Raw genomic sequence first — 56,383 nt, 5'->3', positions numbered from 1 at the left:
GGCCGCCCGGCTCCGGTTCGGAGCAACCGGCCCGGGGGCCGGTCCGACCGGTCCGCGATACCGGTCCGCGACAGCGGTTCGTAGTACCGATCCGCGGTCCCGGTCCACGGCACTCGTCCCGTCCCGCACGTCCGTTCTCTCTCCGACAAGGATCGTCATGACCACGAGCATCGACCCCAACTCCTACGCGGCGCGCGCCGAACGCGTCTCGCGGGTGCACGGCGACGGGGACACCACCGTGCGCGCCCTGGACGACGTCAGTATCGGCTTCCCACGCGGCCGGTTCACCGCCGTGATGGGTCCCTCCGGCTCCGGCAAGTCCACCCTGCTGCACTGCCTGGCCGGACTCGACGAGGTCAGCGACGGCGCCGTTTTCCTCGGTGACACCGAACTGGGTGCACTGACCGACCGGCAGCTCACCCGGCTGCGTCGGGACCGGATCGGGTTCGTCTTCCAGGCATTCAACCTGCTGCCCACGATGACCGCGCTGGAGAACATCGTGCTGCCCGCGTCGCTGGCCGGCCGCAAGGCGGACCAGGGCTGGCTGGACCGGGTGGTCGCGGCGGTCGAGTTGGACCGGCGACTGCACCACCGGCCCGGCGAGCTCTCCGGCGGGCAGCAGCAGCGGGTCGCGGTGGCCCGGGCGCTGGTCGGCCGGCCGGAGATCGTGATGGCGGACGAGCCGACCGGCAACCTCGACTCGCGCTCGGGCGCCGAGGTGCTCACGCTGCTGCGCGACGCGGTGGACGAACTCGACCAGACCGTGCTGATGGTCACCCACGACCCGGTCGCCGCCGGCTACGCGGACAGCGTGGTCTTCCTGGCCGACGGCCGGATCGCGGACCACATGCAGGAGCCCACTCCGGATCGGGTGCTCGACCGGATGAAGGCGTTCGACCGCGTCGCCGCCGGTGCCGGCGCCCGAGGGGAGTGACCCGCGATGCTGATTCGTCTCTCGCTCGCCAACCTGTGGGCCCGCAAACGCCGGCTCGTGGGACTCGCCCTGGCGGTGCTGCTCGGCACGGCCTTCCTCTCCGGCGCGCTGGTGCTCGCCGACACGATGAACTCCTCCATCGGCGGGCTGATCCGGGACAGCGGCGCCGGTACCGACGTGGTGGTGCGCAACGCGACCTCGGTGACCGACGACCCGGGCACCCAGCGCGGCGGCATCGACGCGGCGCTGGTGGACCGGGTCCGGGCGGTGCCCGGCGTCGCGGGCGCCGAGCCGGTGATCCAGGGATACGGCCAGGTGGTCGGCAAGGACGGCAAGGCGCTCACCGGCAACGGTCCGCGGATGGCGGGCAACTGGGTGCCCGACCCGGCCCTGACGCCCTATCGTCTGGCCGCCGGCCGGGCGCCGGCGGCGCCCGACGAGGTGGTGATCGACCGGGCCACCGCCAAACAGGGGCACCTGGAGCCCGGCGACCGGGTCACCGTGCTGACCCCGGGACCGGTCCCGGTCACCATCGTGGGCGTCGCCACCTTCGGTGACCTGGACGCCTTCGGCGGCGGCTCCTACACGGCGTTCGACCTCGACGGCGCGCGGCAGCACGTGCTGCGCGATCCCGGCAAGGTCGGCACGATCGCGGTGCGCGCGGCGGCCGGCACCGACCAGAAGGAATTGGCCGCGCGGATCCAGCGGGCGCTGCCCGCCGACGTCCAGGCGGTGCCCGGCAGTGTGGCCACCGGCGAGGCGGTGTCCGCCGTGGAGGACGGCTTCCTGAGCGTCTTCCGTACCTTCCTGACCGTCTTCGCCGCGATCGCGCTGGTCGTCGCGGCCTTCTCGATCAATCACACGTTCTCCGTGGTCGCCGCGCAGCGCACCCGGGAGGTGGCGCTGATGCGGGCCCTGGGCGCGAGCCGCGGCCAGGTGTTGCGACAGGCGCTGATCGAGGCCGTCGTGATCGGTGTGGTGGCGTCCGCACTCGGCCTCGCGGCCGGGCTCGGGCTGGCCGCCGGACTCAAGGAGCTCTTCGCCGGGCTCGGCTTCGAACTGCCGGCCCGCGGGCTGACGTTCAAGGCGACCACCGCGTTGACGGTGTTGCCGGTGGGCATCGTGGTGACGGCGTTCGCGGCCCTGGTGCCGGCGGTGCGCGGCTCGCGGGTGGCGCCGGTGACCGCGCTGCGCGGAGCGGGCGCGGAGCGCGTCGAACTGCCTCGGCGCCGGTTGATCGCGGGCCTGGTGCTGCTGGCCGCCGGCCTCGGCGTGGGCATCGTCGGCGGCGGCCTGGTGGGTCTGGCGATCGCCGCCCCGGCGCTGCTCGCGGGTGTCCTGCTGGTTGCCCCGGCGGGCATTCGGGCGGCCGGTGGACCGCTCACCGCACTGCTGCCGCGACTGCGCGGCGCACCCGGTGCGTTGGCCCGGGGCAACCTGCTGCGCAGTCCGCGCCGGACCGCCGGCGCGGCCACCGCGATGTTGCTCGGGATCGCCATTGTCACGCTGTTCGCCGTATTCGCGGCCTCGCTCAAGGAGGGCGCCGGCGAGCAGACCCGGAAGGTGATCGCCGGCCAACTGGTGATCGGCGGATCCTCGCCGGGCGGTTGGGCCGGCGGCGGCCACAGTCCGGAACTCACCAGCAAGGCAGCCGAGTTGCCCGGAGTCGAGGCGGCGACCGGGATTCGCAACGCGGGCGCGCTCGTGGACGGGCACGGCCGGCAGTTGTTGGCCGTGGACTCGGCCCGGCTGGACCGGCTGTTCGATCTCGACGTGCGTGACGGTCGGGTGACCGGGCTCGGTGTGAACGGCATGGCGGTGTCCGAGGATGCCGCGAAGGACCGCGGTTGGCGGCTCGGTTCGACCGCGGAGGTCACCTTCCCGGACGGCGCGCGACAGACGTTCACGGTCACCGGTTTGTACGACCGCACGGCCGTGGTCGGCGACTACCTGATCGATCGTCTCGCCTGGGAGCCGCACGCGGACGCGGCGCTGGACGCGGCGACGGTGTTGCGGTTGGCGCCCGGTGCCTCGACCGACGCGGTCAAGGCCGAGGTGCGGCGGTTGGCGAAGGACTACGGCGCGCCGCCGGTGCGCGATCGTGAGGGGTTCGTGGCCGCGCGTGCCGCGATGTTGCAGACGCTGGTCGCGGTGGTCTACGTGCTGCTCGCGCTCGCGTTGGTGATCGCGCTTGGCGGGATCGCGAACACGCTGTCCCTCGCCGCCCACGAACGCACCCGTGAGCTGGGGTTGTTGCGGGCGATCGGAGCCGCGCGGGCGCAAGTGCGGTCGGCGCTGCGTTGGGAGTCCACGTTGGTTGCGGTGATCGGGGCGGTGGCCGGGCTCGTGGTGGGTCTGTTCCTGGGCTGGGTCGCGATTGGAGCGATCGGCGGGGCGAACACGGGGGCGGCGCTTCCCTTCTCGGTGCCCACGGTGCAATTGGCCGTGCTGGTGGGGGTTGGCGCGATCGGTGGGTTGGCCGCCGGGGCGAGGCCCGCTGCGCGGGCTGCGCGGTTGCCGGTCTTGCGCTCGATTGCGACCGAGTAGGTTTCGCGTTTCGTCCTCGTCGGCGGTTGCTTGGTCGGCGCCTGGGGTTGGGTTGGCTGGGTCGGCCTCAAGCGCCGGCCGGGCTGGGTTGGCCTCAAGCGCCGGCCGGGCTGGGATTGCTCGGGCGGCGTTTTGGGGTTGCCGTGCGTGGGAGTTGGCTCAGGTGGCCTCAAACGCCGGCCGGGCTGGGTTGGCGTCGAGCGCGGGCCGGGCTGGGATGTTGCCCGGTCGGTGTTTTGGGGTTGCGGTGGGTGGGAGTTGGCTCTGGTGGCCTCAAACGCCGGCCGGGCTGGGTTGGCGTCGAGCGCGGGCCGGGCTGGGCTCGGGTGTGGGTTGGCCGTGGGTGGGTCAGGCTGCGTGTTGGGTTGTGCCGGTGAAGGCTGCCCATAGGGAGGCGTAGGGGCCTTGGCGGGTGAGGAGTTCGGTGTGGGTGCCGAGTTCCACCACTTGGCCTCGGTCGATGACGGCGATGCGGTCGGCGCGGGCGGCGGTGGTGAGGCGGTGGGCGACCACGAGCGTGGTGCGGCGGCCGGTGAGGGCCTCGGTGGCGCGGGTGACGGCGGCCTCGGTGGCCAGGTCGAGTGCGGCGGTAGCCTCGTCGAGCAGGAGGATGTCCGGGTCGACCAGGTAGGCCCGGGCCAGCGCGATCAACTGGCGCTGGCCCGCCGACAGGTTGCGGCCGCGCTCGCCGACGGCGTGGAGGTAGCCCCCGTTCAGCTCGGCGATGGCGGCGTGCGCGCCGACCGCGCGGGCGGCTGCCTCGACTTCGGCGTCGGTGGCCTGCGGGCGGCCGTACGCGATGGCGTCCCGCACGCTGCCGGGCGCCAGGTAGGCCTCCTGCGGGACGATGCCCAGGCGGTGCCGGTAGTCCGCGAGGTCGTAGTCGCGCACGTCCACCCCGTCCACCAGGACCGCGCCCGAGGTCACGTCGTAGAACCGGGCCACCAGCTTGACCAGGGTGGACTTGCCCGCGCCGGTCTCTCCGACCAGCGCGACCGTCTCGCCCGGCTCGATGTCCAGCGTGACGCCCGACAACACCTCGGGCGAACCCATCACCGCCGCCGCGCCCTCGCCCGACTCGTCGGTGTCCCCGAACGCGGGCGTGTTGTACGCGAACCGCACATCCCGGAAGCTGATCGCCCCCTTGAGCCCACTCGTGGGCACCGGAACCGGTACGGCCGGAGGCGGCGTCGTGGTGGGCGTGCGCAGCAGATCGCGAATCCGCCGCAGCCCCACCGCCGCCTGCTGGTAGCCGTCGAACACCTGCGAGAGTTGCTGGATCGGCGAGAAGAACATGTCGATGTAGAGCAGGTACGCGATCAACGCGCCCGCCGACAACGTCCCGCCGCCCACCCGATGCGCGCCGACGATCAGCGCGATGCCCGCCGCGAGGTTGGACAGGAACTGCCCGAACGGGAAGTACAGCGCGATGTAGCGCTGGGCCCGCAGCCGCGACGCGCGGTAGTCGTCGCTGCGTTCGGCGAACCGCTCCCGGTTGCGGCCCTCGCGGCGAAACGCCTGCGACACCCGCAACCCGGCGACGTTCTCCTGGAGATCGGCGTTGACCACGCTGACCTTCTCGCGCGCCTCCGTGTACGCCTTGGACGACTTGGACCGGAACACCACGGTGGCCGCGATCAGGATCGGCAGCACGCTCATCACGATCAGCCCGAGTTCCCAGTCCAGCACGAGCAGCGCGACCATGATCCCGAAGAAGGTCAGCACGCTGACCACCGCGCTGACCAGCCCGGTCTGCAGGAACGTGGACAGCGCGTCCACGTCGGTGGTCATCCGGGTCATGATCCGCCCGGACAACTCGCGTTCGTAGTAGTCCAGTCCCAGCCGTTGCAGGTGCGCGAAGGTCTTCACCCGCAGCGTGTACAACAACCGCTCGCCGGTGCGGCCCGCGATCAGGGCCTGGGCGACGTTGACGAACCAGTCGGCGATCACGATCACCACCGCGATCAGCGACACCGTCATGATCGCGCCGGTGGCCCCGTCGTCGATGCCCCGGTCGATCCCGTCCCGGATCAGCGCCGGCAGCGCGAGCTGGGCGCCGGTGTCCAGGATCACCAGGACCAGACCGAGCAACAGCACCCACCGGAACGGCCGCAGCAGCGAGCGCAGATCGAACGCCGAGTCCGAGCGGCGCGCCTGCGCGTCGTCCACACCGGGCCGATCGGTGGCGGGCGGGAGCTTGTCCACCTGGGCGAGCAACTCCGGCGTGGCCTGGAGCATCGCCGCCCACCCGCCCGGACCGCCGCGCGTCGCGCTCGCGGCGACCACGCCGGCCGGGTCCTCGGGCGCCGTGTCGGTCGTCGCCGAGCGGTCCCACAGCGCGGGCGTGACCCCGCTCGCGTCGGGCGGCGCGACCGACGCGGCGAGTGAGAGCGACTCGTGCGCGTCCACACCCTCGGCGTCCTCGCCCGGCCCGGACAGCAGCAGCCGGTACAGCGGGCAACGCGCGCTGAGTTCGTCGTGGCTGCCCACGTCCACCAGCCGGCCCCTGTCCAGGACGGCGATCCGGTCGGCCAGTTGTAGTGTCGAGCGGCGGTGCGCGACCAGGATCGTGGTGCGCCCGGCCATCACCCGGTGCAGCGTGGCGTGGATCTCCGCCTCGACCTTGGGGTCCACCGCCGACGTTGCGTCGTCCAGCAGCAGGATCCTCGGGTCGGTGAGCAGCGCCCGCGCGAGCGATACCCGTTGCCGTTGCCCACCGGACAGGGTCAGCCCCTGTTCGCCGACCACCGTGTCGTACCCGGCCGGCAGTTCGCGGATGAACGCGTCGGCCTCGGCCGCCCGCGCCGCCGCGAGCACCTGCTCCTCGGTCGCGTCCGGCCGGCCGTACGCGATGTTGGCCCGCACGGTGTCCGAGAACAGGAAGCTGTCCTCCATCACCAGCCCGATCGCGGAACGCAGCGAGTCGAAGGTCAGGTCCCGGACGTCGTGCCCGTCCACCAGGATCGCGCCGGACTGCACGTCGTAGAACCGGGGCAACAACATCGACACGGTGGACTTGCCCGATCCGGACGTGCCCACCAGGGCCAGCGTCTCGCCCGGCTCCACCCGCAGCGACAGCCCGTCCAGGACCGGCCGCGAGGCGACATAGCCGAACCGCACGTCGGCCAACTCCACCGAGGCGGCCACCACCGGCAGCACCTCGGCGTCCGGTTTCTCGGTCACGATCGGCTGGGAGTCGATCACCTCGAAGATGCGCTCGACGCTGGCCCGCGCCTGTTGCCCGAAGGTCAACAGACTCGAGAGCATCCGCACCGGCCCGACCAACTGGCCCAGGTAGGTGGAGAAGGCGAGGAAGGTGCCCAGGGTGATCTCGCCCCGGACGGCCAACCAGCCGCCGAGCGCGAGTACGCCGACCTGGCCGAGTGCGGGGATCGCCGCAAGCGTCGGGGTGTACCGGCTGTTCAACCGGACCGAGCGCAACCGGGAGGCGAACAGCCTGCGTCCGGCCGTCTCCAGCCGATCCAGCTCCTGCTCCTCCTGCCCGAAGCCCTTGACCACGCGGACCCCGGTGACCGCGCTGTCCACGACGCCGGCCAGTGCGGCGGCATCCTGCTGGGCCTGCCAGGTGGCCGGGAACAGTCGCTTCCGGGAGAGGTAGGCCACCGCGAACAATCCCGGCCCCACTGCCAGCGACACCAGCGTCAGCAACGGCGACAACCAGAACATCACGCCGAGCGAGATGACGAACAACAACACGTTGCCGGTCATCATCGGGATCATCGACAGGAAGCCCTGGACCATCGTCACATCGGAGATGCCCCGGCTGACGATCTGCCCGGTCTGCAGCTGGTCCTGTCGCGCGCCGTCCAGCCGGGACAGCGCGCCGAAGATGCGCGTGCGCAGGTCGTACTGCACGTCCAGGGACAACTTGCCGCCGACATAGCGCCGGGCGAACGCACAACCGAAGGTCACCGCGGCCGCGCCCAGCAGCAGCACCGACAGCGGCACCAGCCCGCCCAACTCGCCGGCGACCGCGTCGTCGACCACCTCGCGCTGCACCAGTGGGACCAGCGCGGTGACCGCCATGCCGACCAGGGAGGCGCCGAACGCGATCAGCACGCTGCTCCGATACCGCCACGAGGCGGCCATCAGTCGACGCAGCCAGCCGTGTTCGGGGCGGCCTGGCGAGGGTCCGGTTGTCATAGCCAACCATTGTAAATTGTTAACCGAGGAAACGATGTTCGGATGACCCGATCACACCCTGGACCGCGCGCACCGTCCGCGCCATCATGGGCCGCGATCCGACGCCCGACCGCAACCGCCCACCCGAGCCCCGGCGGACCGGCCCGCAGCGCCGGCGGGCCGGCCCCGCAATGTCGGGCAGCCCTCGAATCCGCACGCCCGACGACAACCCGACCGTGATCGCCGAGGGCGAGCCGGGCGCGCCGCTGCCGTTCTCGATGGTGGAGATCACCGGCGTGCCGCGTACCGCGTTCGACTGGCCGGTGGTGCCCGAATGATTGACCACGCTGCCGACCGGGCTCGGCGCGTTACGGCGACGCGTTGCCGCCGATCCGGATCACCGAGGAGGGGTGCTCGACCGCCGAGGGTCTCGACGACCCGGAACGCGTCGCGTTCCCGGACGGGCATATCGCCGCGGTGGGCGCGGCGGGCAAAGCCGGAATCGACGTCCGCGGCTATTTCGTCGGGTCCCTGCCGGACGACTTCGAATGGGCCGAGGTCTATCACCAACGCTTCGGCTTGATCCATGTCGACTTCCCGACCGGGACCCGGACACCGTGAGCTTCCTATCACTGGTTGCGCGAGCGAATCGGTGTCGGGCGGCCCGGATAACGCCCGGCACCGGACATGGACACGCACGGGAGCGCGCAGGCGCACAATCCTCACCCTTCCGAGTGAAATTGCGTGTCCTGGGCCCTGGGCCAACCGATGACGTCACCCGGGAGGGCGAACGGCGTCTTTTCCTTTGCCGACAAAACCTTAGAGTTGCCGCGCCGCCATGAAATCCCCGGGCGGTGCGGCGGAGCCGTGTCCGGAATTCCGGTGCGCGGCGGGACGCCGACTCGTTTCCCCCGACGTCCCCGGTGAAGGGCAATTCCATGGTCAAGCACGGATTTCGCAAGGCGGCCGTGATCGTCACGGCGGTCATCTTCGGCTCGATGGCCTCGCTGTACATTCCCGCGGCGCGCGCCGCGCAGACGCCCCGCGAGCCGCTGACGCCGGACAGCTTCCTGCCCGCGCAGTTGCTGCTGCCCTTCCAGAGCGCGGTGTTCAACGTCCAGGGCGCGGTGGCCTTCGGCTGACCGCGCGCCGATCGCGCCGATCGCGCCGACCGCGCCGACCGCGTGTCGACCGCGCGCCGACCACCGCCGGGTTCGCGACCGGCCGATCCCGGAGCCGAGGGGCGACGGAGCGGCGCCTCGTCCCCTCGGCCCGGGGATCGACCCGGGTCCGCGATGTTCCCCGGCGGTCGGCCGCTCGAACGCTCGGTGGTTCGACGGCGGGCCCGCTCGAACACCAACGGCCCGAGCACCCAGGGCCCGAGCACCCAGGGCCTCGAACACCAGCGGCCCGAACACCCACCGCCTCGAACACCCACCGCCTCGAACACCCAGCGGCTCGACCGCTCGGCGGCCCGATCTCCGGGTCGCCCGACCGCTCGGCCGCGTCGGCTACTTCAGTTGACCGGCGATCGCCTTGAGGCCCTCGGCGGCGTACTTCTCGTCCAAGTCGCCGCCGGGAGCACCTGCCACCCCGATGCCCACGATCGGGGCGCCGTCCACGGCGACCGGCACCGCGCCGGCCAGGAACAGCGTGCCCGGGATGTCCCGCAGCGACGCGCCCGGCGCGGTGACCCGCTGGGCCAGCGTCGAGGTCGGGGCGTTCCAGGACACGGCGGTGTACGCCTTGCGCCGCGCCGACTCCTCCGACTGCGGGCCCGCGCCGTCGCCCTTGAGCACCACACGCGTGGAGCCGTCCCGGGCGACCACAACCACGGTGACCTTCTGGCCCTCCTTCTCGGCGGCGTCGAGCGCGGCCTGGGCCGCCTTGCTCGCGGCGTCCACGCCGAGCGTCTTGACCGACACCACGGCGGGCGCGGGGCGCTCGTCGTGCTTGGCCTCGGTCGTGCCGGGCACCTGGGCCGCCGCGACACCGGCGGTGACCGCGCCGACCGCCGCGAGCGAGAAGACCCCGGTCAGAACCCGACCACGCGTCGAGAAGTTGCTCATCGTCCGTACCTCTTTCACATTTCTGCGTCGTTCCCGGGCGGTTGCCCCGATGCCTCCACACTCCCGTCGATCCGCCCGTCCGCCATCGGCAAAGCCGCCGGTCCCGGCGCGCCGGTCGGGCGGTGCGAGGATCAACCGATCGGCTGATCCGGACCCGCGCGAGCGGGTCCACGGTGGAGGGGATCGTCGATGTGCGCGCGCCGCGCGTGATCGAGCCGAGCGGGACAGGGAACAGGTACGTCGTGCCCCGACAGCGAACAGAGCCATGGCCCGTGCGGCACGCCGGGCTGGTGATCCACGCGGGCTTCCTGCTGCTGCTGGCCGCGTCGATGGGGCGGTACACGGTCCGGCACGGCACCGACGGCCGCGCCCCGTGGGTGCTCGCCCTCGCGGTGCTGCTCGCCGCGCTCTACCTGGCCGGCCTGACCCTGCCCGAGGACCGTTCGCCCGCGCGGCCCGCCTGGCTGACCGCGGTCCTCGCCACCTGGCTGGCCCTGGTCACCGTCGCGCCGAGCTTCGCGTGGTGTGCGGTACCGCTGCTCTATACCGGCCTGCGGGTGTTGTCGACCAGAGCGGCGATCGGCACGGTGGTGCTGCTCACCACCGCCGTGGTGATCGCGCAGTACCGGCTCGCCGACACCATCGACCCCAGCCTTTTCCTCGGGCCGCCCGCGGTGGCCGCGATCGCCACCGCCGTGTTCACCCGGATGCGCAGCGACGAGCGACGGCTGCGCGAGACGGTCGCCGAACTGGCGGTCAGCGAGCGCCGGGCGGGGGTGCTGGCCGAGCGTGAGCGGTTGTCCCGGGAGATCCACGACACCATCGCGCAGGGCACTTCGAGCCTGCGGATGTTGCTCCAGGCCGCGGACCGCGGCTGGGACAACGATCCCGACGCGGCGCGGGCGCACGTGCGTCGGGCCGAGCGGGTGGCGGCGCTCGGCGTCGAGGAGATCCGCAGGTTCGTCCGCGACCTGGCCCCCGCCGAACTCGCCGACGATCCGGGCCTGCCCGGCGGTCTGGCCCGGGTGGTCGAGCGGTTTCGGAGCGAGGAGGGGCCGAGCGTCGCGCTCGCCGTGGACGGTCGGGTGCGCCCGCTGGCCGAGCCGGTGCAGGCCGCGCTCACCCGGACCGCGCAGGGCGCGCTGGCCAACGTGCGCGAACACGCCCGGGCCCGGGCCGTGCACGTGACTCTCACCTACCTGCCGGACCGGGTCGCGCTGGACATCCGCGACGACGGCGTCGGCTTCGACCCGGGCCTGACCCGGGCGGGTGACCTGCGCGGTTACGGCCTGCCCTCGCTCCGCCGCCGGCTCGCCGAGGTGGGTGGCGAACTCACCGTCGAGAGCGCCCCGGGTGAGGGCACCGCGCTGGCCGCGACCGTGCGGGACGCCTCCGGCGCGGCGGACCCCGAGCCGCCTCCGACGGCCGACCGGGACACGCCCTTCGAACCGGCACCGGGCACGACCCCGGCCGCCGGCACCGAGCCCACCTCCCGCCCGAGCCCAGGAGCCGCACCGTGAACCCGATCCGCCTGATCGTCTGCGACGACCACGCCGTCGTTCGGGCGGGTCTGCTCGCGCTGTTCGCCGGCGAGGACGGCATCGAGGTGGCGGGCGAGGCGGCGAGCGGCGAGGAGGCGGTCAGGCTGGCCGCCGCGCTGCGCCCGGACGTGGTGCTGATGGACCTGCAACTGGTCGGCGGGATCGACGGTGTCGCGGCCACCGAGCGACTGCTCGCGTTGCCCGAGCCGCCGCACGTGCTGGTGCTGACCATGTACGACACCGACGCCGACGTCTCGCGCGCGATCGAGGCGGGCGCGGCCGGCTATCTGCTCAAGGCGGGCAGCCCCGAGGACCTGTTCCGTGCGGTGCACGACGCCGCCGCGGGCCGCACCGTGCTGGCTCCGGAGGTGGCCGCGCGGCTGTTCAGTCGGATGCGCAGGCCGGACACCACGCTCACCACCCGCGAGGTGGAGATCCTGCACCTGCTCGCGCGTGGTGTGGGCAACGCGGAGATCGCCAGGGAACTGTTCATCTCGCAGGCCACGGTGAAGACCCACCTGGGCCACATCTACGCCAAGCTCGGCGTGGACACCCGCACCGCCGCGGTGAGCGTGGCCACCGAGCGGCGGCTGATCCGGCTGACCTGACGATCCGTCACGCAAGCCGCGCCGCGGCCTTGCCATCCCGACACCCGCGCCCCATAGTGCTGAACACAGTCAAGCATCTATCCGGCGGAGTGTGCCATGCCATTCGGACCCGACAGCACCACCGACGAGGTTCTGGCCGACGTCGACCCGACCGGCCGCACGATCGTGATCACCGGCGGCACCTCCGGCCTGGGTCGGGAGAGCGCGCGGGCGCTCGCCGCGGCCGGCGCGCGCGTGGTGGTGACCGCCCGCGACGCGGACAAGGGCCGCGCGGCGGTCGCGGAGTTGCCGGGCCGGGTCGAGTACGCCGTCCTGGACCTGACCTCGCTCGCCTCGATCCGCGCGGGTGCCGCCGAACTGCGCGAGCGTTTCCCGTCGTTGGACGTGCTCGTCAACAACGCGGGAGTGATGGCGACCCCGTTCGGGCGTACCTCGGACGGCTTCGAGCTGCAGTTCGGCACCAATCACCTGGGCCACTTCCTGTGGACCACCCTGCTGGAGCCCGCCCTGGGCCCCGGCTCGCGGGTGGTCAACCTCAGCTCCGCCGGGCACGTGGCATCAGGGATCCGCTGGGCGGACCCCAACTACGAGAAGGCGCCCGAGGAGTACCACCCCTGGCAGGCGTACGGCGCGTCCAAGACCGCGAACATCCTGTTCACCGTCGAGTTGGACCGCCGGCTGCGCGGACGCGGAGTGCGGGCCTACGCCGTGCACCCGGGCATGGTGGCGACCAATCTGGGGCGGTACATGACCCGCGACGCCGGGCGCGATCTGCAACGCAAGGTCACCGCCTCGAACATGCCGCCGATCAAGCAGGTCGCCAACGGCGCCGCGACCCAGGTCTGGGCCGCGACCGCGCCCGAACTCGCGGACGTCGGCGGCGTGTACCTCGCGGACTGCGCGATCACCGCCGAACACGCGGCGTGGGCACTGGACGAGGCGGACGCCGCGCGACTGTGGAGCCTGTCCGAGGAACTGGTCGGCGAAGAAACCACCCGATGAGGGTCTACACGGGGATGGACCCGCGGCTGCCGCTGCGCGAGGTGGCGGCGCACGCGCGCCGGGCCGAGGCGGCCGGGTTCGACGGCCTGCACGTGGCCGAGACGGTGCACGACGCGTTCGCCGCGGCGCTGCTCGCCCTCGAACACACCGAACGGCTCGTGGTGCGCACGTCGGTGACGCTTGCCTTCGTGCGCTCCCCGCTGCTCACCGCCTACGGCGCGTGGGACCTGGCGCGGTTCTCCGGCGGCCGGTTCCAACTCGGCCTGGGCAGTCAGGTGCGGCAGAACATCGAGGACCGGTACGGGATGCCGTGGTCGCCGCCGGTGGCCCGGATGCGCGACTACGTGGGCGCGGTCCGGGCCGCGTTCGAGGCGTTCCGGACCGGCGAGCCGCCCGCGTACGAGGGGTCGCACCACCGACTCACCCGGATGCAGCCGTACTTCAACCCCGGCCCGGACCCGGACACGGTCGCGCCTCGGATCCTGCTGGGCGGGGTCGGGCGGGCGATGTGCGCGCTCGCCGGCGAACTCGCGGACGGACTGGTCACCCATCCGACCAACTCCGGTCCGCGGTGGCTGGCGACGGTCGCCCGACCGGCGCTGGCCGAGGGCATCGCGCGCGCGGCGCTTCCGCGCACGGTCGAACTCGTGGCCGGCACACAGGTGATCGCAGGTCCCGACCGGGCCGCGCTGGACGCGGAACGCGAGCGGCAGCGGCGGCTGTTCGCGTTCCTGTACTCGACGCCCGCGTATCGCGCCACGCTGGACCTGTATGGATGGGGCGAACTCCAGGACCGGTTGCGGGTGATGGTCCGCCGCGACGACTGGTCGCAGTTGGCCGGGCACGTCACCGACGAGGTGCTCGACACGCTGCTGCCGATGGCGGTGTACGAGGAACTGCCCGCGCTGATCACGGAGCGCTGGGGCGGGCTGGCGGACGCGGTCACGGTGCCGCTGCCGGTCGATCCGGCCGACGACGCGCGGATTCGCGACGTGGTGCTCGCGCTGCGCTGACGCGGGGTCCGACCGCTCCGATGCCGGGCCGGAGTGGGGCGACGGACCCGCGGGCGGGGGGAATGCCCGCGGGCCCGTCTTCCTCGGCGGCGCACTGGGGGGAGGTGCACGCCGCCGGCCGCCCCGCCGGTACCGTCCCGGGCCCGGCGGGAGCCTGAGGCCACGATGCCGCCTCGGCACCCCTTCGCGCCGGAGGATCGCCATTTCCGATCCGCACCGTTCGCCGAACACAGTCCACCTCCCTGGAATTGGCCCTTTGTCGGCAGGCCAGTCGTGCCCAGAATGGAAACTGGCCTGGTCGATGTGCAGGCCGATTCCTTTGCACCATCGGGAGTGTGCCGTGAACGCGTATGTCGCCTGGTCCCTGGTCCTGTTCCTCGTGGTGACCGCCGTGCTCGGCCCCCGATTCGGCGCCGACACGCGCGACGGCGCGGACTGGTCGCGGCCCCGGGGGCGGCCCGAGGTGTGGCCGGGCGGGCGTGTCGACGAGCCGGTGATCGAGGAGCCGGCACCGATCCGGGCGACGCCGGCGACCACAAAATCTGACGGATGGTCAGCTTTGCCGGGTCGCACCCGTACAGGCGGCCGGGACCAGCGAATTCCAACGGGTGATCTTCTCGCGGGGAGTACTCCCGGTCGCTCCCGGTGAGCGCTAGCATCCGCGCTGAGGAGCTGCCGGAAAAGCCGTGCGCGCGGAATCCGCCGACCCCGTGAACCGGGGATAGCGGTGGGCCGTCCGGTGCCGTCCGGTATCGAGAGCCGCAGCCCACCCGGGGGTCCATCTCCATGCACAGCGCCATCCGCCGTCGTATCCCGCGCCCTGGAGCACTCGGCGCGGGGCTGCTCGCGACGGTGTGCGCGCTCGCCGCGCTCGCGCCGGCGGCGGTCGCCGGCGCCGATCGCCCCGGCGCGGCTCGGACCCGGCCCGCCGCGCCGACCGCGCCGGGCGGCACGACCCAGGTGCAGACGGCGATCTCCGGCACCGGCGACCACCGGGTGACCATCCCGGTCGGCGCGAGCGCGATGACCGCGACGGTGTACGGAAAGGCCGCCGGCGCCACCCAGGGCGGGTCGGTGGCCGGTTCGACCGCGGTCGCCGCGAACAGCCCGGCCCAGGCCGGCGCGACCCTGGTCGTGCGGATCGCCGACACCGGCACCACGCTGTTCTCCGCGACCGCCCCGCTGCCGTGGTTGTTCGCCCCGGCCGCCGGCGGTATCGGCCCGTACGCCGACCCGATCGTCTTCCCCGGCGCCCAGACCTCCGCGTCCGGCGGCGTCGGCGACGGCCACGCGCTGCTGTCCTTCACCGTGCCCGCCGCCCGGGTGGGCGAACTGCCGCCCACCGTCGACTTCGGCACGGCGCCGGTCGGCCGCAAGGCCACCCGCAATCTGCCGATCACCACCACCGGCGACGTGCCGTTCATGATCGCGTCCGCGACCGTCGAGGGACCGTTCGCGATCGACCCGGCCGGCACCACGTGCGCGACCGGCCCGGACACCAACGTGCCCGGCGGCTCCGCGTGCTCCTTCGCGGTCGTGTTCACCCCGACCAAGCGCGGAGCCGGCACCGGCAAACTCACCCTGACCGGCAATATCCCCGGCGGCAGCCGCACGGTCACCCTGTCCGGACTGGGCAGCGGCAAGCCCGGCGCGCCCGGCGGCCTGGCCGCGACCGCGGGCCAGGGGCAGGCGGTGTTGTCCTGGATGCCGCCCGCGGACACCGGCGACAGCCCGATCACCGGCTACCTGATCCGCCGCTCCACCAACGGCGAACCCGGTTCGACCCCGCCCCTGGCCACCCTGGGCGCGGACATCCTCACCTACACCGACCAGGGCCTGGAGAACGGCACCACCTACTCGTACACGGTCGTCGCGACCAACGCGGTCGGCGAATCCGACCCGTCCGCACCCGTCGACGCGGTGCCCTCGGCCGCACTGGTGCTGCCCGCCGTCGCGCTGCCGCCCGCCGGCGTCGGGCAGCCCTACACCGCCAAACTCGCCGTCCAGGGCGGCACCGCCCCCTACCACTGGGTCGCCGACGACCCGCTGCCGGCGGGACTGGCCCTGGACCCGGACAGCGGTGTGATCACCGGCACCCCCACGGCCCCCGGCGAGACCGGATTCGGGATCACCGTCTCGGACAACGCGCCGACCCGGCACGAGGCCAAGGCCCGGTATGGGATCACCGTGGCGGCCCCGTCCGCACCACCCGGCGGCCCCGCGCAGGCCGCCCTGGCACCGGGCCGGACCGGCGGCGACGGCGGGTCGGACGGGACCGTGTGGCTATGGGCGATACTCGGCCTGGTGGGCCTGATCGGGGTGGTCGTCGCGCTGCGCCGACTGCGTGCCCGGCGCGCCTGAGCGGTCGCGCCGGCGGCGCTCGGGAGCGGGCGCCGGGCCCGCCGGGAGCGGACCCACCGGGCCCGGGCGTCGCGAAGACCGGCGCGGGTCCCGAATACTGTGTCCCTCGGGGGAGCACCCCCGACCCCAGCCGCAACCCCCGTGGGCGGATCGGCCCGCGGGGACGGCGCCGGCGACGCCATACGATCGTCGGCGCCTCGTCCACCGTGGGCGCAGACCTGTGTCACATCACAAGGAGCATCACTATGCCCGCGCCGGCAGGCGACCCCCAGGCCAAGGAACGCGAGCTCGCCGCGGAACAGGGCCATGTCGATCGCTCCTACACGCGCCTGGAACACATGCGCGACGAAGCCCAGGCGCTGCTCCAACAGGGCTACCGGCAGGCGCAGGTCGGCACGCGCGCGGCGCTGGTCGAGCGGGACGTCATGGTCTACCGCGCCGAACTGTGGGCCCGCTCCCTCGACGCCGCCGACGACGGACTCGTCTTCGGCCGCCTCGACCAGCTCGACGGCGAGATCCGGCACATCGGCCGGATCGGCATCCGCGACGAGGACAGCGAGGTGCTCGTCGTCGACTGGCGGGCGCCCGCCGCGGAGGCGTTCTACCGCGCCACCCCCGACGACCCGCGCGGTGTGGTCCGCCGCCGGGTGCTGCACTGCCGAGGCCGCTCGGTGGTCGACATCGAGGACGACCTGCTCGACCCGGACGCCGCCGACGACATGGTGATCGTCGGCGACGGCGCGTTCCTGGCCGCGCTCTCGCGCACCCGGGACGGCTCGATGCACGACATCGTGGCCACCATCCAGCGCGAGCAGGACGAGGCCATCCGGGCACCGATCGACGGTTCGGTGATCGTGCGCGGCGGCCCGGGCACCGGCAAGACCGCCGTCGCGCTGCACCGCGTCGCGTACCTGATGTTCCAATACCGCCGCCGCTTCGGTTCGCGCGGCGTGCTCGTGGTCGGCCCCAACCCGCGCTTCACCGCCTACATCGAACGTGTGCTGCCCTCGCTCGGCGAGGGCGGCGCGGTGCTGCGCTCGCTCGGCGACATGGTCGACGGCGTCGAGGCGGCCTACCACGACGACGCGGCGGCGGCGAAGCTCAAGGGCGCCGCGGCGATGACACACCTGCTCCGCCGCGCGGTCGCCGACGTGCCGGCCGGCGCGCCGACCGAGTTCGCGATCTCGCACCGCGGCACCCGGATCGTGCTCGACCACAAGGCGCTGCGCCGGATCCGCCGCGAGGTGCTGGCCAAGACCCGCAACGGTCCCAACACCGCCCGGCTCCAGGTGGCCCGCCAACTGCTCACCGAGCTGTGGGGCCGACTGCTCTCGCGCGGCGCCGGCCGCGGCGAGAAGGACGCGTTCCACGAGGACGTGGCCGCGCGCGACGAGTTCGCCGCGTTCCTGCGCGCGTGGTGGCCGCTGCAGCGGCCGGTGGACGTGCTCGCCGGACTGGCCGACCCGGAGCGGCTGCGCCGCTACGAGCGCGACCTGACGCCCGCGCAGGTGTCCGTGCTGGCGAACTCGTGGGCGCGCACCGCGCGCACCGGCGAGGTCTCCTTCCACGACGTGGCGCTGATGGACGAGCTGACCGGCCTGCTCGGCCCGCTGCCGCGCAAGCGCACGGTCGCCTACGGCAACCCGGACGAGGACAACCCGTACGTGGTGGACGGCCGGGACATCTTCAGCGGCGAGACGGTGGGCCGCGACGTCCCGGACGAGATCACCGAGGTGACCACCTACGCGGACCGGATGGCCGGCGGGCGCGGCGCGCGCAGGCCGCGCGACGAGGACGAGGACGAGCCGGTCGAGTACGCGCACATCGTCATCGACGAGGCGCAGGACCTGACCCCGATGCAGTGGCGGATGCTCGGCCGACGCGGCATGCACGCCACCTGGACCATCGTCGAGGACCCCGCGCAGAGCGCCTGGGAGGACCCGGGCGCGTCGGCGACGGCGATGGCCGAGGCGCTGCGCGAGCGGCGTCGGTACGAGTTCGAGCTGACCACCAACTACCGCAACCCGGTGGAGGTGGCCGACGTGGCCGCGCGCGTGCTGGTGCGGGCCGTGCCCGGGGCCCGGCCGGCCCGGGCGGTGCGCAGCGGCGGCGAGCCGCCCAGGGTGCACGCCACGGCGGGCGAGCGGACCGGACCGGTGGTGCGCAAGCTGGTGCGCGAGCTGCTGGAGACGGTCGAGGGCACCATCGGCGTGGTCACCCCGGTCGGGGCCACCGAGGAACTGGCGGCCGAGCTGGAGGGCCTGGATCCGCGCGTGCAGCCGATGGACGCGCTGGACGCCAAGGGCCTGGAGTTCGACGTCGCGGTGATCGTCGACCCGCGCGGGATCGTCGAGCAGTCGCCCAACGGCATGCGCACGCTCTACGTCGCCCTGACCCGGGCCACCCGGTTGCTGGCCGTGGTCACGGCCGACCCGGACTGGACCGCGGAGTTGCTCGGGATCGAACCGAGCTGAGTGTCCCGGGGAACCGGGCGGGGGTCCGGCCCGAGCCGGGCCCCCGCGCCGGCCCGGGGACGTCGGGCGGCCGAGACCCGCGGGGGAGGGTCAGCGGGCGATGCCGGCACACAGGTCGCGCAGCGGTTCGGTCACGCTGTCCGGGCGCTCGGTGAAGACCATGTGCCCGCAGTCGTGCTCCACCCGCAGGGTGGCCTCGGGGAGTTCGGCCGCGAGCGTCCGGCTGTGCGCGAGCGGGGTGAGCCGGTCGTGGGCGCCCACCACGATGTGCACCGGCACCCGCGCGAGCGCGGTCAGCGCGCCGGCCTTGTCGTGCGCGACCAGCGCCGGGAAGAACCCGCACACCGTGGCCATCGGCGTCGCGAACACCATCCGCGCGCAGTCGCGCACCACCGTCGGGTCGACCGCCGGGCCGAACAGGCCGCGCCGCACGATCCGCAGGTGACTCGGCCGGCCCGGGCCCGGCAGCAGGGTGCGCCCCCGGGTCACCAGCCGCGGGTACCGCCGTCCGAACGCGAAGAACCGGATCTGCGCGGCCGACCTGAACCGCACCGCGGCGGGCACGCCGCGTCCGGTGGGCACCAGGTCGCCCGCCGACGTGCCGACCAGGACCACGCCGGCCACCCGAGACCCGAACAACTCGGGCCGGGCCGCCGCCAGCGCCATGATCGTCATGCCGCCCATCGAGTGCCCGCACAACACCACCGGGCCGCTCGGCGCGACCGTGTCGAGCACGTCGGCGAGATCGTCGCCGAGCAGGTCGATCGTCCACGGCGCCGCGCGCCCCGCGGTGGATCGGCCGTGACCGCGATGGTCGTAGGTGATCGCCCGCACCCCGGCCTCCACCAGGGCCCCGACCTGGGTCCGCCAGACGTCGCCGTGCAGGGTCCAACCGTGCGCGAAGACCACCGTGACCGCCGCGTCCGGCGGCCCGGCCACGTTCACCCGCAGTTCCGCGCCGTCGCCGGTGCGTACCCTGAGGTCGTGTCCCACGAGTTCCGTGGTGCCCCTGGTGTCCGCCGTCATGCTCGCCTCCCGCTAGCGCCCTCCGTCTTTTCTACCCACCGGTAACGGGGTTCGAATACCCGTCCGGCGACAAAGTCGGGACCGGCTCGGGACCCTCCGTCCGCGCCGCGCGCGGGGCGGGCGCCAGGGTGGTGGGACCCGTGCGCTTGGACACCACGCGCACGAGCGGCTCGAACACGGATCCCAGCAGGCGGGAGCCGACGTCGATCGCGGTCGCGTCCGCGCCGACGTACACCCGGGCCCGACCCCGCCGCACACCGCGCAGGATGAGCCGCGCGGCACGCTGGGCCGAGGTGCGCGACGCCGAGTCGTGCAGTGCCGTGACCTTGTCCCGGTCGTGCGCGCCCGAGGTCCGCGAGTTGCGCACGATGTTCGTCTTTATCCCGCCGGGATGCACGGTGGTCACCGCGACCCCGGAACCGGAGAGCCGCATCTCCTGGCGGACCGACTCGGTGAACCCCCGCACCGCGTACTTGGCCGCGCAGTACGCGCTCTGCGAGGGGACCCCGAAGAGCCCGAAGACCGAGGAGATGTTCACCAGATGCCCCTCGCGCGAGCGGCGCAGGTGCGGCAGGAAGGCCCTGGTGCCGTACGCGACGCCCCAGAAGTTGACGCCCATCAGCCATTCGAAGTCGTCCCAGGACATCTCCTCGACGTCCGCGGTCAGCGACACGCCGGCGTTGTTGACCACCAGGTCCACCCCGCCGAAACGCTCGGCGGTCGCGTCCGCCCAGGCCGAGACGGCCGCGCGGTCGGCGACGTCGAGGACCTCGGTGTGGATTTCGCGCGCGCCCAGTCGCGCCGCCCGCTCCCGGGTCTCGGCCAGTCCCGCCGCGTCGACGTCGGCCAGCGCGAGTCGCGCGCCGTGCGCCGCCAGCTCGTACGCGAGAGCGCGTCCGATGCCCGATCCCGCGCCGGTGACCACACACACCCGACCTGTGAATTCCCGGATCACACGCACTCCCTGTCCGTACCGCTCGAACCACCGGAACGTTCGCATCGCCCGAACCACCGGAACCACCGGCCCGGCCGACCCCGCCTGCCGGGGCCCGCCCCGCATCTCATCAGATTCCGGAGTCCGAATAAGTCTTACAATCCGATAACTGGCCTAAGCGATCCGATCCCACCGTCGGGCCCGATGACCCACCGGCGAGAATCGTCGGTTGATCCACCGGAACCGGGTCAGCGACCCCGGCCACAACGCGGTCACCCGGCCGCTGCGCTCGTCCATGTACCAGCTCGTGCAGCCACCGGTGGTCCACACCGTGCGGCGCATGCGCTCGTCGAGCCACGCGTTGTAGGCGTCCTGTGCCCGGGGGAGCACCTCGACGTCGGCGATGCCCTGGTCGTGCATGCGCCGGATCGCGTCCACCGCGTAGCGCACCTGCGCCTCGATCACCACGATCATCGACGAGTGGCCCAGCCCGGTGCCCGGCCCGATCACCAGGAACAGATTGGGGAAACCGGCCACCATCGCGCCCTGATGGGCCGCCATCCCGTCGCGCCACACCTCGGCGAGCGTGCGCCCGTCGCGCCCGGTCACCACGCGCGCGATCGGCGGCCGGGTGGCCTCGAACCCGGTGCCCAGGACGATCGTGTCGGCCTTGTGCTCGATCCCGTCGGCGGTGAGCAGCCCGCCGGGCCGTACCTCGGTGATCGGAGCGGTCACCAACTCGACGTTGGGTCGGGTCAGCGCCGGATAGTAGTCGTTCGACAACAACACCCGCTTGCACCCGAGCCGGTAGTCCGGGGTCAGCCGGGCGCGCAGCTCCGGATCCGGGACCTGCCGGCGCAGGTGTGCCAGCGCCTGCCTCGTGGCCAGCGCGGTGACCCGGTCGAGTGGTCCCAGGAAGGCGCCGAGTGTGGCCTCGCGCTGCCAGTACAGGCCCTGGCGAACCACCCGTTGCGCGGCCGGCAACCGCCGGTACAGGTACCGCTGCCAGTTCGGCAGCGGTCGGTCGTTGCGCGGCATGATCCACGGCGGGGTGCGCTGGTAGAGGTCCAGTCGGTGCACGAGCGGCTGGATTCGCGGGACGAACTGGATCGCGGAGGCGCCGGTGCCCACCACCGCGACGTGTTCGCCGCCCAGATCGTGCTCGTGGTCCCAGCGGGCGGAGTGGAACACGCGCCCGCCGAAGTCCGCCAGACCCGGCAGCGCGGGCATCGCCGGCTCGGTGAGCGGACCGGCTCCGGCGATCACCACGTCGGCGCTGTACGCGCCGCCGGAGGTGGTCAGCCGCCAGCACGCCCGGTCGTGGTCCCATCGCGCGGCGGTCACCTCGTGGCCGAACCGCAGATGCGGAACCAGCCCGAACTCGCGCGCACAGCGGCGCAGATACGCCTGGATCTCGTCGCCCGGCGAGAACGCGTGCGACCAGGTCGGGTTCGGCGCGAACGAGAAGCAGTACAGATTGGACGGCACGTCGCAGGCCGCGCCGGGATACGTGTTGTCCCGCCAGGTGCCACCGACGTCGTGCGCGCGCTCGAGGATGACGAAGTCCTCGATGCCGGCGTGTCGGCGAAGGCGATGGCCGGCGGCCAGGCCGGAGAAGCCCGCCCCGATCACGGCCACTCGAACGTGTGTGGTGTGCACTGCGGCCTCCGGTGCCGGATGGGGACGCTGTATCTGGAGGCTACTGACAAGTAGCCTCCAGGTGGAAGACCGGCGCGCCCCTTCCGCGTGCCGTCCTCGTCGGCGCCGCTTCCGCTGCCCGGGCACCGCTTCGCGGTGTATCCCGCCGCCGACGCGGCCTCGTCGGCGCGCGTGCCGGCTCGCGTGGTAGGGAAGGGGAGATCGATCGGGCTCGCGGAACACGTGACGCCCGCGGTGCTGCGACGAGGAGTACGACGATGGCCGGGATTCGCTACCAGGTGGTCCAGGACGGCGACGGGCGACCCACGGACGCGCCCTGTGCGCACCTGGACACGCTGCCGGAGACGGTGGCGCCGGGGTCGACGAAGGGATGCGAGGACTGCCTGCGGAACGGTACCCGGTGGGTGCACCTGCGGGAGTGCCTGACCTGCGGTCACATCGGCTGTTGCGACAGCTCGCCGAACCGGCACGCGACCGCGCACTGGCACGCCGCGGACCATCCGCTGGTGCGCTCGTTCGAGCCCGGCGAGGAGTGGGCGTGGTGCTACGCGGACGAGCTCGTCGCGGTTCCGGTGGACTGAGGCGCGGAGCACGTGCCCGTGTCGGTGCGGCTGCCTAGACTCCGATACGTGTCGAGACAGCCGGAAGCGGTGGGAGTACCCGATGAGTGATCTCGTGGCAACGGACGGCGCCGACGTCGTGGAGGTGCACTTCGAGCCGTTTCGGGTGGAGCTCACCGGCTACTGCTACCGGATGCTGGGCTCCGTCTTCGAGGCGGAGGACGCGGTCCAGGACACCATGGTGCGGGCCTGGAAGAGCTTCGAGCGGTTCGAGGGCCGCTCGTCGATCCGCTCCTGGCTGTACCGGATCGCCACCAACGTGTGTCTGGACAGCCTCAACGGGCGCGAGCGCCGGGCCCGGCCGATGGACCTGTCCTCGCCGGTGCCCGCCTCCTCGGCACTGACGCCGGCGCGGCCCGAGGCCACCTGGATCGAGCCGATCCCGGACGGCCGGGTCGTGCCGAGCGTGGCCGACCCGGCCGAGCTGGCGGTCGCGCGCGAGAGCGTACGGCTGGCCTTCGTGGCCGCGCTCCAGCACCTGCCGCCGCGCCAGCGCGCCGTGCTGATCCTGCGCGAGGTACTGGCCTGGAAGGCGAGCGAGGTGGCCGAACTGCTGGGCAGTTCGGTCGCGTCGGTCAACAGCGCGCTCCAGCGTGCCCGGGCCGCGCTCGCGGAGAACGAGGTCACCGCGACCGACCCGGTGCGGCCGATGGACGAGGAGCAGCAGTCGCTGCTCGCCCGCTACGTGGACGCGTTCGAGCGCTACGACCTGGACTCGCTCACCGCCCTGCTGCGCGAGGACGCGACCTTGTCGATGCCGCCGTTCGAGCTGTGGCTGCGCGGGCACGCGGACATCCGGGAGTGGTTCCTGGGCACCGGCAGCGGTTGCCGCGGTTCGCGGCTGGTGCCGATCGTGGCGAACGGCACGCCGGGCTTCGGCCAGTACCGTCCCAGCGGTCCCGGCGGCAGCTTCGAGCCGTGGGCGCTGCAGGTGATCGAGATGTCACAGGGGCAGATCATCGGCCTCAACGCGTTCCTCGACGTCCCGCACCTGTTCCCGCTGTTCGGCCTCCCGCCGACACTCGACGCCTAGGGGGCGCCCGCTGCCCGGACCGGTCGGGACGATGTCGTCCAGGCCGGTCAGGGTCAGCAGGTCGCGCAGCTCGCCGCTCGTGCCGTGCAGCCGGATCCGCCGGCCGACGCCGCGCGCGGTGAGCTGGAGCCGGGCCAGCGCCTCGATCGCGGCCAGGTCGGGGCGGGTGAGCGCGCTCACGTCGCACGGGAAGGGATCCGCCCGGTCCGCGTGCAGGAGGGCGAGCAGGCGTGCGCACAGGCCCGGGACGTCCGCGCGGGTGAGCGGCGCGTATACGGCCAGTACGGCCGGTGGCGGGGTGAGTGTTTCGGACGGATCGACCATCGACGACCTCCTGTGACGACGCTGTACCCGGTTATGACCGTTCCGGCGGGCAAAACTCATCACCCGCGTTCACCCGGGGGTCGTCGAGGGTTTCCCGGTGGGTGCAAACCGTGGCAAGTCCCTTGTGGAACGGGCCGTTTGGCGTGCCGTAGGCTGACGCGGTACCGACTTCGAGGGGATGACACGTTGTCCGAGCAGGACTGGGCGCCCACCGGGATCGACGTCAGTCGTCCCCATCCCGCCCGGGTGTACGACTACCACATCGGCGGCAAGACCAACTACCCGGTCGATCGCGCCTTGGCGGAACGGTTCATCGCGGTCGCCCCGCAGACCTCGATCACCGCGCTGGACAACCGGGCCTTCCTCGCTCGCGCGGTGCGCTGGGCGGCGGAGCAGGGCATCGACCAGTTCCTCGACATCGGGACGGGGATCCCGGCGCCCGGCAACACCCACGAGGTCGCGCAGGAGGTCATCGCGACGGCCCGGGTGGCCTACGTGGACAACGACCCGATCGTGCTCGCGCACGCCCGCGCGCTGATGCCCGCCACCGATCGGGGTCGGACCACCTTCACCATGGGCGACGTGCGCGAGCCGGAGAAGATCCTGGCCGCCCCCGAGGTGGGCGAGGTGATCGATTTCGATCGCCCGGTGGCGCTGCTGCTGGTGGCGATTCTGCACTACGTCGCGGACGCCGAGGACCCGGCGGGCATCGTGAACCGGCTGCTGGCGGCGGTGCCTTCGGGCAGTGTGCTGATCGCGTCGCACACCACGTCGGACTTCCTGCCGCCGGTCGCGGCGGAGCGGGTGTTGGAGATCAACGACGACGCCGAGTTCATGTTGCCGCGCCCGCACGCCGAGATCGCGTCCTTCCTGACCGGGGTGGAATTGGTCGAACCCGGCCTGGTCCAGGCGCCGTTGTGGCACCCGGGGGAGGACGCCGACCTGTCGCCGGAGCGGCTGGCACAGTCCTGGATCTATACCGCGGTCGGCCGGAAGGTCTGAGCGACGCCGCACGCGGCCGAGTCCGCGAGCACGACGCGAGCCCGGCGCCCGACCACCGATCCGGTGGCCGGGCCGGGCTCGACGGGTTTGATCACGGTGCGTGTTACGGAAGCGCGCTTTCGACGGCGGCGACCAACGCGCGCATCAGCGGCGTGTCGTCGATCCACGCGACCGCGTCGCCGCGCCGGCGCGGCTCGGCGTCGGCCCGGATCGCCGACGCGTTGCGCTGGAGCCAGGCGGCGGCGTTGGCGCAGTGGTAGGGGTGCATGTCGGCGATCTCCAGCACGTCGCCGCCTGCGGTGGTCCAGGTCAGTTCCTCGTGCAACAACCGCGCCCAGGCGCCCTTGCGGTGCGCGCCGCGCGCGATCAGCGCCTGCCGGCCGGCTCGGGTGATGCCCATGTTCCGCCCGCGCAGCGGTACTTCGGCGCCGAGTCGGACCAGTCGGCTGCGCTGGAGGGTGGCCAGCGTGCGCAGCGAGATGCCGGGCGCGCCGTCCCGCACGCCGTCCGGGTGGGTGCGCACGGTCTTGGTGTCGATCCGGGTCAGGGCCCGGCGCACGGTCGCGGGTTTCACGGGGGTCAGCCGGATCATGGTGTTGACAGTGGACATCGAGGGATCCTCCTCTGCGTCGAGCCGCGGCCGACCGACCGCGGTGGCGCTCAACCCATGCGTCAAGCATCCCATCCGGCACCGACACCGGGACCCGTGCGACCTGCGCCTTTGCCGATCAAGTCACCGTGTGGGTGCGGAAGTTGACGGTGGGTCGGATGGTTCGCCGGTGTCGGGTGGGGGAGTTCGCGCGGTGGGCCGGCGGGTGGGCCGGAGGGGTCAGGCGGTCCGCCACACCGGTTCGTCGGAGCCCCAGGGGGTCGGCGGACGGGTCCACGCGGCGGGCAGCCCGGGCAGCTCGAACGGCGGTGCCACGTGGGTGAGTCGGCCCAGGGCCGTGTCGGTCGTGGTCAGATACGGGGCCGGGTCGAACGGCGCGGCGACCTCCGGCTCTCCGGGCGCGTACGCGGCGGTCAGCCAGGTCGCGGTGCGGGCCAACGCGAGGTCGATCCTGCTGCCCCGGTGGTCGGCCAGGCGCAGCGTCAGGGCGCGCAGGACGGCCGCGGCGAGCAGGTATCCGGTGGCCCGGTCCAGTGCCTGGGTCGGCAGCGCGCCCGGTTCCACCCGACCGCCCGCCTCGATCCGGGCGATCCCGCAGGCGCCTTGGACCAGGCTGTCGAAGCCGCGTCGGTTCGCCCACGGCCCGGGGCCCCACGCGTTGAACGCGGCGGTGATCAGCCCGGGTCGGCGGGCGCCGAGCGTTTCGTGGTCCAGGCCCAGGGCGGCCATCGCGTCGCTGCGGTATCCGGTGATCAACACGTCGGCGTCGGCGAGCAGTTCCTCGAAGCGGGATCGGTCGGCCCGGTCGCGCAGGTCCAGCAGGGTGGAGCGTTTGCCGAACGCGTTGTCCCAGTACTCGCCCGGATTCTCCGGCAGGTGCGGGGAGTCCACGCGCAGGACGTCGGCGCCCAGGTGGGCGAGGGTGCGGGTGCCGGTGGGGCCGGCGAGCACCCGGGTCAGGTCCAGGATCCGCACACCGGCGGCGGGTGCGGGATCGGGTGCGGGGCACCACGGGTCGCCGGCGGCGGTGCGGGTGAGGTCGAGCGGCGGCAGGGCGGCGACACAGGCGCCCTGGGGGTGTGCGGCCCAGGCGTCGCCCTCGCGGACGGCGAAGCCCAACGCGCCGTGTGCGGCGAGCAGTTCCTCGATCTCGGTGCCGGTGAGCCGGGCCAGGGCCTCGATCGCGTCGTCCACCGTCTCGACGCGCAGTGCGGCGAACGCCGCGGCGCGGTGGTGCGGGTAGTTGCCGTGCAGGCGCACCCAGCCGTCGGCGCTGCGGTGGAAGCGGGAGAGCGGATGCATCGACACCAGCGGTTCGCCGGCCAGGCGCAGGTGCCGGTCGCTGCTCATCGCCATGGCCGCGGCCCGGCTGTCCAGCACCACCGGTGCCGGGACGGATCCCCCACGAGCGGCGCCGAGTTCGCGGGCGGCGAGCGCGACGGCGCCGATTGCGGCCTGGGCGATCGCGGTCACCGGGAGCGCGGAGGTCAGCGTGTGGTCGGGGCCGGTGAAGGCGATGTGCGCGCGGTCGGCGGGGTCGCCGCCGAGGGCGCGCCAGGCTTGGTCGAGGAGCCGCGCGGGGGTGGTACGCATCGAAGCCTCACAGTTCTCGGAACTCCGCAGCCGCCGGGATCACCTGTTCGAGATGGCCCGAGCGGAAAACTATCGGGTCGGCGGTCTCCCAGCGTGCCCGCGTCCGCACTGTGGGCGCCCGGGCAAACGATTGGTCACTCGTTTGTGTAGGGGTTGTGCGGTTTGCTCTGCCGGGCGCGATCGTGATCGAGACTGAGGCCATGAGGCGCATCTGGGGCGAGGACGGCGGGTCGGGGCTCGGACCCGACGACGCGCTCCTGAAGGACGCCAGGCTGAGTGTGCGGGCGCGCGGCCTCGCGGTGTATCTGCTGTTGTTGCCGGACGGTGCCCGGCCGGAGCCGCGGGCGCTGGGGTCGCGGCCGGGGGAGAGTCCGGAGTCGATCGCGGGCTACCTCGACGAGTTGGCGGCGGCGGGCTACCTGACTCGGGTCCAGGGGCGCGACGCGCACGGGAATCCGATCGAGGAGGTCCGGTTGGCGGCGAATCCGGGTGAGCACGCGGCCGAGGCGGGGCGGTTGTTCCGGTGGCCCGGGCCGGAGCCGATCGGCGGGTGAGCGCGGGGCGTTCACATGTCCCGCCAGGTGGGGGTTCGGCGTTCGCGGAAGGCGGCGGCGGCTTCGGCCATGTTGCCGGTGAAGGTGCCCAGTACCTGGGTGCGGTTCTCCAGTTCGATCTGCTGGCGCAGCGAGGTCGCGCCGATCCCGGACCACAGGCCCTTCTTGGTCATCCATACGCCGTATTCGCTGTTGGTGGCGATCGAGCGGGCCAGTTCCAGGGCGGCGGGCAGGTGTTCGCCGGCGGGTACGCGGGCGTTGAGTAGGCCCCAGGAGTACGCCTCGGCGGCGTCGAAGTGGCGTCCGGTGAGCATCAGTTCGGCCGCCCGGGTGGGGCCGACCAGGCGTGGGAGCAGGTAACTGGTGCCCACGTCGGCGGAGGACAGGCCGACCTTGATGAACACCGAGCCGAAGCGCGCGCTCTCGTCCGCGACGCGCAGGTCGCAGGCCAGTGCGAGGGCCAGGCCGCCGCCGACGGCCGCGCCGTGCACGGCGGCGATCACCGGTTTCTCGCATTCGTGGACGGCCAGGATCAGTTCGGACAGGTGCTCCTGCGAGCGGTAGACGTGTCCGACCGGGCCGCGGCCCTCGGCGTCCGGCGCGTGGTCGGGGTCGCCGGAGAGGTCGGCGCCGGAGCAGAAGCCGCGTCCCTCGCCGGTCAGCACGATCGCCCGTGGGCCGCGCTCGCGGTGCAGCGTGGCGAAGGCGGCCTTGAGATCGCCCACCATGGTCGCGGAGAGCGCGTTGAGGCGGTCCGGCCGGTCCAGGCGGACGATCGCGATGTGGGGCTCGGGGCGCTCGATGCGCACGTATTTCATGTGACTCAGTCAAACAGATTCGCCGGGTGAAGGAAATGCCGGCGAGGTGGCGCCCCGAGGGAAGTTACCTGCCGGTAGCATCGCGGCCATGACTGAATCGACGACCGACTTCGACGCCGTCGCCGAGGGCCTGCGCGCCTCGGTGCCCTTCGTGCGCACGCTCGGCCTGGAGTTCGTGGAACTGGCCGCCGACCGCGCCGTGCTGCGCCTGCCGGACGAGCCCGCGCACCACAACCACATCGGTGGCCCGCACGCGGGCGCGATGTTCACGCTGGCCGAGTCCGCGTCCGGGGCGATCGTGATCGCCGCGTTCGGGGACCAACTCGCCCGCGCGACGCCGCTCGCGGTGGATGCCGCGATCCGCTACCGCAAGGTCGCCCTCGGCCCGGTGCTGGCCGAGGCCCGATTGACCCGTCCGGCCGTCGAGGTGGTCGCCGAACTCGACGCCGGCAAGCGCCCGGAATTCGTGGTCGAGATCACCATCCGTGACGAAGCGGGCACTACAACCGCGGAGATGACCGTCACCTGGACACTGCGCCCCAACCGCGCGTGATCGGCGCACACTGGCGCGGGTGACCGGCACACGTTTCCGGTCCCGGCTCCAGGGCAGGCAAGGGCCCGTGCCGGTCGGGAAGGTCCCGATCATGTTTTTGCTTCGGGTTGGTGATGATTTCCTATCCTGCTGGGATGACCGGGCAGATCGTGGTGGGCAAGGTCTCCCGCCGGCTCAAGGTACGCGCCGCGTGGCGGCGGTGGCGCCGCGTGGCACGGGCCCTGTTGACCGCGTTGGTGGCGTTGTCGATCACCGTGGTCACCGGGCTCGCGGTCGCGCGGGCCACCGTGCTCTCCGCCGACTGGTACGACGGCGTGCTGGAGCGCGAGCACGCCTACGACCGGCTCTACGACGAGGTACTGGTCGACCCCCGCATGGCGGGGGTCACCAACGACCTGCTGGGCCGGCTGCCGATACCGCCCAACCAGGTCACCGCCAACCTGCGCCTGGTGCTGCCGCCGTCCACCCTGCGCGGGATGGTGCGCGAGCAGATCGGGCACACCGTCGGCTACCTGCGCGGCGACGAGCGCGAACTGCGGCTGACCGTCGACCTCAAACCGGTGATCAACAACCTCGGCAAGGTCGCCGACGTCTTCGTCGGCGACCTCACCGGCGACGTGCCCCGGGTGACCGAGGACAACGCGCCCGCGCTGGTGGACGGCGTCTCCAAGGCCCTGGACGCGCTCGCCCAGGGCCGTCCGCCCGAGTCGCTGCCGGCGCTGAGCCTGGACCCGGCCGCGGCCCCGGAGGTGGCCGACCTGATCCTGGCCCGGCTGCCGGCGGAGTCCCGCGAGCCGATCCGCGGCCAGGTGGTCGCCTCGCTGCGCGCCGACGACCTCGGCGGGGTGCTGGTGGCGATCGTCCCGGTGATCTTCGGCGAGAAGGTCCGCCAGGCCCAGCTCGGACTGACCGGGCTCTCCGACGGCGGCACCTGGGACCTGACCCTGGACCTGCGGGCGAGCCAGGCCAACGAGAGCACCAAGCTGAAACTGGGCCAGCTCGAACAACTGCGCGCGATGACGGTGTTCGGCCTGGGCCGGCTGCTCGCGGTGGCGAGTGTGACCGCGCTGCTGGGTCTGGTGGTGCTGTGGCGCACCGGGTCCGCGCGCGGGGCGGCCCGGCTGCGACTGCCCGCGCTGGCCCTGGCGGGCGGCGGGCTGCTCGCGGGCGTGGGCTGCCTGGTCGCGTGGGGAGTGCTGCCGCACGTGGTCTCGGAGAACCGGGACGGCTGGGCGCCCTCGGTGGTCCGGCTCGCCGGCGACCTCCAGGAGGCCGCGGCGCGCGATGTGGTCGGGGTGTGGCTGGCCGCGTCCGCGGTGCCGCTGGTGTTCGGCGGGGTCACCTTCGGCGCGATCGTGCTGTGGGACAAGCACAAGCACCGACGGGCCGCGCCGGTGCGGCACACCACCCGTCAGGTGCTCACCTCCGGCGCCGCGGTGGTCGCCGCCGGGGCGATCGCGCTGACCATCTTCGTGCCGGTGCCCACCTCCGGCTCCGGCGCCGACGCCAAGCGCTGCAACGGGATGACCGAGCTGTGCAACCGGCGCTACGACCAGGTCGCCTACCTGGCCACGCACAACTCGATGTCCTCGACCGCGGCCCGCTTCCTCAGCCCGCTCCAGGACGCGGACATCGTCACCCAACTGGACGCGGGCGTGCGCGGCCTGCTGGTGGACTCGTACACGTGGGAGGCCCCCGAGGAGGTGGCCGGCCGGCTCGCCGAGTCGGACCTGGACCCCGAGTCGCGCAAGATCGTCGCCGGCGTGGTCAACGACGTCGCGCCGGCCCGGCCCGGGCTGTGGTTGTGCCACTCGGTGTGCCGGGGTGGCGCACTGCCGATGGTGGAGACGCTGCGCGCGGTGGGCCAGTGGATGGATCGCAACCCGCACGAGGTGGTCACCCTGATCGTGCAGGACGCGATCACCGCGCAGCAGACCGAGTGGGCGTTCCGCGAGGCCGGGCTGGAGCGACTGCTGTACACGCCCGCCGCCGACCCGGACGAGCCGTGGCCCACGCTCGGCACGATGATCGAGCACAACCGTCGCCTGGTGGTCTTCGCCGAGCGCGCCGACGGGCCCGTCCCGTGGTACCGCAACTTCTACAAGTACGGGATGGAGACGCCGTACGCGTACACGAGTCCGACCGAGATGAACTGCGCGCCCTATCGCGGCGACGTGGGCAAGCGGCTGTTCCTGTTGAACAACTTCATCACCTCCGCCGGCGGCAGTCGGCTCGACGCCGGAGTGGTCAACTCGCGGCCGTTCCTGCTGGATCGGGCCCGCCGCTGCGAACGCGAACGCGGTGCGCAGGTCAACTTCGTCGCGGTCGACTTCGCCACCATCGGCGACGCGAAGGGCGCCGTGGACGTGTTGAACATCACCCGGAAAACACACTGACAGTCCGTCAATTTATCGACAGCGAGGGTCAATAGGACAGTCCGTGGCCGGTTTCGAAGAGCGGCTCCGCGTCCGCGGGCAGGTCGCCGGCGAGCCGGCCGGCGGGTGCGTAGCGGCCGAACACGACGTCCAGCACACCCTCGTCGTCGGCGCCCCTGGTGCCCAGCAACGCGGCGCAATAGCCGACCAGATCGGCCACCGCGGCGGGCCGGTACAGGTCTATCACCGCGACCGTGGGCACCGACGCGGCGATGTCCACGATCCGGTCGAGTTCGGCGTCGCCGTGCTCCTCGGGCAGGCGCAGCAGGGCCACGTCGGCGTCGGCGAGGTCGCTCACCACGGTCGCGTACCGGGCCGCGACGTCGGTGTCGACGTGTTCGGTGTACACGCGCAGCGCGTCCCGCAGGGGTAGGGCCGGTCCGCCGCTCGTGCTGATGCGCGAGCTGATGCGGTTCGTGAGCAGCACGACGGCGTGCGGGTCCCGATCCGTCATGGGTGAGCCCTCCTCCTGGCCGCGGCAGGCGCCGCCCTGACCCCGGACCCTACGCGTCGGGGACGACGTCGCGGGCACCAGGTGGCCGGCGTATACCCCCGACTGCCGTGCTCAGCCCGGTGCGTCCAAGGCCGCGGCCGCGGTGCGGGCCAGTGCGATCAGCCGCTCGCGATCGACGGCCGGGATGATGATGTCGACGGAGGTGACCAGGTCGCCGCGCGCCCGGGCGAAGGCGAGGCCGTCGCCGCGCGCGGGATCGCGGTAGATCACCGCGGCGTCGGAGATGCCGGGCAGCGTCTCGCGCGGGCCCGGGCCGGTGGCGGTCGAACGTGCGGTGTCCAGCGGGCCGCCGACCATCGCCTGGGGCAACTGCCCGACGACGACGGTCAGTACCCGACGGTCGCCGGCGTCGAGGTACTCGCACGAGCGCCCGGCGTCCGCCGACCGGGTGTGCACGGGGCCGATCGCGAGCACCTCCTCGACCCGGGTGGTCGAGAGCAGTTCGCAACCGTCGGCCGGTGGTGCGTCGGCGGCGGGCGGGGAGGGGGTGGGTCGAGGCGGCGCGCCCGCCTTGTCGCCGGCCGCCGCGGTGGACATCGGCACGTGCCGCGGCGGTGTGTCCGGATCTTCGCAGCCGCCGAGCAGGCACGCCAGACCCACCACCCCCACCAGGGTGGCGGCGGGCCCGACGCGCCCGGTCACAGCCGGCCGATCATCGTCCGGGCGATGTTGGCGAGGACGTCGGGCGAGACGTCCTTCTTGCTGTGGTTGATGTAGACGTCCGCGTCCAGATAGGTGTCTCCGACGAGCTTCGTCCAGACCACCCCGTTGGAGGTCGAGCTTTGGTAGGTGAAGGCCGCGTCGCCGACCTCCGGCAGCGCGGTGGGGTTGTCCCCCGAGCCGATGGTTTTCTTGGCGGCCTGCTCGGCGGTGCTGTACTTGGGATCGCTGTTGGACATCATCACCGTCATCATCGACAGGCCCCGGGCGTCCCGGTAGTCGCAGAACGAGCTGCTCGAACTCTTGAGCTTCTCGTCCACCTCAGCCTTGACCACCGGCAGACCGAGCAGCGTGGCCACCTCGGCCGCGGTGAAGAAGCGACAGGGATCGTTGATGTAGGCCGCGGTCGATCCGGTCGCGGGTGCCGAGGTACCGGTCGAGGAGGTGCTCGGCGAGGCGGTGGCCGACGCGGACGCCGACGTCCCGCCGGTGGGCGGCGCGGTGGTGCGGCGGGCCGGCGGGGTGGTGGCCGCCGAGCTCCTCGGTCGGCCGGTGGGCTCGCTCGTCGGCTTGTCCTTGCCGCTCTCCAAGGCGCGAACGGTGTCCAGGGGCGACCTGTCGTTGTTGCCGCATCCGGCGACCGTGGTGCCGACGGCCAACGCGACGAGTACCGCTGCCACGTCTGTGCGGACATTCGTGGTGCGCACTTTGCTGTTCCCCCCGGTGTTCGAAGTGCAGTCGTCCATGAGATGAACCTAGGGCCCAGCGCGTTCCCGAACGAGTGGTACCTCCCTTGGAAGTCGAGGGGGATCCGAGGGCGCGATAATGCGCCCATGACTTCCGCACCACATTCGACCACCCACTCGGGGGCTCGCGCGGTCACGCAGGCCGTGATCCTCGCCGGCGGGCAGGGTTCACGGCTGCGCCCCTACACCGACGATCGACCCAAGCCGATGGTGGAGATCCCCGGCACCGGCACCCCGATCATCGGACACCAACTGCGCTGGCTGGCCGCGGAGGGCGTGCGCGACGTCGTGGTCTCCTGCGGGCACCTCGCCGAGGTGCTCCAGGACTGGCTCAAGAGCGCCGATCTCCCGGTGCGCGTGGAGACCGTGGTGGAGACCGAACCGCTGGGCCGGGGCGGCGGGTTGAAGTTCGCCGCCGCCGCGCTGCCGCGCCCGGACGAGCCCTGGTACGCCACCAACGGCGACATCTGGACCCGGTTCTCGCTCACCGAGATGGCCGCCTTCCACCACGAGCGCACCGCGCTGGCCACGCTCGCGCTGGCGCGACCCCGGATTCCCTGGGGCGTGGTGGAGACCGACAAGTACGGCCACGTCCTGGACTTCATCGAGGCGCCGCCCTCGCCCTACCTGATCAATGCCGGCGTGTACGTGTTCGCGCCCGAGTTCACCGCGCTGCTGCCGGACGTCGGCGACCACGAGCGCACCACCTTCCCCGGGCTCGCCCGGGCCCAGCGGCTGGCCGGCTTCCCGATCCCGCAGGGCGCCTACTGGCGGGCGATCGACACCGCCAAGGACCTGTCCGAGGCGGCTCGGGAGCTGCGCGCGGACGGCTGAGCCGGGTCTCGCCTCGGCGCGCGGCGGCACACCGTTTCCGGTCGCCGAACAGGTCCAACGAATCCGCCCCCGGCCGCTCGGCGGCTGGGGGCGGATCGTTCTCCCGGGGTGGTGCCGGCTGCCTTCGTCGATGGGCGAGTCGTTCGGGGTCTTACGCGCGCTTCCCGTGACCCCCGCGGCCACGGGTTCGAGCGGGCGGGCTACTCGCTGGCGGTGGCCGCGGTCAGGACGAGATGCCCGCGCGGGCACCGGGGTTGGCGGTGTCGCGCACCACCCGTAGACCGTCCAGCAGCCCGGCGAGCTGACCGTCGGTCAGCGGGTCGATCAGCCAGGTCTGGAGCAGGTCGACGTGCCCGGGCAGGACACCGCCTATCCGGTCCGCGCCGTCGCGGGTGAGCACCGCGAACAGCGCGCGGCGGTCGGTGGGGCAGTTCTCCCGGGCGACCAGCCCTTCCTTCTCCAGGCGGTCCACCACGCGGGTCACCCCGGAGGTGGACAGCGACGTCTGCGCCGCGAGATCACTCATCCGCAGGCGCTGCTCGGCCGAGCGGGACAACCGGACCAGCACGTTGAAGTCCACCGTGGACAGGCCGTGCTCGGCCAACTGCGGGCTGAGCCGGTCCATCAGGCCGGTATAGACCTCCACGAGCAGTCCCATGGCGGTGATGCGTGGATCGTCGAAGGGAGTGGTAGTCGATGGGGCGGGGGATGCGGCTCTCGGGGGAGTGTGCATGTCCCTATCATAGCAAGTAGTTGACATGCGGAATATCTATGGGCAAGATATTGCTGAGGTCGATATCCGCAAGGCAACGATATCTCTCCCGAGGAGTGCGACATGACCGCCACCACCCCCCGCCGCGACTGGGAAGGGCTCACGATCCCGACGGCCGGCACCTACGCGCTCGATGTGGCCCACACCCGCGTCGGGTTCACGGCGCGGCACTTGATGGTGAGCAAGGTGCGTGGCCAGTTCACCGACTTCACCGGAGCGATCACCGTCGCCGAGGACCCGATGGACTCCACCGTCGAGGCGACGATCTCCACCGCGAGCATGACCACCGGTCAGCCGGACCGCGACGCCCACCTGGCCAGTGCGGACTTCATGGAGGTGGAGAAGTATCCGCAGATGACCTTCCGTACCCTGCGCCTGAGCGGCCACGACGGCAACGAGTTCACCCTGGCCGGCGAGCTGACCATCAAGGGCATCGCCCGCGAGGTCGAGCTCGCGGTCGAGCTGGAGGGCCTCGCGACCAGCCCGTGGGGGCAGGAGGTGCTCGCGTTCACCGCGACCACGGAGATCAACCGCGAGGACTACGGGATGACCTGGAACCAGGCGCTGGAGAGCGGCGGCGTGCTGGTCTCGAAGAAAATCAGGATCGAGATCGAGGGCGAGGCCGTCCGCCAGGACGGCTGATCGGCGCCGACGGTTCGTGGGCGAGGGCGGACAGGGGCCGGGCGGGACGCGCCCGGCCCCTTCGGCATGCGGTTTCTCGGTGGGCGGTCCGTCACGGTGCGCGGCCAGTGTGCGGCCCCTCCGGTGTGACGGACGCGAGTTCGGAGGCGGTCGGTCCGTCGTGCTCAGCGCGTCGCCAGGAAGGCGTCCACCTGCTCGTGGATGTAGGCCACATCCTCGGCGTCCATGCGATGGTTCATCGGCACGATCAGCGCGTGCTCCATCACCCGGTCGGCATTGGGGTAGCCGCCCGGGTCGGCGCGGTGCGCGATGTCCTTGAAGCCGGGCTGGCGCAGGATGTTGCCCGACCACACGGTCCGCGTGGACACCCCGCGCTCCTCCAGCCACGCCTGCATCTCGCCGCGAGTGAACGGCAGCCCCTCGTTCAGCAGGATGGGGAAGTTGAGCCACCCCGTCTCCAGGCCCTCGGTCTGGCGCGGTGCGGTGAACTCCGCGCGCGCGTCGAAGTACGCGTGATGCGCGGCGAAGTGCTCCCGACGGGTGGCCAGGAACCGGGGCAGCTTGGCGAGTTGGGCCAGCCCGAAGGCGGCGCCCAGCTCCGAGGGCTCGAAGTTCCAGCCGATCTCGTCGAAGATGAACAGGTTGTCGTACAACACGCCGTCGATCTCCTCGAAGAAGTCGCGGTTGCCCCGCTTGGAGCCGAAGAGCTGCAGTTCGCTGCGTCGGCCCCAGCGCCGCAACATCAGACCGCGGTCGCGCAGGTCCTCGTCGTCGGTGAGCACCATGCCGCCGTTGCCCGCGCAGGTGATGATGTGCGACATCGCGAAGCTGGTCACCGAGATGTCCGCGCGGGTGCCCGTCGGCGTGCCGCGCAGGGTCGCGCCGAGCGCGTCGCAGGAATCCTCGATCACCTTGAGGCCGTGCCGGTCCGCGATCGCCCGGATCACGTCCCAGTCCGGGGCGTTGCCCGCGAGGTTGGGGGTCAGGATCGCCCTGGTGCGCGGGCCGATCAGGGCCTCGATCCGGGTCGGGTCGATCTGGTAGGTATCCGGCTCGACGTCGGCGAGCACGGGCACCAGACCGGCCTTGACCATCGGTGCGATATCCGTGGAGAAGGTCAGCGTGGAGGTGATGATCTCGTCCCCGGGGGACAGACGCAGCAGTTCGATCGCGAGATACAGCGCGGAGGAACCCGAGTTGCACATCAGGCCGTTGCGCTTGCCGAACAGCTCCGCGACGCGCGTCTCCAGTTCCGCGACATTGCGTCCGATGCCCATCGCCGAGGGCGGCCCGTTCAGGACCGCCAGCATCGCGTCGATCTCGCTCTGGTCGTGCACGCTGCCGGCGTACGGGATCTTGCGCATGAGTGCCTACCCTCGTGGTGATGTCGGATCGCAGCACGGCTGACGAGGCGTCAGCTGACGATGTGTCATGGCTATCATGGCTATGATGGGTGAACAAGACGACGGGAGCTGAGCGTGCGCTACACCACCGTGGGCAAGTCGGGTCTGAAGGTCTCCGCGATCGGCCTCGGCTGCAACAACTTCGGGATGCGGATCGACCAGGACGGCGCCGACAAGGTGGTCGGCGCCGCGCTCGACGCCGGGGTGACCCTGTTCGACACCGCCGACATGTACGGCGGCGGGAAATCCGAGGTGCTGCTCGGCAAGGCACTCGGGAGCCGCCGCGAGGACGTGGTCGTGGCCACCAAGTTCGGCGCGAAGGTGGCCGAGGGGCCGTACGGCCGCGGCTCCTCGCGCCGGCACATCGTGCGGAGCTGCGAGAACAGCCTCCGGCGCCTGGGCACCGACCACATCGACCTGTACTACCAGCACTACGCCGACCCGGAGACCCCGATCGAGGAGACGCTGAGCGCGCTCGACGACCTGGTCCGGGCGGGCAAGGTGCGCTACGCGGGCACCTCCAACCTCGCCGCGTGGCAACTCGCCGACGCAGCACACCTCGCCGGCTCCACGCGGTTCGTGGCCGCGCAGATCGAGTGGAGCCTGCTGGAGCGCACCGTCGAGCGGGACATGGTGCCCGCGGCCCGGCACTTCGGCGTCGGCGTCATCCCGTACTTCCCGCTCGCGTCCGGCCTGCTCAGCGGCAAATACCGGCGCGGCGAGGAGTTCCCGCAGGACAGCCGGTTCGCGGCCATCCCGCGCTTCGCGCAGGCCGTGGCCACCGACGACAACTTCGCGATCGTCGAGCGGCTCACCGCCTACGCCGAGAGCCAGGGCCTGACCCTGCTCGCCCTCGCGCTGTCCTGGTTGGCCGCGCAACCCGAGGTGGCGTCGGTGCTGGTCGGCGCGACCCGTCCCGAGCAGGTCGCGGCCAACGCGGCCGCGATCGTGGACCTCACCGCGACCCAGGTCGCCGAGATCGCCGAACTCGCCGCGGCGGTACCGGCGTGAACCCCGCGGCGCAGCCGGTCCGATCCGGCACCGAGCGATCCCTGCGCAACGCCGGCATCGCGGACGAACTCGCCCGCCGGCTGCGTCGCCGGATCCTGGACGGTCCGCTGCGGGACGGCGACATGCTGCCCAAACAGGACGACCTGATCGCCGAGTTCGGCGTCGGCCGCACCACGCTGCGCCAGGCGTTCCGGATCCTGGAGACCGAGGGCCTGATCACGGTCAAGCGCGGCAACACCGGTGGCGCGGTGGTGCACGTCCCGCAACCGGCGGATGCGGCACACATGTTCGGCATGGTCATGCACGCGCGCCAGGTCCGCTTGGACGACCTCGCGCAGGCGCTGCGCCGGCTGGAACCGGTCTGCGCGGCGTTGTGCGCGGCGCGCCCGGACCGGGCCACCGAGGTGGTGCCCTGGTTGCGCGAGGTGCACGCGCGGATGGAGCGCGCGGTCGAGGACGGACCGGCCTACATCCGCGCCGGTCGCGACTTCCACGAGGCCCTGGTGCTGTTGTGCGGCAACGAGACCATGAAGATCCTGCTCGGCGCGGTCGAGGTGTTGTGGGCGCAACAGGAACGCGAATGGGCCCAGGAGGCTTTGGCCGACACGGGCGAACGCGTCCGCCGCGCCGGCCTGCGCGACCACGAGCGCCTGATCGCCCTGATCGAGGCCGGCGACGAATCCGAGGTCTACCGCGAATCGGTACGCCACCTCGAAGCCGCCCAGGACTACCCCTTGCGCGGCCGAGGAGGCGCCCCCATCACCTCCCCCTGACCCCAACCCCGAACGCCGCCCGGCCAACGCCACCCCGCGGCCCGGCCGGCGTTCGACCCCACCCGGCCGCCCCCGTCCAACGACCCGCAGCCCGTCCGGGCGGCCAAGCCCCAACCAGCCCGGCCGGCGCATGGGCCAAGGATCCGCAGCCCGTCCCGGCGGCGGCCTCGAATCCCAGCCCAGCCGGCGTTCGAGGCCAACCAGCCGCAGGCCGGACCGCGGAGCCCGACCACAGCCGTCCGGGCGGCCGACCCCAAATCCCAGCCCGGCCGGCGTTTGAGGCCAAGGATCCACGGCCCGGCTGGGCGGCCAGGTGCAGCCCCGGCCCGGCCGGCGTTTGACGCGGAGAGCCGCAGTTCGTCGGGGCAATCAGCCCCAAGTCCCAGCCCGGCCGGCGTTTGAGGCCAAGGATCCGCGGCCGTCCGCGCGGCCAGGTGCAACCCCGGCCCGGCTGGCATTTGACGCAGGGAGCCGCAGTTCGTCGGGGCAATCAGCCCCAAATCCCGGCCCGGCCGGCGTTTGATGCGGAGAGCCGCAGTTCGTCCGGGCAATCAGCCCCCAACTCAGCCCGGCCGGCGTTTGAGGCCAACCGGCCGCAGGCCGGCCAGGTGCAGCGCCATGCGGCGACGAGCTCAGCGCCCCCGCCACGCGGCAGAAAGCACGTCCCCGTTGAACCGCCCGATGACCCCCAGCGGAATGCCCTTCGGGCACACCGCGGTGCACTCGCCCGTGTTGGTGCAACCACCGAAGTCCGCGTCGTCGTGAGCGTGGATCATCGCCTCGACGCGCGTGTCCTGCTCCACCGCACCCTGCGGCAGCAAACCCAGGTGGGTGGCCTTCGCGGCGGTGAACAACATCGCCGACCCGTTCGGACACGCCGCCACGCACGCGCCGCAGCCGATGCAGGTCGCGGCCTCGAACGCGGCGTCCGCGTCGGCCTTGGGGATCGGCGTCGCGTGCGCCTCGGGGGCCGAGCCGGTGGGCGCGGTGACGTACCCGCCGGCCTCGATGATCCGGTCCAGGCCGGAGCGGTCCACCACCAGGTCCTTGACCACCGGGAAGGCCGCGGCACGCCACGGCTCGACGTCGATGGTCTGCCCGTCGCGGAAGTGCCGCAGGTGGAGCTGGCAGGTCGTGGTGGCCTTCTGCGGCCCGTGCGGCACCCCGTCGATGACCAGGCTGCACGCGCCGCAGATGCCCTCGCGGCAGTCGTGGTCGAAGGCGACGGGCTCGTCGCCGCGCTCGGTGAGCCGCTCGTTGAGCACGTCCAGCAGTTCCAGGAACGACATGTCGGCCGACGCGTCCGGCACGTCGTAGGCGACCATGCCGCCCCGATCCGCCGGGCCCTTCTGCCGCCAGATGCGCAGGGTGAGTTTCATGCGTAATTCCTCGTGGCCAGGGTGACGTTGTCGAAGGTGAGCCGTTCGCGGTGCAGTACGGGCGGGCCGTCCGTGTACTCCCACGCGGCGACGTAGGCGAACGCCTCGTCGTCCCGGGCGGCCTCGCCGCCGGCGCTCTGGTGTTCGGCGCGGAAGTGGCCGCCGCAGGACTCCTCGCGGTGCAGCGCGTCCAGGCACATCAGCTCGGCGAGTTCGAGGAAGTCGGCGACCCGACCGGCCTTCTCCAGCGACTGGTTCAGCCCCGCGCCGGTGCCCGGTACACGCAGCCGCGACCAGAACTGCTCGCGCAACCGCGGGATCCGCGCCAGCGCCTCGCGCAGCCCGGCCGCGTCGCGCTCCATGCCGCACTTCTCCCACATCAGCAGACCCAGCTCGCGATGGAAGTGGTCGGCGGACAGGTCGCCGTCGATCGCGAGCAGGCGCTTGACCCGGTCCTGGACGCCCTGTTCGGTGGCCACCACCTCCGGATCGTCCGCGTCCACCGGCCCGAACGGCCCGGCCGCGAGGTAGTGGGTGATCGTGGTAGGCAGCACGAAGTAGCCGTCGGCCAGACCCTGCATGAGCGCCGAGGCGCCCAGCCGGTTCGCGCCGTGGTCGGAGAAGTTCGCCTCGCCGATCACGAACAGGCCCGGGATGGTGGACTGGAGGTCGTAGTCGACCCACAGCCCGCCCATCGTGTAGTGCACCGCCGGGTAGATCCGCATCGGTACGGTGTACGGGTCCTCGCCGGTGATCCGCTCGTACATCGCGAAGAGGTTGCCGTACTTCTCCTCGACGGCCGGCGCGCCCAGCCGCTCGATCGCGTCCGCGAAGTCGAGGTAGACGCCGAGCCCGCCCGGTCCCACGCCGCGTCCCTCGTCGCAGACCCGCTTGGCCGCGCGCGAGGCGATGTCGCGCGGGACCAGGTTGCCGAAGGCCGGGTACATCCGCTCCAGGAAGTAGTCCCGCTCCGCCGCCGGGATGTCGCCGGGCGCGCGGGTGTCCCCGCCGGCGGTGGGCACCCACACCCGGCCGTCGTTGCGCAGCGACTCGCTCATCAGGGTGAGCTTGGACTGGTGCTCGCCGGAGACCGGGATGCAGGTCGGGTGGATCTGGGTGAAGCACGGGTTGGCGAACAGCGCGCCGCGCCGGTGCGCGCGCCAGACCGCGCTCGCGTTGCAGCCCATCGCGTTCGTGGACAGGAAGTAGGCGTTGCCGTAGCCGCCGGTGGCCAGGACGACCGCCTCGGCCAGGTGCGTGGTGACCTCGCCGGTGACCAGATCGCGCACCACCACGCCGCGGGCCCGGCCGTCCACCACGACCAGGTCGAGCATCTCGGTGCGCGCGTGCACGGTGACGTTGCCGGCCGCGACCTGGCGCGACATCGCCTGGTAGGCGCCGAGCAGGAGTTGCTGGCCGGTCTGGCCACGCGCGTAGAACGTCCGGGAGACCTGCGCGCCGCCGAACGAGCGGGTGTCGAGCAGACCCCCGTAGTCGCGGGCGAACGGCACGCCCTGCGCGACGCACTGGTCGATGATCTGGGTGCTCACCTCGGCCAGCCGGTGCACGTTGGACTCGCGGGCGCGGAAGTCGCCGCCCTTGATGGTGTCCTTGAACAGCCGGGCCACGCTGTCCCCGTCGCCGCGGTAGTTCTTGGCGGCGTTGATGCCGCCCTGCGCGGCGATGCTGTGCGCGCGGCGCGGCGAGTCCTGATAGCAGAACGAGGTGACGGGGTGGCCCAGTTCGGCCAGCGTTGCGGCGGCGGAGGCGCCCGCGAGACCGGTGCCGACGACGATGACCGGGAGCCGGCGCCGGTTGGCCGGGTTGATCAACCTGGCGGCCAGTCGGCGCTGTTCCCAACGCTCGGCCAGCTCACCGTCCGGAGCCGCTTCGTCGGCGATCTCGGCGCCGACGGTGTAATGCGCGTACTCGGTGTGCCCGGGTCGCCCGGCGCCCTCGCCGGATGCGAGGTGTCCGGTGTCTCGGGTTGTCTCGGTGTGTCGGTCCATCACGTTCACCCCACGATTCCGACGGTCACGGCGAACGGCACGGAGAGGAATCCGACCGTCATGAACACGGCGTATCCGGTCGCGATCCGACCCATCAGCCGCTCGGTGCCGGGGCGTTGCCGGCCGAGCGAGCGGGTCATGCTCCACACGCCGTGGCGCAGGTGGAAGCCGACCGCGACGACCGCCACGGTGTAGATCGCGGTGATGTACCAGTGCTCGAAGTCGGCGGTGACGTTGGTGTACGGCTTGCCGGAGGCCCCGACCGGATTGGCCACCCCGACGGTGAGGTCGAGCAGGTGGTAGACCACGAACAGGGCGATGATCACACCGCCCCAGCGCATCGTGCGCGCGGCGTACGAACCCTGGACCGGCGGGCGGTGCACGTACTTGACCGGCCGCGCCCGGCGCGCGCGTCGGGTGAGCAGGATCGCCATCGCCATGTGCACGAGCACGGCCGCGGTCAGGCCCACCCGGATGATCCACAGGGTGCCCTCGTGCGGGACCAGCGGCTCGCCGATGGTGCGCAGCCAGTGTGCGTAGTGGTCGAAGCTCGACTCGCCGAAGAAGATCTTCAGATTGCCCAACATGTGGACGGTCAGATAGGCAAGGAGCACGGCACCGCTGAGCGCCATCGCGACTTTCATCATGACGGTCGAACGGTGCGACGCTCCCTGCCTGCGCTGCCCGGCGGCACCGGGTGCGCGGGTCAGGGTCGCCATGGGTTCGACGGTAGGCGGACCAAGGTCATGCCGTCCAAGATCGGAAATGCCTCGTTTCGATAGCCGTCGGCTATGCAAGGCTGAGGGTATGCAGTTCCAGCAGCTCGTCTACTTCGTCGCGGTCGCCGAGACCCGGCACTTCACCCGCGCGGCCGCGCGTACGCACGTCGCCCAGCCGTCGTTGTCCAAGCAGATCCGGGCCCTGGAGCACGAGTTGGGCGCCGAACTGTTCACCCGCGTACGCGGCAACATCGCGCTGACCCCGGCGGGGGAGCGGCTGCTGCCGATCGCGCGACGGATTCTGGCGGACGTGGACGTCGCGCACCTGGAGGTGGCCGAGCTGGTCGGGCTGCGCTCGGGCCGGGTCCGGATCGGCGCCACCCCGTCGTTGTCCGCCAGCCTGCTGGCCGAGGTGTTGCGCAGCTTCCAGGCCCGCTACGCGGGCATCCGGCTGCTGGTCGACGAGAACGGCTCGCGGGACCTGGTCCGGGCCCTGCTGCGCGGCGATCTGGACCTGGCGCTGATCGTGGTGCCGCCGCAGGGGGTCGGCGCGGCGCTGACCACCGAGCCGCTGCTGCGCGAGGATCTGGTGCTCGCGGGCACGCCGCCGGTGGCCGGTGCGACCGTGCCGATCGAGGCGCTGCGAGGGGTGCGGCTGGTGATGTTCCGGGACGGCTACGACCTGCGCGAGTCGACTCTGACCGCGTGTCACGAGGCGGGTTTCGAGCCGGAGTTCGCGATCGAGGGCGGTGAGATGGACGCGGTGTTGCGGTTCGTGGAGGTGGGCCTGGGGCCGGCCATCGTGCCGAGCATGGTGCTGGTCGGCCGACCGGGCCTGACCGCGACGCCGCTCACCCCGCCGGGCCTGTCCCGCACCATCGCCCTGGCCCACCGCAGCGACGCCGCGCTCACCCACGCCGCGCGCGCCTTCCGCGAGGAGCTGCGCGCCTTCCTGACCCCCGATCGCCTGCCGGCCGGTGTCGAGCGCATCGGCGAGCACGCGGTGTGATCCGCCGCCGGTCGGCCGGCGCCCGAGGCACCGCCCGACCGCCGGCGTCGCGGGTGTCACCCCAGCGGCATGATCAGGCAGGTCGTGGTCGCGGTGGCGAGCAGGCGGCCTTGGTGGTCGGTGAGTTCGGCCTCGGCGGTGCGGATCGTGCGACCGCGATGGATCACCCGGCCCTCGGCGCGCAGCTTGCTGCCGTCGAGCGGGCCCGGGCGCAGGTAGCGCACCGAGATGTCGAGCGAGGTGTACCCGGTCGCGGGCGGCAGGGTGGTGTGCACCGCGCAGGCCATCGCGGAGTCCAGCAGTGTGGCCGCGATGCCGCCGTGCATGGTGCCGATCGGGTTGGCGAACTCGGGCCGGGCGGACGCGCTGAACACGATCCGGCCGTCCTCGACCTCTTCCGGCTCCATGCCGATGAACGGGCCGATCCCCGTGGGCATGCCGTGGTCCCGCAGGGCCTGGAGCTGTTCCAGACCGGTCGGTCCCGCGGTCGACGACGTAGTGCTCATTCCGAACCCCTCACCTGAGTTGACGCTGTCAAGTTGACAGCGTCAAGTCGGTGGCTGTCAACTGGACGCGTGCCGCCCACCAGTCGATCCCGCGCCCGTACCCGTGCCCGTCCCGGGGACGGCGCGCTGCTGCGCGACGAGATTCTGCGCGCGGCGACCGCGCTGCTCGACGAGGCCGGCGACGAGTCCGCGCTCACGCTGCGCGCGGTCGCCGCGCGTGTGGGTGTGACGACGCCGTCGGTGTACCTGCACTTCGCGGACAAGGAGGCGCTGGTCGAGGCGGTGTGCCTCGCGGTGTGGGAGGACCTCGGGCGGCGGATGCGCGAGGTGGGCGACGGCATCGCGGATCCGTACCAGTCGATGCGTCGGCGCGGTGCCGCGTTCGTCCGCTTCGGGCTCGAACACCCGGTGCAGTACCGCCTGTTGATGATGCGGCCGCGATCGGGCTCGGCGGGCGGGTGGACCGCGGCGGACGCGTGCCTGGCCTACGTCGGCGAGGCGATCCAGCCGTGTCTGGACGCCGGTGTCCTGGTCGGCGACCCGACCCGGCTGACCCTGCAGATGCTCGCGGCGCTGCACGGCCTGGTGGCGCTCTACCTCGCGCGGCCCGACTATCCGTGGCCGGACGACGTGGAGACGATGGCCGACGAGGTGACCCGGATGGCCGGGTTGGGCTCCGCGCTCGCCGGCCGTCTGCGCGGTCCCGGCCCGGCGCCGAGCACGAGCGCGTTCGCGGCGGGATTCGACGCGCTCGCCGACCGGCTGCGGCGGCCGGAGCAGGGCGAACCGCCTGCGGGCCCGGCGCAGGACGCCGGGCCGACGCGCGGCGACCCCGAGGGCGGCGGGTCGCTCCCGTAGCGGCGGGCGGGGGAGACGGCCGCGCGCCCGGTGCGCGTGCGGGTCAGTGACCCTTGCGCTTGTCCGCCTGCTTCTTCACCTTGTCCACGATGGACTTGACCTTGTCCGGGTTCTTCTTGGCGTAGTCGGTCGCCTTCTTGATCAGCTTGTCGAGACCGGCCATGACGCCCACTCCTTGTTTCGTTCGGGGCGATCGGATCGCCACCGCTCTGGTCGATGTCACTGTGCCGCGACCGCTGTGCCTGCCGGGGCGCTGCCCGGACGCGGTACCGCGGACCGGATGCGATGCCGCTCCGGTTCAGGATCAACCGCCGCCCGCCCGAAATCGTTCCCCCGGACCCGACGTCAGGGCCGCACCGACGACGATGCGGCCCTGACGCACGTTCGTGCGGGGGTCGTGCGGCCGGGGCCGACCCCGGGGGAATCGGCTCAGATGTTGACGCCGAAGTCCTTCGCGATGCCGGCCAGACCCGAGGCGTAGCCCTGGCCGACCGCGCGGAACTTCCACTCGTTGCCGTTGCGGTACAGCTCACCGAAGACCATCGCGGTCTCGGTGGACGCGTCCTCGGTGAGGTCGTAGCGCGCGAGTTCGTTGTTGTCCGCGCGGTTGACCACCCGGATGTAGGCGTTGCGTACCTGGCCGAAGGACTGGTCCCGGGCCACCGCGTCGTGGATCGACACGGGGAAGACCACCCGCTGGACGTCGCCGGGCACGGACGCGAGGTCGACGTTGACGGTCTCGTCGTCGCCATCGCCCTCACCGGTGAGGTTGTCGCCGGTGTGCTGGACCGAGCCGTCGGGGCTGGTCAGGTTGTTGTAGAAGACGAAGTGCAGATCGGACAGCACCCGACCGTCGTTGCCGAGCAGCAGTGCGCTCGCGTCGAGGTCGAAGTCCGCACCGGTCGTGCTGCGCGCATCCCATCCGAGACCCACCGCGACGGCGGTGAGACCGGGCGCGGCCTTGGACAGGGATACGTTGCCGCCCTTGGCGAGACTGACTCCCATGGCAGTGCTTCCTTCCCTCGTGCATGTCTGGGTACAGGCGGATCGGGTGATCACGCGACGGCCGCCGATGGGTGAATCTACAGGACTGTAGAAGCCCGGCGTGCGCCGGCGCGACGTGTGCATGTCGTGTGACGTGCGATCGCCAATGCAGTGATACCCCATCCCACCATCGTGGGACGACAGCGGGCGGCCGAACTCTCGGGACGGATGCGTCGATTCGGCCGCGCCCGGAGCCCGGGCGGGTCGCGCGGGGGCGCGAACGGCGGGGTAAATGGGTTGATTTCCTTGGAGATTACCGCACATCGCCCAGACGCCTTCGGGGCAACTCCCCCTCCGCGCGCGGCAGGCGCGAAACGGCGCGGACGGGCGCGGTGGGGGCCGGCAGCGCGCGGGCTTCAATCGCGCACGAGCCCCGCGCGTACGTCTCCGGGTATGCGCGCACGCAGCCGGAACGCGTCGCCGACGACCCCGGCGGTGAGCGTGCCGCCGAGCGCCGCCAGGCGCCCGTCGAGGGACTTCAACCCCAGGCCCGCCCCGGTCGGCGCCGAGCCGGCGCCGGCACGCACGCCGTCGTTGGTCAGGAGCAGTACGACCGCGCCGTCCGGCTCGACCGACGCGATGATCGCGCACCGGGTCGCGGAGCTGTGCCGCAGTACGTTGGTGGCGCCCTCGCGCAGCACGGTCGCCAACACGGTGTCGATGCCCGCCGGCAACGCGCCCACGTCGACGGCGACCTCCACCGCCACCCCGGCCCCGGCCAGCACGTCCCGCGCGGTCCCCGCCTCGACCGCCAACGACATCCCGCGATACCCGCCCGAGACCGTGCCGACGTCCGCCAGCGCCTGCCGGGCCATGGCCAGCCCCTCGGCGAGCCGGCTCGCCGCCGACTCCGAGTCGCGATCGGCGAACCGCAGCGCCAGTTGGGTCTTGAGCACCAGCGCGGACAGACTGAAGCCGAGCAGGTCGTGCAGATCGTGTCCCAGCCGCAGCCGTTCGCGGGCGACCTGCCCGGCGGCCAACTCGACCCGGGCCGCGCCCAGCGCCCGCGCGAGGTCGGCCATCCGGACCAGACCGTAGACCAGCGCCGCGCGCTCCAGGATCCACACCACGTGGTAGACGCGATCCAGCAGGGTCGGACTCCAGGTGCCGAAGTACACGTCGTGCAACGCGAATCCGATCACCGCGAGCACGCGCCACGGCCCGCGCAGCAACACCAGGGCGAGCCCGGCCAGGAACAGCCCCACCGACCAGACCCGGGCGTCGAACACGACGAGCGGCACGTACGCGAGCGCGATCTGCGCCGCGAACGTGCACCGCCACCAGCGGGGCCGCCCACCGGAGGCGGGTGTGCAGTTGCGGATGTACAGCGCGACGAAGGCGCACAACAGGAGCCCGAACAGCGCCTGTCGGGCCGGGGAGTAGTCGCTCGCGGCGAGCACCCGCAGCGGCAGCGGCACGATCAGCAACACCAGGATCGCCACCCGCAGCACCGCGACCGCGCGCGGCGTCGGCTCGTCGGCGATCGCCGGCGGCGGGGTGTTCTCGACGCTCTTGTGCTCGTGCGCGAAGGCCCGGGCCCGGGCCATCGCCGCACGGGCCTCGGCCAGCGCCTCGGTCAGGGCCGGCCGGGTGCTCTCCGGGCGCTCGCGCAGTCCGACCACAAGCGCGTCGCCGCCGGCCAGGATCCGGGTCAGGCTCGCGCCGACGCCGTCGGTCAGGTGCCGGGCGAAGCGCAGGCGTTCCCGGGCGACCTCGGCCTCCGCGAGCGCGGTGCGGGTCGCGGCCAGCGCGGCGACCAGGTCGGCGAGCCCGGCGAGCGCGTACACCGCCAGCCCGACCAGGGCGGCCTGCCCCAGAACCAGGTACAGCGCCTCCACCACGGTCGGCCGGACCGCGAGACCGACCGGCACCTGTACGGCCAGCACCGCCACGAACCCCGCCCAGGCCGCCCACGCGGGCCGCAACAGAAGCAGCGCGGCGCCCGCGAGGAAGCCCGGATTGCCGTACCAGGTCTCGTGGAACCACGTCATCGGCAGATAGGTGAGCACGGCCTGCGCGCCGAGCGTCCACCGCCAACCCGCCGGCCGGGAGCCGTCCGCCGGGCGTACGCAGTTGCGCAGGTGCAGCGTCACCAGGGCGAGCAGCAGGCCCAGCGCGATCGCCTTGGCGCCGGTCGACAACCGGGTCGACTGGACCAGCCCGACGAAGCCGCCGAAGAAGAACCCGCAGGTGATCACCGCGGTCACGACCCGGGCGAGCAGCGGCGCGAAGGCGGCGTCCTCCCGAGGGCCGAAGGCGGCCCTCATCGCGTCGCGACCACTCGACGCCACCATCACCATCCCGTGCCGTTCCCCGGTGCCGCCGACGGCGGCGCTGTGCGAGCATGCCGGCCGCCCCGGGCGTCCCGGCGGAGCCCGGCTTTTCCCTCGGCGGCAGCCAAACGGTACCGACCGGACACCGGACCCTCGCGCCGGGGTCCACCGCGCGAAACGGGTCTCGGCGCGCGGGTGCCGGCGCGTCCCGCGCCGCCGGTGGGGCCGGTCACCCGCACGGATCACCCGGCTGGCGCGGCCTCTCGGCGCGTTCGACGGTGACGTGAGGCAGCCGTATCCGTCGAGTACGAAGCGAGGCGCCCATGTTCGCGGCCCTGGGCCGGTTTGTCGTACGCAGGCCCTGGTGGGTCATCCTGGCCTGGGTGATCGCGGCGGGTGTGGTGATCGGCCTCGCGCCGAAGCTGACCTCCTCCACCGACGAGAAGAGCTTCCTGCCCAAGTCCTACGAATCGGTGCGCGCGTCCGACCTGCGCAACCAGGACTTCCCGCAACAGGAGAACGTCGGCGCGGTGATCGTCTTCCAGCGCTCCGACGGCAAGCCGTTGACCCAGGCGGACAGCGAGCAGGTCGCCCGGATCTCGGCGTCGGTGCAGGCGCGGAAGATCGAGGACGTCCTCGCGGTGACCCCGGGGCAGGTCTCGCCGAACGGCCTCGTGCAGACCTCGACGGTCGCGATGCCGGAGATCACCGACCCCAACGACGAGACCCCGCAGGACGCGGTCGAGGAGATGCGCAAGGACGTCAAGGCGCAGGTGGCCGGCACCGCCCTGACGGCGGGCATCACCGGTCAGGCCGCGCAGGCGCTCGACGAACGGGACTCCTCGAAGAAGGCCGGCACGCTGGTCGCGGTCGGCACCATCGTGATCATCGTGTTGCTGCTCCTGATCATTTTCCGCAGCCCGATCATCGCGCTGCTGCCGGTGGTGATCATCGGGCTGATCGCGCCGATGGCCACCGGGCTGATCGCGTCGGCCAACAAGGTCTTCGACATGAAGGCGGACAGCTCGATCGAACAACTGCTCACCGTGGTGCTGTTCGGCGTCGGCACGGACTATGTGCTGTTCCTGCTCTTCCGCTACCGCGAGGTGCTGCGCGAGGGGGTCGACGCCAAGACCGGCATGGTGCACGCGGTGTCCAGGGTCGGCGAGGCGATCGCCTCCGCCGCGGCGGCGGTGATCGTCGCGTTCGCGGCGCTGACCCTGTCCACGCTCGGCATGCTGCGCTCGATGGGCCCGGCGCTTGCGATCGCGGTGTTCGTGACGCTGGTCGCGGGCCTGACGCTGGTGCCGGCCGTGGTCTCGCTGCTGGGTACCCGCGTGTTCTGGCCGTCCAAGTCCTGGCGGGTCGCGCCGCACGGCACCGGCTTCGCCCGACTCGGCCGGGGCATCGGGCGCCGACCGGCGGTGTTCGCGGTGCTGTCCGCGCTGGTGATGGGCGTACTCGCGATCGGCGCGCTGGGCTACAAGGCCAACTTCGACCTGGCCGGCTCGTCGCTGCCCTCGGACAAGGAGTCCGTGGTCGCGATGAAGAACCTGGAGAAGGGCTTCCCGCCCGGCACCACGGACCCCACCGAGGTGTACCTGACCTCGACCACCGGCCGGCCGCTCACGCCCGCAGAGCGGATCCCGTTCGAGGCGGCGCTGCAGCGGGTGCAGGGGGTCGGTTCGGTGACCGAGGCGGTGCTCAGCGCGGACCAACGAACCGCGTTCTACTCGGTGGTGCTCACCGACTCGCCCGCCACCGACGACGCCCTGTCGACGATCAAGGACCGGCTCCGGCCGACCATGCACGAGGCGGCACCGGCCGGGACCCGGGCGCTCGTGGGCGGGATCAGCGCCGTCTACGTGGACATCAACCGGGCTGTGGACCGGGACTACTCGGTGGTCTTCCCGGTCGCCGCGGTGTGCATCATGATCATCCTGGGCCTGCTGCTGCGCAGCCTGGTCGCGCCGTGGTACCTGATGGCCTCGGTCGCGCTCGGTTTCGGCGCCACGCTCGGCGCGACGTCGGTGCTGTTCCAGAAGATCGGCGACCAGCCCGGGCTGATGTTCATGCTCCCGGTGATCATGTACCTCTTCGTGGTCGCGCTCGGCACCGACTACAACATCCTGATGGTGTCGCGATTGCGTGAAGAGGCCCGAGAGGGTCACAACCCCCACGACGCGGCGGCCGTCGCGGTCAAGCACTCGGGTCCGACCATCGCGGCCGCGGGCGTGATCCTGGCGGGCACCTTCGCGACCCTGATGCTGGCGGGCAACTCGACGTTGTCCCAGATGGGCTTCGCGCTCTCCAGCGGCATCGCGATCGCGGCCTTCATCATGGCGCTGATCTTCACCCCGAGCCTGACCGCGCTGATCGGACACACCGCGTGGTGGCCGGGCCACGGCGACACCAAGCCGGCCGGCGAGACGGAACGCGAGAGCGAACGGGTGGGGTGAGGCCGCGCCGATCCGCGGGCAGGACCCGCCTTCGGCGCGGCGGCGCGGCCGATCGAAAAAAGTTCGGCGCGGCCGATGAGTTCTTCCGCGGGGGACCGTCTACCGCTTCGGAAGCACCGAGACGTACGAGATGGGACGCATCATGGCCACGATGATCTTTGTGAACCTGCCGGTCAAGGACCTCGCGAAGGCGACCGAGTTCTACACCGCGCTCGGGTTCACCCAGAACGCGCAGTTCAGCGACCAGAACGCGAGCTCGTTCGCGATCAGCGACACGATCCACGTGATGCTGCTCGTCGAGCCGTTCTTCAAGACCTTCACGAGCAAGGAGATCGTCGACGCGACCAAGGCCACCGAGGCCATCGTCGCGCTGAGCGCGGAGAGCCGCGAGGGTGTCGACGAGCTGGTGGAGAAGGCGTTCGCGGCGGGCGCCAGGACGTCGAACGAGACGATGGACCAGGGATTCATGTACGGCCGCAGCTTCCAGGACCCGGACGGCCACCTGTGGGAGGTCGTGTACATGGACATGTCGGCGGTCCCGGACCAGCCCTGAGCCGGGGTACGACGCGGCCCGTCCGGCGGGGCGCCGCGCCCGCTGTCGTCAGAGGCCGGGTGGTTCGGGGCGTACCAGGCCGCTCTGGTAGGCGATGACGACGAGTTGGGCGCGGTCGCGGGCGCCGAGTTTGGTCATGGCTCGTTGGATGTGGGTGCGCACGGTCAGGACGCTCAGGACGAGTTCTCGGGCGATCCGGTCGTTGGATTTGCCGTGGGCCGCCAGGACGGTGACCTCTTGTTCACGGGGCGTGAGGTCGGCGAGGCGTTCGGCCGGGGCGAGGGGCGGTCCTGCGGCGGGGGTGGTGAGGAAGCGGGTGATCAGCGCTTGGGTGGCCCCCGGGGACAGGAGGGCTTCGCCCGCGGCGATGGTGCGGATGCCGTCCAGCAGCGTGTCCGTGGTGACGTACTTGCCGAGGAAGCCGCTGGCACCCACACGTAGTGCCTGGGCGACGTATTCCTCGGTCTCGAACATGGTCAGGATGAGGACGCGGGTGCCGGCCAGGCCGGGGTCCGCGCAGATGGTGCCGGTGGCGGCGAGGCCGTCGCCGTTGGGCATGCGGATGTCCATGAGGACGACGTCGGGCCGGTGCGCGCGGGCGAGTTCCACAGCCTCCCGGCCGTCGGCGGCCTCGCCGACGACCTCCAGGTCGTCGCAGGAGTCGATCAGGAGCCGGAAGGTGCCGCGCAGCAGGGCCTGGTCGTCGGCGAGCAGGACGCGGATGGTCAACGGGTTTCCTCGGGTCGTCGTCCGGTCGGGGCGTCCGCCGGGGTGCGGGGCTCCGGGGTGCGGGGCTGGAAGGGGAGGGCGGCGGCGACTTCGAAGCCGCCTTCGGGTCGGGGGCCGGCGCGCAGGTCGCCACCGACGGAATGGGCACGTTCGCGCATGCCCATCAGTCCGTATCCGCCGCTGGGCATCGGCGGGACGGCCCCGCCGTGCATTGTGCCGTCGTTGGTGACGGTGATGAGCAGACGCGAGCCGTCGTAGCGCAGCCGGACTCGGGCCGCGTGGTCGGGCGCGTGTTTCGTGGCATTGGTCAGGGCCTCCTGGATGATCCGGTAGGCGGTCAGGTCCACTCCCGGGGACAGCGGCCGAGCCTCGCCCTCGATGTCGACGGTGACGGTCAGGCCGGCCGATGCGCAGGCCGCGACCAGTTCGGGCAGGCGGTCCAGCCCCGGGGTGGGTTCCAGCGGGGAGGCGTGCGGGTCGGCGGTCTGGCGCAGCACGCCCACCGTGGCGCGCAGTTCCAGGAGCGCGGAGGTGGTGGTGCCGACCAGGTCGGCGAGGATCCTGCGGGTCTGCTCCGGGTGCGTGTCGGCGAGATGGGCGGCGGTGCCGGCCTGGGCGTGGGCGACGGCCATGTGGTGGGCGACGGCGTCGTGGAGTTCGCGGGCGATGCGCATGCGTTCCTCGGCGACGCGGAGCCGGGCCTCCTCCTCGCGGGTGCGTTCGGCGTGCGCGGCGCGGGCCTGGACGGACTCGAGGTAGGCGCGCCGGAAGCGGCTCCTGCCGCCCAGGGACACCGGCAGCAGCAGCCACAGGACCGTGCCCACGGTGCGGAGGATGAAGTCGTCGCCGAGCGGCGCGCCGGCCAGCGAGGTGGCCACGAGCAGGGCCACGGTCGCCGAGCCGTAGACGCCGGTGGTCCGTGAATCGGTAAGCGCGGCCAGCCAGTACAGGGCGGTCATGACGGGCGCCAGCAGCAGGGGACTGGGCAGGTAGCCCAGGGCGGTCAACAGGGCGGCCGCGGCGGCGGTGACCGCGAGGGTGGCGCGCGGGCGGCTGCGGGCGGCCAGGACGGCCGCGCCGGAGACCACGAGGATCCAGGCGGGCCACAGGGCGTGCGGGGGCGAGGACTCGGACGTGCTGATCTGGGCCCCGAAGAGCGTGCAGACGCACAACGCCACCGCCGTCACCACGTCCGCGGTTCGGGCGTGGCGCTCCGCGTACCGTTCGAGGTAGCTGGTCATCGTGCTCTCCGCTGGGGGGCGTTGCAGGAATCCATGGTCGCCGACGACCACGAGGACGGGGCGTGCGGACCGCCCGAGACACGGGTCTCGGGCGGTCCTGGGTGGAGCCGGTCACACGCGGGCCTGGACCGGCCCTTCCGGGTCATGGTCGGGTCGTGCGTGGCCGAGCGCCCCGCCTTCCACGTCGACCCGGGGCAGGACGCGGCCCAGCCACCTCGGCAGCCACCAGGCACGGTCGCCGAGCAGGGCCAGGACGGCGGGCACGATCGCCATCCGGACCACGAATGCGTCGAAGAGCACCGCGGCGGCCAGGCCGAACCCGAGCATCTTGATCAGCCCCCCTTGTTCCCCGATGAACCCGGAGAAGACCGCGATCATGATCAGCGCGGCGGCCGTCACCACCCGGGCGCTGTGCCGGAACCCGGACACGATCGCCTGATCGGCGGCTTCCCCGTGGGTGTACGCCTCCCGCACCCGGGAGACCAGGAAGACCTCGTAGTCCATGGCCAGCCCGAAGACGATGCCCATCATGAAGATCGGCATCAGGCTCATGATCGGCCCGGTCTGCTCCACCCCGAACAGGTCCGCGGCGTGTCCCTCCTGGAAGACCAGCACCAACGCGCCCAGCGCCGCCAGCACCGAGAGGACGAAACCCAGGGCCGCCTTGACCGGCACCAGGACGGACCGGAAGACCAACAGCAGCAGCACCGCCGCCAAGCCGCCGACCACCGCCAGATAGGGCACCAGCGCGGACTGCACCTTCGCGGCGATGTCGATGTTCAGCGCGGTCGTGCCGGTGACCTCGAACGTCGCCGACGCCTGCTTCTGCACAGCCGCCCGGCCGCGGCGGATCGTCTCCACCAGGTCCTTGGTCTTCTCGTCCGTGGGGCTGGTCGAGGGGGTGGCCCGGAAGACCGCCGTGTCGCCGGCCTGGTTGAAGCGGGCCGGGGAGACCGACACGATGCCGTCCGTGTCGCCGATCCGGTCGCTGACGGCGCGCACCGCGGCCTGCGGGTCGGCTGCCCCCTTCGCGTCCACGACGATGGTCAGCGGCCCGTTGAAGCCCGGGCCGAAGCCCTCGGCGAGCGCGTCGTAGGCCCGCCGCTCGGTGGTGGCGGTGGACTTGGCCTCGTCACCCGGCATGCCCAACCGCAGCGACGCCATCGGCACGGCCAGGGCGGCCAGGCCGACCACGCCGAGAACCAGCACCGCCACAGGACGACGCAGCACGAAACGTGCCCAGCGCGTGCCCAGGTTGCCCCGCCCGCCGGCGGTGCGGTCGGCGGGCCCGGTGATGCCACGCGTGCCGGCCTTGCGCGCCCTGCGTGCCAGCACCGCGTCGGGCCAGAACCCGAGCAGCGCGGGGACGACCGTCAACGCGACGAGTACGGCGACCGCGACGGTCCCCGCGGCGGCCAGGCCCATCTTCGTCAGTGTCGGAATCCCGACCACCGACAGACCCGCCAGTGCGATCACCACGGTGAGCCCGGCGAACACGACCGCCGACCCGGCGGTACCCACCGCCACCCCGGCCGCCTCCTGCGGTGCCCGGCCGCGCCCGCGCTCCTCCCGATAGCGGGACACCACGAACAGGGCGTAGTCGATGCCCACCGCCAGGCCCAGCATCATCCCGAGGGTGATGGTGTCCGAGGACAGGCCCAACGGGCCCGCGAGCAGCAGGATTCCGAACAGGCTCACGGCGACACCCACGATCGCGGTCAGCAGCGGCAGGCCCGCGGCCGCCATCGACCCGAACGTGAACAGCAGCACGACCGCCGCCGCCGAGAGGCCGACGATCTCCGCGGTCCCGCCGGGTCCGCCGCCGCTGTCCATCGCCGACCCGCCGGTCTCCACCGTCAAGCCCGCCGCCCGCGCCCGCTCCGCCGCCTTGTCCACCGCCGCACGACTGGCGTCGGTGACGTCGGCGGACTCCACCTTGTAGGTGACGGTCGCGTACGCCGTCGAACCGTCCTCACTGACGGCCTTCGACTCGAACGGGTCCGCGACACCGGCCACCTGCGGGCCGAAGCCCAGCGAGCCCACCGCGTCCTCGACGGCCTTCCGCAGGTCGCCCGCGGTCACCTTCCGCCCGCCCGGGGCGACGAAGACGACCCGGGCGGTGGCGCCGTCCGCGGCCGTTCCGGGAAAACGCTCCTCCATGAGATCGAACGCCTTTTGCGACTCGATCCCCGGCATCGAGAACTCCTCGTCCGAGGGCCCCTGCGCCTGCGCAGCGCCCACCGCGACCGCGGCCAGCACCCCCAGCCACACCAGGAGGACCGCGGGGGGGGGGGGGGGGGGGGGGGGGGGGGGGGGGGGGGGGGGGGGGGGGGGGAGGGGGGGGGGGGGGGGGGGGGGGGGGGAGGGGGGGGGGGGGGGGGAAGGGGGGGGGGGGG

Annotated in this window: 47 protein-coding genes and 1 pseudogene; 24 read left to right on the top strand and 24 right to left on the bottom strand. The window is 72.4% G+C overall.

Translation table 11 applies throughout. The features are described from left to right. Nucleotides 1–157: 157 nt before the first annotated feature. Both ACZ4FV_RS18970 and ACZ4FV_RS18965 read left to right on the top strand, forming a co-directional pair. Nucleotides 158–934: an ABC transporter ATP-binding protein gene (locus ACZ4FV_RS18970; protein WP_395872300.1), complete on the top strand. Its 777-nt coding sequence runs from the start codon at nt 158–160 to the stop codon at nt 932–934. A gap of 6 nt (nt 935–940) precedes the next feature. Further along, nucleotides 941–3,481 (top strand): FtsX-like permease family protein, encoded by a 2,541-nt coding sequence (locus tag ACZ4FV_RS18965; RefSeq protein ID WP_465322936.1) that lies wholly within the window; start codon nt 941–943, stop codon nt 3,479–3,481. A 348-nt stretch (nt 3,482–3,829) separates the two neighbouring features. On the opposite strand, the gene ACZ4FV_RS18960 is transcribed toward ACZ4FV_RS18965, so the two are convergent. Continuing rightward, nucleotides 3,830–7,645 carry an ABC transporter ATP-binding protein gene (locus ACZ4FV_RS18960; RefSeq protein WP_465322935.1) on the bottom strand — a complete coding sequence of 1,272 codons (3,816 nt, stop codon included), beginning with the start codon at nt 7,643–7,645 and terminating at the stop codon, nt 3,830–3,832. A gap of 239 nt (nt 7,646–7,884) precedes the next feature. On the opposite strand from ACZ4FV_RS18960, the pseudogene ACZ4FV_RS18955 reads away from it, so the two are divergent. Both ACZ4FV_RS18955 and ACZ4FV_RS18950 read left to right on the top strand, forming a co-directional pair. Further along, nucleotides 7,885–8,245, top strand: a pseudogene (locus ACZ4FV_RS18955) (family 1 glycosylhydrolase); the annotation flags it as partial. Nucleotides 8,246–8,562: 317 nt separating this feature from the next. Then, complete coding sequence (locus tag ACZ4FV_RS18950) at nt 8,563–8,766, top strand: hypothetical protein (RefSeq protein WP_395874282.1); 204 nt, start codon at nt 8,563–8,565, stop codon at nt 8,764–8,766. 369 nt (nt 8,767–9,135) lie between these two features. On the opposite strand, the gene ACZ4FV_RS18945 is transcribed toward ACZ4FV_RS18950, so the two are convergent. Continuing rightward, nucleotides 9,136–9,693 carry a GlcG/HbpS family heme-binding protein gene (locus ACZ4FV_RS18945; RefSeq protein ID WP_395874280.1) on the bottom strand — a complete coding sequence of 186 codons (558 nt, stop codon included), beginning with the start codon at nt 9,691–9,693 and terminating at the stop codon, nt 9,136–9,138. A 272-nt stretch (nt 9,694–9,965) separates the two neighbouring features. On the opposite strand from ACZ4FV_RS18945, the gene ACZ4FV_RS18940 reads away from it, so the two are divergent. The 6 genes from ACZ4FV_RS18940 (at nt 9,966) to ACZ4FV_RS18915 (ending at nt 18,692) form a co-directional block, all read left to right on the top strand. Then, nucleotides 9,966–11,213: a sensor histidine kinase gene (locus ACZ4FV_RS18940; RefSeq protein ID WP_395874278.1), complete on the top strand. Its 1,248-nt coding sequence runs from the start codon at nt 9,966–9,968 to the stop codon at nt 11,211–11,213. Beyond that, a complete protein-coding gene (locus ACZ4FV_RS18935; protein WP_465322934.1) occupies nt 11,210–11,842 on the top strand; it encodes a response regulator in 633 nt (210 codons plus the stop codon). The genes ACZ4FV_RS18940 and ACZ4FV_RS18935 overlap by 4 nt, the downstream gene beginning before the upstream one ends. 96 nt (nt 11,843–11,938) lie before the next feature. Then, the gene (locus tag ACZ4FV_RS18930; protein ID WP_395874274.1) at nt 11,939–12,844 is read left to right on the top strand and encodes an SDR family NAD(P)-dependent oxidoreductase; all 906 of its coding nucleotides are present in this window, start codon (nt 11,939–11,941) and stop codon (nt 12,842–12,844) included. Next, nucleotides 12,841–13,857: a TIGR03617 family F420-dependent LLM class oxidoreductase gene (locus tag ACZ4FV_RS18925; RefSeq protein WP_395874272.1), complete on the top strand. Its 1,017-nt coding sequence runs from the start codon at nt 12,841–12,843 to the stop codon at nt 13,855–13,857. Before ACZ4FV_RS18930 ends, ACZ4FV_RS18925 begins: the two co-directional genes overlap by 4 nt. Before the next feature lie 786 nt (nt 13,858–14,643). Beyond that, on the top strand, nt 14,644–16,218 hold the full coding sequence (locus ACZ4FV_RS18920) for a fibronectin type III domain-containing protein (protein WP_465322933.1): 1,575 nt from the start codon (nt 14,644–14,646) through the stop codon (nt 16,216–16,218). Between the two features lie 245 nt (nt 16,219–16,463). Then, on the top strand, nt 16,464–18,692 hold the full coding sequence (locus ACZ4FV_RS18915) for a HelD family protein (RefSeq protein WP_395874268.1): 2,229 nt from the start codon (nt 16,464–16,466) through the stop codon (nt 18,690–18,692). Between the two features lie 90 nt (nt 18,693–18,782). On the opposite strand, the gene ACZ4FV_RS18910 is transcribed toward ACZ4FV_RS18915, so the two are convergent. The 3 genes from ACZ4FV_RS18910 to ACZ4FV_RS18900 form a co-directional block, all read right to left on the bottom strand. Next, the gene (locus ACZ4FV_RS18910; protein WP_395874266.1) at nt 18,783–19,718 is read right to left on the bottom strand and encodes an alpha/beta fold hydrolase; all 936 of its coding nucleotides are present in this window, start codon (nt 19,716–19,718) and stop codon (nt 18,783–18,785) included. A 31-nt stretch (nt 19,719–19,749) separates the two neighbouring features. Then, the gene (locus ACZ4FV_RS18905; protein ID WP_465322932.1) at nt 19,750–20,673 is read right to left on the bottom strand and encodes an SDR family NAD(P)-dependent oxidoreductase; all 924 of its coding nucleotides are present in this window, start codon (nt 20,671–20,673) and stop codon (nt 19,750–19,752) included. 153 nt (nt 20,674–20,826) lie between these two features. Next, nucleotides 20,827–22,290, bottom strand: coding sequence for a flavin-containing monooxygenase (locus tag ACZ4FV_RS18900; protein ID WP_465322931.1), 1,464 nt, complete (start codon nt 22,288–22,290; stop codon nt 20,827–20,829). A 278-nt stretch (nt 22,291–22,568) separates the two neighbouring features. Here ACZ4FV_RS18900 and ACZ4FV_RS18895 point away from each other — a divergent pair, with 278 nt between their 5' ends. Together ACZ4FV_RS18895 and ACZ4FV_RS18890 are read left to right on the top strand one after the other, a co-directional pair. After that, nucleotides 22,569–22,892, top strand: a complete 324-nt coding sequence (locus ACZ4FV_RS18895) for a ubiquitin carboxyl-terminal hydrolase 14 (RefSeq protein WP_395874260.1) — start codon at nt 22,569–22,571, stop codon at nt 22,890–22,892. Nucleotides 22,893–22,974: 82 nt separating this feature from the next. Continuing rightward, nucleotides 22,975–23,964: a sigma-70 family RNA polymerase sigma factor gene (locus ACZ4FV_RS18890; protein ID WP_402229983.1), complete on the top strand. Its 990-nt coding sequence runs from the start codon at nt 22,975–22,977 to the stop codon at nt 23,962–23,964. Here ACZ4FV_RS18890 and ACZ4FV_RS18885 read toward each other — a convergent pair. Further along, a complete protein-coding gene (locus ACZ4FV_RS18885; protein ID WP_465322930.1) occupies nt 23,875–24,288 on the bottom strand; it encodes an STAS domain-containing protein in 414 nt (137 codons plus the stop codon). The genes ACZ4FV_RS18890 and ACZ4FV_RS18885 overlap by 90 nt on opposite strands. A 186-nt stretch (nt 24,289–24,474) precedes the next feature. On the opposite strand from ACZ4FV_RS18885, the gene ACZ4FV_RS18880 reads away from it, so the two are divergent. Next, a complete protein-coding gene (locus ACZ4FV_RS18880) occupies nt 24,475–25,290 on the top strand; it encodes an SAM-dependent methyltransferase (protein WP_465322929.1) in 816 nt (271 codons plus the stop codon). Nucleotides 25,291–25,393: 103 nt separating this feature from the next. On the opposite strand, the gene ACZ4FV_RS18875 is transcribed toward ACZ4FV_RS18880, so the two are convergent. Both ACZ4FV_RS18875 and ACZ4FV_RS18870 read right to left on the bottom strand, forming a co-directional pair. Further along, on the bottom strand, nt 25,394–25,900 hold the full coding sequence (locus ACZ4FV_RS18875; RefSeq protein ID WP_395874252.1) for a hypothetical protein: 507 nt from the start codon (nt 25,898–25,900) through the stop codon (nt 25,394–25,396). Between the two features lie 219 nt (nt 25,901–26,119). Next, complete coding sequence (locus tag ACZ4FV_RS18870) at nt 26,120–27,493, bottom strand: CoA transferase (RefSeq protein WP_402229986.1); 1,374 nt, start codon at nt 27,491–27,493, stop codon at nt 26,120–26,122. 200 nt (nt 27,494–27,693) lie between these two features. Here ACZ4FV_RS18870 and ACZ4FV_RS18865 point away from each other — a divergent pair, with 200 nt between their 5' ends. Beyond that, entirely contained in the window at nt 27,694–28,047 is a 354-nt protein-coding gene (locus ACZ4FV_RS18865; protein ID WP_395874248.1) for a hypothetical protein, read from the top strand. Between the two features lie 11 nt (nt 28,048–28,058). Here ACZ4FV_RS18865 and ACZ4FV_RS18860 read toward each other — a convergent pair whose 3' ends face one another. Further along, a complete protein-coding gene (locus ACZ4FV_RS18860; RefSeq protein WP_395874246.1) occupies nt 28,059–28,865 on the bottom strand; it encodes an enoyl-CoA hydratase/isomerase family protein in 807 nt (268 codons plus the stop codon). Between the two features lie 88 nt (nt 28,866–28,953). On the opposite strand from ACZ4FV_RS18860, the gene ACZ4FV_RS18855 reads away from it, so the two are divergent. Together ACZ4FV_RS18855 and ACZ4FV_RS18850 are read left to right on the top strand one after the other, a co-directional pair. Then, entirely contained in the window at nt 28,954–29,418 is a 465-nt protein-coding gene (locus ACZ4FV_RS18855) for a DUF4442 domain-containing protein (protein WP_395874244.1), read from the top strand. A gap of 134 nt (nt 29,419–29,552) precedes the next feature. Further along, entirely contained in the window at nt 29,553–31,814 is a 2,262-nt protein-coding gene (locus ACZ4FV_RS18850) for a phosphoinositide-specific phospholipase C-related protein (RefSeq protein WP_395874242.1), read from the top strand. A gap of 28 nt (nt 31,815–31,842) precedes the next feature. On the opposite strand, the gene ACZ4FV_RS18845 is transcribed toward ACZ4FV_RS18850, so the two are convergent. The 3 genes from ACZ4FV_RS18845 to ACZ4FV_RS18835 form a co-directional block, all read right to left on the bottom strand. Continuing rightward, nucleotides 31,843–32,307, bottom strand: a complete 465-nt coding sequence (locus ACZ4FV_RS18845; RefSeq protein WP_395874240.1) for a glycoside hydrolase family 3 protein — start codon at nt 32,305–32,307, stop codon at nt 31,843–31,845. A 111-nt stretch (nt 32,308–32,418) separates the two neighbouring features. Next, complete coding sequence (locus ACZ4FV_RS18840; protein ID WP_465322928.1) at nt 32,419–33,009, bottom strand: hypothetical protein; 591 nt, start codon at nt 33,007–33,009, stop codon at nt 32,419–32,421. After that, on the bottom strand, nt 33,006–33,734 hold the full coding sequence (locus ACZ4FV_RS18835) for a hypothetical protein (RefSeq protein ID WP_465322927.1): 729 nt from the start codon (nt 33,732–33,734) through the stop codon (nt 33,006–33,008). The genes ACZ4FV_RS18840 and ACZ4FV_RS18835 overlap by 4 nt, the downstream gene beginning before the upstream one ends. Nucleotides 33,735–33,860: 126 nt before the next feature. Here ACZ4FV_RS18835 and ACZ4FV_RS18830 point away from each other — a divergent pair, with 126 nt between their 5' ends. Beyond that, a complete protein-coding gene (locus tag ACZ4FV_RS18830; protein ID WP_395874234.1) occupies nt 33,861–34,607 on the top strand; it encodes a nucleotidyltransferase family protein in 747 nt (248 codons plus the stop codon). Between the two features lie 223 nt (nt 34,608–34,830). Here the strand turns inward: ACZ4FV_RS18830 and ACZ4FV_RS18825 are convergent, their stop codons facing one another. Then, nucleotides 34,831–35,265: a MarR family winged helix-turn-helix transcriptional regulator gene (locus ACZ4FV_RS18825; protein ID WP_395874232.1), complete on the bottom strand. Its 435-nt coding sequence runs from the start codon at nt 35,263–35,265 to the stop codon at nt 34,831–34,833. Nucleotides 35,266–35,442: 177 nt separating this feature from the next. On the opposite strand from ACZ4FV_RS18825, the gene ACZ4FV_RS18820 reads away from it, so the two are divergent. Continuing rightward, on the top strand, nt 35,443–36,021 hold the full coding sequence (locus ACZ4FV_RS18820) for a YceI family protein (protein ID WP_465322926.1): 579 nt from the start codon (nt 35,443–35,445) through the stop codon (nt 36,019–36,021). A gap of 164 nt (nt 36,022–36,185) precedes the next feature. Here the strand turns inward: ACZ4FV_RS18820 and ACZ4FV_RS18815 are convergent, their stop codons facing one another. Beyond that, a complete protein-coding gene (locus ACZ4FV_RS18815; RefSeq protein WP_395874228.1) occupies nt 36,186–37,385 on the bottom strand; it encodes a DegT/DnrJ/EryC1/StrS family aminotransferase in 1,200 nt (399 codons plus the stop codon). A 114-nt stretch (nt 37,386–37,499) separates the two neighbouring features. Here ACZ4FV_RS18815 and ACZ4FV_RS18810 point away from each other — a divergent pair, with 114 nt between their 5' ends. Both ACZ4FV_RS18810 and ACZ4FV_RS18805 read left to right on the top strand, forming a co-directional pair. Next, a complete protein-coding gene (locus tag ACZ4FV_RS18810) occupies nt 37,500–38,435 on the top strand; it encodes an aldo/keto reductase (protein WP_402229994.1) in 936 nt (311 codons plus the stop codon). After that, nucleotides 38,432–39,208, top strand: coding sequence for a FadR/GntR family transcriptional regulator (locus ACZ4FV_RS18805; protein WP_395874224.1), 777 nt, complete (start codon nt 38,432–38,434; stop codon nt 39,206–39,208). The genes ACZ4FV_RS18810 and ACZ4FV_RS18805 overlap by 4 nt, the downstream gene beginning before the upstream one ends. A gap of 632 nt (nt 39,209–39,840) precedes the next feature. Here the strand turns inward: ACZ4FV_RS18805 and ACZ4FV_RS18800 are convergent. Genes ACZ4FV_RS18800 through ACZ4FV_RS18790 form a run of 3 tightly spaced genes read right to left on the bottom strand, consistent with a single transcriptional unit; the run spans nt 39,841 to nt 43,315 of the window. Then, nucleotides 39,841–40,587 carry a succinate dehydrogenase/fumarate reductase iron-sulfur subunit gene (locus ACZ4FV_RS18800; protein ID WP_395868427.1) on the bottom strand — a complete coding sequence of 249 codons (747 nt, stop codon included), beginning with the start codon at nt 40,585–40,587 and terminating at the stop codon, nt 39,841–39,843. Further along, nucleotides 40,584–42,596 carry a fumarate reductase/succinate dehydrogenase flavoprotein subunit gene (locus ACZ4FV_RS18795; protein ID WP_465322925.1) on the bottom strand — a complete coding sequence of 671 codons (2,013 nt, stop codon included), beginning with the start codon at nt 42,594–42,596 and terminating at the stop codon, nt 40,584–40,586. Before ACZ4FV_RS18795 ends, ACZ4FV_RS18800 begins: the two co-directional genes overlap by 4 nt. 5 nt (nt 42,597–42,601) lie before the next feature. Beyond that, the gene (locus tag ACZ4FV_RS18790) at nt 42,602–43,315 is read right to left on the bottom strand and encodes a succinate dehydrogenase cytochrome b subunit (protein ID WP_395868423.1); all 714 of its coding nucleotides are present in this window, start codon (nt 43,313–43,315) and stop codon (nt 42,602–42,604) included. 88 nt (nt 43,316–43,403) lie between these two features. On the opposite strand from ACZ4FV_RS18790, the gene ACZ4FV_RS18785 reads away from it, so the two are divergent. Beyond that, nucleotides 43,404–44,324: a LysR family transcriptional regulator gene (locus tag ACZ4FV_RS18785; RefSeq protein WP_395868421.1), complete on the top strand. Its 921-nt coding sequence runs from the start codon at nt 43,404–43,406 to the stop codon at nt 44,322–44,324. Between the two features lie 56 nt (nt 44,325–44,380). Here the strand turns inward: ACZ4FV_RS18785 and ACZ4FV_RS18780 are convergent, their stop codons facing one another. After that, nucleotides 44,381–44,830, bottom strand: a complete 450-nt coding sequence (locus tag ACZ4FV_RS18780) for a PaaI family thioesterase (RefSeq protein WP_395868418.1) — start codon at nt 44,828–44,830, stop codon at nt 44,381–44,383. Nucleotides 44,831–44,899: 69 nt separating this feature from the next. Between ACZ4FV_RS18780 and ACZ4FV_RS18775 the strand changes: the two genes are divergently transcribed. After that, entirely contained in the window at nt 44,900–45,688 is a 789-nt protein-coding gene (locus ACZ4FV_RS18775; protein WP_395868416.1) for a TetR/AcrR family transcriptional regulator, read from the top strand. A gap of 43 nt (nt 45,689–45,731) precedes the next feature. Here ACZ4FV_RS18775 and ACZ4FV_RS18770 read toward each other — a convergent pair whose 3' ends face one another. The 3 genes from ACZ4FV_RS18770 to ACZ4FV_RS18760 all read right to left on the bottom strand — a co-directional run bounded on the left by ACZ4FV_RS18770 (nt 45,732) and on the right by ACZ4FV_RS18760 (nt 48,999). Next, a complete protein-coding gene (locus tag ACZ4FV_RS18770) occupies nt 45,732–45,851 on the bottom strand; it encodes an Rv0909 family putative TA system antitoxin (RefSeq protein WP_379989414.1) in 120 nt (39 codons plus the stop codon). Between the two features lie 266 nt (nt 45,852–46,117). Continuing rightward, nucleotides 46,118–46,693 (bottom strand): TerD family protein, encoded by a 576-nt coding sequence (locus tag ACZ4FV_RS18765; protein WP_395868414.1) that lies wholly within the window; start codon nt 46,691–46,693, stop codon nt 46,118–46,120. A 395-nt stretch (nt 46,694–47,088) separates the two neighbouring features. Then, nucleotides 47,089–48,999, bottom strand: coding sequence for a sensor histidine kinase (locus ACZ4FV_RS18760; RefSeq protein ID WP_465322924.1), 1,911 nt, complete (start codon nt 48,997–48,999; stop codon nt 47,089–47,091). A 329-nt stretch (nt 49,000–49,328) separates the two neighbouring features. Here ACZ4FV_RS18760 and ACZ4FV_RS18755 point away from each other — a divergent pair, with 329 nt between their 5' ends. Then, nucleotides 49,329–51,464, top strand: coding sequence for an MMPL family transporter (locus ACZ4FV_RS18755; protein ID WP_395868410.1), 2,136 nt, complete (start codon nt 49,329–49,331; stop codon nt 51,462–51,464). 142 nt (nt 51,465–51,606) lie between these two features. Beyond that, nucleotides 51,607–52,017: a VOC family protein gene (locus ACZ4FV_RS18750; protein WP_395868451.1), complete on the top strand. Its 411-nt coding sequence runs from the start codon at nt 51,607–51,609 to the stop codon at nt 52,015–52,017. Between the two features lie 48 nt (nt 52,018–52,065). On the opposite strand, the gene ACZ4FV_RS18745 is transcribed toward ACZ4FV_RS18750, so the two are convergent. The 3 genes from ACZ4FV_RS18745 to ACZ4FV_RS18735 all read right to left on the bottom strand — a co-directional run bounded on the left by ACZ4FV_RS18745 (nt 52,066) and on the right by ACZ4FV_RS18735 (nt 56,183). Then, nucleotides 52,066–52,746, bottom strand: coding sequence for a response regulator transcription factor (locus ACZ4FV_RS18745; RefSeq protein ID WP_465322923.1), 681 nt, complete (start codon nt 52,744–52,746; stop codon nt 52,066–52,068). After that, nucleotides 52,743–53,987 carry a sensor histidine kinase gene (locus tag ACZ4FV_RS18740; RefSeq protein WP_465322922.1) on the bottom strand — a complete coding sequence of 415 codons (1,245 nt, stop codon included), beginning with the start codon at nt 53,985–53,987 and terminating at the stop codon, nt 52,743–52,745. The genes ACZ4FV_RS18745 and ACZ4FV_RS18740 overlap by 4 nt, the downstream gene beginning before the upstream one ends. Before the next feature lie 111 nt (nt 53,988–54,098). After that, nucleotides 54,099–56,183, bottom strand: coding sequence for an MMPL family transporter (locus ACZ4FV_RS18735; protein ID WP_465322953.1), 2,085 nt, complete (start codon nt 56,181–56,183; stop codon nt 54,099–54,101). Nucleotides 56,184–56,383 lie beyond the last annotated feature (200 nt).

This window comes from Embleya sp. NPDC025285 (assembly GCF_055558835.1).
This window is presented reverse-complemented; position numbering and strand designations above follow the sequence as displayed.

What these genes read in the sequence shown, in the direction of transcription:
- ACZ4FV_RS18970 (WP_395872300.1), top strand. Translation starts at nt 158, where the DNA reads ATGACCACGAGCATCGACCCCAACTCCTACGCGGCGCGCGCCGAACGC.
- ACZ4FV_RS18965 (WP_465322936.1), top strand. Translation starts at nt 941, where the DNA reads ATGCTGATTCGTCTCTCGCTCGCCAACCTGTGGGCCCGCAAACGCCGG.
- ACZ4FV_RS18960 (WP_465322935.1), bottom strand. Translation starts at nt 7,645, where the DNA reads ATGACAACCGGACCCTCGCCAGGCCGCCCCGAACACGGCTGGCTGCGT.
- ACZ4FV_RS18950 (WP_395874282.1), top strand. Translation starts at nt 8,563, where the DNA reads ATGGTCAAGCACGGATTTCGCAAGGCGGCCGTGATCGTCACGGCGGTC.
- ACZ4FV_RS18945 (WP_395874280.1), bottom strand. Translation starts at nt 9,693, where the DNA reads ATGAGCAACTTCTCGACGCGTGGTCGGGTTCTGACCGGGGTCTTCTCG.
- ACZ4FV_RS18930 (WP_395874274.1), top strand. Translation starts at nt 11,939, where the DNA reads ATGCCATTCGGACCCGACAGCACCACCGACGAGGTTCTGGCCGACGTC.
- ACZ4FV_RS18925 (WP_395874272.1), top strand. Translation starts at nt 12,841, where the DNA reads ATGAGGGTCTACACGGGGATGGACCCGCGGCTGCCGCTGCGCGAGGTG.
- ACZ4FV_RS18920 (WP_465322933.1), top strand. Translation starts at nt 14,644, where the DNA reads ATGCACAGCGCCATCCGCCGTCGTATCCCGCGCCCTGGAGCACTCGGC.
- ACZ4FV_RS18915 (WP_395874268.1), top strand. Translation starts at nt 16,464, where the DNA reads ATGCCCGCGCCGGCAGGCGACCCCCAGGCCAAGGAACGCGAGCTCGCC.
- ACZ4FV_RS18910 (WP_395874266.1), bottom strand. Translation starts at nt 19,718, where the DNA reads ATGACGGCGGACACCAGGGGCACCACGGAACTCGTGGGACACGACCTC.
- ACZ4FV_RS18895 (WP_395874260.1), top strand. Translation starts at nt 22,569, where the DNA reads ATGGCCGGGATTCGCTACCAGGTGGTCCAGGACGGCGACGGGCGACCC.
- ACZ4FV_RS18890 (WP_402229983.1), top strand. Translation starts at nt 22,975, where the DNA reads ATGAGTGATCTCGTGGCAACGGACGGCGCCGACGTCGTGGAGGTGCAC.
- ACZ4FV_RS18885 (WP_465322930.1), bottom strand. Translation starts at nt 24,288, where the DNA reads ATGGTCGATCCGTCCGAAACACTCACCCCGCCACCGGCCGTACTGGCC.
- ACZ4FV_RS18875 (WP_395874252.1), bottom strand. Translation starts at nt 25,900, where the DNA reads ATGTCCACTGTCAACACCATGATCCGGCTGACCCCCGTGAAACCCGCG.
- ACZ4FV_RS18870 (WP_402229986.1), bottom strand. Translation starts at nt 27,493, where the DNA reads ATGCGTACCACCCCCGCGCGGCTCCTCGACCAAGCCTGGCGCGCCCTC.
- ACZ4FV_RS18865 (WP_395874248.1), top strand. Translation starts at nt 27,694, where the DNA reads ATGAGGCGCATCTGGGGCGAGGACGGCGGGTCGGGGCTCGGACCCGAC.
- ACZ4FV_RS18860 (WP_395874246.1), bottom strand. Translation starts at nt 28,865, where the DNA reads ATGAAATACGTGCGCATCGAGCGCCCCGAGCCCCACATCGCGATCGTC.
- ACZ4FV_RS18855 (WP_395874244.1), top strand. Translation starts at nt 28,954, where the DNA reads ATGACTGAATCGACGACCGACTTCGACGCCGTCGCCGAGGGCCTGCGC.
- ACZ4FV_RS18850 (WP_395874242.1), top strand. Translation starts at nt 29,553, where the DNA reads ATGACCGGGCAGATCGTGGTGGGCAAGGTCTCCCGCCGGCTCAAGGTA.
- ACZ4FV_RS18845 (WP_395874240.1), bottom strand. Translation starts at nt 32,307, where the DNA reads ATGACGGATCGGGACCCGCACGCCGTCGTGCTGCTCACGAACCGCATC.
- ACZ4FV_RS18830 (WP_395874234.1), top strand. Translation starts at nt 33,861, where the DNA reads ATGACTTCCGCACCACATTCGACCACCCACTCGGGGGCTCGCGCGGTC.
- ACZ4FV_RS18825 (WP_395874232.1), bottom strand. Translation starts at nt 35,265, where the DNA reads ATGGGACTGCTCGTGGAGGTCTATACCGGCCTGATGGACCGGCTCAGC.
- ACZ4FV_RS18820 (WP_465322926.1), top strand. Translation starts at nt 35,443, where the DNA reads ATGACCGCCACCACCCCCCGCCGCGACTGGGAAGGGCTCACGATCCCG.
- ACZ4FV_RS18815 (WP_395874228.1), bottom strand. Translation starts at nt 37,385, where the DNA reads ATGCGCAAGATCCCGTACGCCGGCAGCGTGCACGACCAGAGCGAGATC.
- ACZ4FV_RS18800 (WP_395868427.1), bottom strand. Translation starts at nt 40,587, where the DNA reads ATGAAACTCACCCTGCGCATCTGGCGGCAGAAGGGCCCGGCGGATCGG.
- ACZ4FV_RS18795 (WP_465322925.1), bottom strand. Translation starts at nt 42,596, where the DNA reads ATGGACCGACACACCGAGACAACCCGAGACACCGGACACCTCGCATCC.
- ACZ4FV_RS18790 (WP_395868423.1), bottom strand. Translation starts at nt 43,315, where the DNA reads ATGGCGACCCTGACCCGCGCACCCGGTGCCGCCGGGCAGCGCAGGCAG.
- ACZ4FV_RS18785 (WP_395868421.1), top strand. Translation starts at nt 43,404, where the DNA reads ATGCAGTTCCAGCAGCTCGTCTACTTCGTCGCGGTCGCCGAGACCCGG.
- ACZ4FV_RS18780 (WP_395868418.1), bottom strand. Translation starts at nt 44,830, where the DNA reads ATGAGCACTACGTCGTCGACCGCGGGACCGACCGGTCTGGAACAGCTC.
- ACZ4FV_RS18770 (WP_379989414.1), bottom strand. Translation starts at nt 45,851, where the DNA reads ATGGCCGGTCTCGACAAGCTGATCAAGAAGGCGACCGACTACGCCAAG.
- ACZ4FV_RS18765 (WP_395868414.1), bottom strand. Translation starts at nt 46,693, where the DNA reads ATGGGAGTCAGTCTCGCCAAGGGCGGCAACGTATCCCTGTCCAAGGCC.
- ACZ4FV_RS18760 (WP_465322924.1), bottom strand. Translation starts at nt 48,999, where the DNA reads ATGAGGGCCGCCTTCGGCCCTCGGGAGGACGCCGCCTTCGCGCCGCTG.
- ACZ4FV_RS18755 (WP_395868410.1), top strand. Translation starts at nt 49,329, where the DNA reads ATGTTCGCGGCCCTGGGCCGGTTTGTCGTACGCAGGCCCTGGTGGGTC.
- ACZ4FV_RS18750 (WP_395868451.1), top strand. Translation starts at nt 51,607, where the DNA reads ATGGCCACGATGATCTTTGTGAACCTGCCGGTCAAGGACCTCGCGAAG.
- ACZ4FV_RS18740 (WP_465322922.1), bottom strand. Translation starts at nt 53,987, where the DNA reads ATGACCAGCTACCTCGAACGGTACGCGGAGCGCCACGCCCGAACCGCG.
- ACZ4FV_RS18735 (WP_465322953.1), bottom strand. Translation starts at nt 56,183, where the DNA reads ATGCCGGGGATCGAGTCGCAAAAGGCGTTCGATCTCATGGAGGAGCGT.